The following is a 57,671-nucleotide window of genomic DNA, read 5'->3' as shown; positions in this document are numbered from 1 at the left end:
TAGTTATGATATTATCAATCAATGCTTTCTTACATACAACGAATTTTATTGGTTTGCGATAAGAAAGATTAATTGGGAACCAAATCAAGAAATTCACATATCTGGTGCTTTTCATACGTATCTCGCTGGAATATTAGTTATGAGCGCCCTCAAATGGGAGGCATTATTCCCTGGTGAAAAAAATGAGGTGATTTTTTAAGTAAAAAGACATCCCTGCTGTCAAAACAACCTTGGTTGCAAGCCCCGGCATAGCATTTGCTGCAAGAGGGATGGTATTGGCTGCTCTCGCTTTTGCATTAGTTGCTACTGTGGAATCAGCGGAGAATTGAGCGATAATATTGCAAATATTTTTAGCCAACCAGTTCAAGATACAACACCTACAAGTAAATTTACAAATTACCATTTTAGCCGGTAGCATACATGCTCAATAATGTGATTTATTCTCATACATTAAGGGTCTAGGTGGAATCAAAAAAGAACGAGAATTTAAATTGAGCTCGAAATTTCGCTCTTGTTAAATTATTAGAGGCCATTCCATACGAAAGATTGCACCCAATTGAGCGCCTCCGTATCAACAAAAAATACGAATTAAATTATATCGAGTATTTATTTTAATCTTTTTGGTTTAACCAAATCCACTTAACAGGTACTGAATTTGATTGTTAAAGTATTTTTTCACTGGTTAGAAAGCAAATCCCAATTGTTCTAGGTCAGCTTGGGGTAAGAGAGATATAGGTATTGCATCCAGGTGTTCGCGTTGATTGATCCTGTTAATGGTTTTGGCAGAAGGTATTTTGTGCTTATCTTCTATCAAACCCACGAAAGGGAGTAGATGCAGCAGCAGATGATTGTCACAGGTTATGGTTTTAAGCTGATATCCTCGAAGGTTTCGTATTTTAACCAGGGTGCAAAAGTGATCAAATCCTTCGCTAAAACTGGCAAAGGCTAAGGTGCGACTTTGCCCAAGCCTGGATTTAATCCGGCCATTAATTAAAGTAATCACCCAGTCCTCTAGTAAATCTTTGCTTAAACGAATTACATAATAGCGTGACCCTTTTTCAAAACGGGCTGCGTGATAGCATTCTCTAGGTGAACAATCAATTAGGCGTAGAAAGGGCTGATTAATGAACCAAGGGCTCATTAAAACAAGGCCAGGTTAGCAATGCGTTTTAAGCGCTCAGGGTTATCTTCCACATAAATGGCGGTAGTTACAATGTTGGCATGCCCCGCCAGACGGGAGACGGCTTTGATGTCCGCACCTTGTTCAATAAGTCGGGTAATAAAAGTACGCCGCCCCGAATGAGAGCTCGCCCCATGAATTCCTGCTTTATCATAAAGGGATTTGAACCATTTTTGTAAGGTGTTGGCGGTGAAACGGCTTTTGCGTTGGGTTTGAAACAAGGCTTTATTATGTGGCATGCCCTTCAAGTCATTTAAATGAGCTTGCAAGACTTCACGTATTTTTTTATGGGCCAGATAAGCATGACGCTGTTTTTCACCCTTGGTCATGGAACGCTTTAAAATGAGCTCATCCAATAATTGATAATTGGAGTTGGCTACATCGGCGATGGTAAGGGAGGCAATTTCTTTGGCGCGCAATCCCAAACCATACGAACAATAAACGAGGGCTAGATTACGTGTACCCATTTTGCCCACTTTCGCGACCAAAAGCAGTAATTTAAATTCCGCCTCACTCAAAACCTTTGCTTTTCCTTCACGCGCCATTAAAACCCCATTAACACCCTGATTTACCTTTACTTTATACAAATAAGGATGTATTTGCAAAAGTTAAAAATGCTAAACAATGGAAACCTGTAAGTTTTATCTTTATTTGGCAGGATTTTTTAAACTTTAAATGGCAGGTTTAGCACCATAATAATGCATGATAAAAAAATATCCGTATCAAAATGCAGCTAGTTTTGCGATGTTTTGCAAACATTCGGGTTTGTTTTCTGCATAAATAGCCGTTGTAATCGTGCTAGAATGGCCAGCCAAAGATGATACTGCTTTGATACTGATACCCTGCTCAAGCAATCGGGTAATAAAAGTGCGACGACCAGAATGAGAGCTTGCACCAATTATACCAGCTTTATCATAAAGAGATCTGAACCATTTTTGCAATGTACACGGAGTAAATTCTTTTTTTCGCTGCGTTTGAAATAATGGTTTATTAAGATCAGAACCTACCATGGTTTTCAAGTGATCGGTAAGTGCGGCATAAACCTTTTTATTGGTAAGATAAGCATAACGATGCTTTTTGCCATAATGTATTGAGCGTTTCAAACAAATTTCATCAAGAAGTCTGCATTGCTTATCGGCAACATCTTTAATAGAAAGCGATGCGATTTCTTTTACACGCAGCCCTAACCCGAATGAGCAATATACAAGCGCAATATTGCGAATGGGGGATGAGCCAATTTTTGCTGCATTGAGTAGTTGTTCGAATTCAAACGCATTCAAAATCTTTGCCTTACCTTTTTTTGCCATGTCAACACCACCATTAAAATAGATTAAGTATTACCAATTAACAAACATTCTCTTGCCGCCAATACCACTTCATTAGTGATATATTGCAATTGATTCAACCTTAGCAATCGATCAATTTGCATAAATAGCCGATTTAATAATCGAAAATTACCATTAGTGATGCGCATAATGGACGCCATCGCCTCATGATCAGAAAATTCCTTTTGCTTTAATTTAAGCCCTAATTTTTGCCAGTTGTGTTCCAAGGTAAACAACATTTCTTCCTTGGACAGTGGTTTATATTCATGAGAAAATCCTATCCGTGAATACAGTTGTGAATACCTTGATAGTCTTTTTTCCAAGCCGGGCATGCCAATAAATACGATGGAAATACCCCGATCGTCATACAATGATCTCAGTAACTCTAACGTGGCGAAACCAAGTCTTTCCGTTTCATCAATGATGATTAGCTTGCAGTAATTCTTGGATGATAATTTTATCGTTTTGATAAAATTCTCTTTTTCATCTTGATTTAATTGGGTTTGCTCATCGACCATCTTATTTACTTGTGCGGCATGAACCACTCGATCAAAATAACAAATGTTTTGATTCAAGGTATTTAGCATTTGAAGAGAAGACAGTGGGGCGATGGGAGTATAAAAAACGGTACTGCAGCTATAAAGTTCGGTTGGTACATGACGATTATCTTCAATTGCATATCCATTTGGGTTTGCTGACAAAATTAGTTTCCGCTTGCTGTAATGTTCTGCAGATTGTGTTTTCCCAACTCCTGGAGATCCATAGCATATGCCAATGTATTTATATTCAACACACGCATCACAAAACTCTTCAAATCGCTGATACCCCTTGGTTTCTAAAAACACTTCATCCGTGTCAGGTAGCTCATTCATGCTTATACCTCTTTATTTTGACATGGCGAACTTTATCTTGTTCAAGTGGTGAGGTAGGAGTTGGCTTGTTGGTTATTTTTGATGGATTTTTTAATAAGGCGTCTACAATTGAACATCGCTCACTGATATTGTCTCGTAGTTCCTTCCTTCTGGCATTTCTCGCCTGGACAATTTCTTTTAAACTGACTGACCCTGTGTCTAATTCTTGTGAAATCGCACGGCACAAAAAATCACCCTTGTGAAACACACGAATTTCGGCAAGATCCCTTGGATCATAACGAATGATGACATCCTCACCAACAAAGCCCGCGAGGGTTGTAGAGAAATAACGGAACCCCTGAAATTTTATGCCATCTCTGTGAACTCTTCTTGGTTTTGCTACCATCAATAATAATAAATCCAGAGAATCTTGTGATTCAGGGAGCTGAGGCAAAAAACAATTGCTTTGCCATTTAACGATCGGCGCAATTTTGGTTGAACTATGTGATTGATTATTGTATTCATCCAACATAAAAAATTTTATTTTTGATTCAAGTACTTCAAGCGTCAAGCATTCATTCTTTTTTACAGAAGTATCTGGTTGCACGTACCCGGGCAAGTCTTGAAGAACGCGTTGATTTATTGTTGCAAAAAATCGCTCAATCTTTCCACGACCACGGGGTTTACCGATGGTCGAAAAAATTAACTGTATTTTTAATGACACACAAACTTCTTCAATATGGTGTGATGTAAAATCGCAACCATGATCGGTATACATGATTTCAGGAATACCGCAGATAGGCCACTGTTTCTCATTTTTTATCCATATCGCCTGACGAAATGCTAACGATGTTTGTAGTGATGAGGGAGCATGAAAACTTAAATAATATCCAGCTATACCTCTACTATAATCATCCATAATAACAGTGAGCCAGGGTCGTTTAATTCCACCTTTATTATCAAGCACGTAGATATCAAGTAATGTATGATCCGCTTGCCATATTTCATTTGCCCTCGATGCTTCTCTGATAAAAAGAAGATCATATTTTTGTTGGTATGGTTTTATACCATCATGCGCAAGGCTGATGAGATCAGGAGAGAGATTATTTATAATCTTTGAAACAACTGCGTAACTGGGTATTGGCAGATTATTATCTTTGGTATGACGCACTATTTGTCGATGAATTGCAGCAACAGTACGTTTTGGCTTTTTCAGAGCCAATCCTTCAATTACCTGCGCCAAATTTTCTGTTAGCTCTCGGTAACTCCCCTTATCATTACGGCTTTTTGATTTTAATCCGTCTAACCCATTGACCTTGTATTGCTCAACCCACCGATGCAAACTCCTGATCGAAACTCCTGAATTCTTTGCGATGGAAGTTAGGGGCGCTTTATCTTCTAAATACGACTGAATGACTTTAAATTTATCAAAAGCGCTTTTTCTACTCATATTTCTTAATTTAATATCAAATTAGGCTGATTTTTGCATTTCATGTACAACATAATGGTGAAGTGATTATAATATATCTCTATGGCCATTTATTATACTTTGGCTCTATTATTTTGTATACTATAAAACGACCGTTTTTATGAATATGTTTTATTGGTGCCTTACACTTTATAAAACTATATTAGTATGTATAATTAAATCTATTATTTAAGGTTAAATATTAACGGACTATTTTTTGAGTAAATTATGGCCAAAACAATCGCATATATTCGTGCTTCAACTGATAAACAAGATTTGAATAATCAAAAGCTTGAAATTTTTGAATTTGCTAAAAAAAATAAACTTGAAGTTGATGATTTTATTCAGATGACTATCTCAAGTAGAAAAACAAGTAAAGAACGCCGCATTGATGAAATGCTCTCAGTATTGGATGATGCTGATACGCTTATCGTTACTGAGTTAAGCCGATTGGGTAGAAGTACCGCTGAAGTCATTGGGTTGGTTAATGAATTAATCAAAAAACAAGTTCGAGTAATTGCTATCAAGCAAAACTTGGATATGAAGCAACACGATATGAATTCTAAAATCATGATTACCTTGTTTTCACTCTTCGCTGAGCTTGAACGTGATCTTATTAGTCTCAGAACTAAAGAAGCGCTTGCCAGCAAAAAAAGGCAAGGGATTCAATTGGGTAAACCTAAAGGCACAATTCAGAAAAGTAAATTTGATAAAGATGCTGAAAAAATTATAGAGCTGCTAGCATTAGGTTTATCAGTGAGGAAAATCGCAAATTTTTTAGGTTATAGCAATCATATTGGTCTTAATACTTATGTAAGAAAAAGAGAGTTACGCAATGCGTCCATTGGGATGAGTGGCTAAGTGTAGTTCTCTCTGTCTGAATAAAAGAGATTATCTAGATGCTAGAGAATACAGATATTACAAAATCCTGTTTATGAAAGGAGCTAGTTTTATGAGTTGTGAATGTCAACAAGCCGCTACAGTAACAGATAAAAAAGTTTTGAAAATTGCATTGGCGTTAAATTTTACGATGTTCCTTGTAGGCTTAACCGCCGGGGTTATTGCCCAATCTACTGGACTCATTGCAGATTCATTAGATATGCTTGCTGATGCATCGGCTTATATGTTAGGTCTTTTGGCAGTTGGTCGGGGTATGCGCTTCAAAACCACAACCGCCGCGTTAAGTGGAAGTTTACTATTAATTTTAGGTGCTGGGGTGCTGATTGATGTAGGAAGACGAGTTTTGTTGGGTAGCTCTCCTATGAGCACTGTGATAATAAGTATTGCGTTTATTTCTTTGGTAGTAAACAGCGTAGTTTTGTATTTACTTCGACGATTTCGCGATGGAGAAATTCATTTACGTGCAACTTGGATTTTTACTCGTGCAGATGTTATTGCCAATCTAGGTGTTATTTTATCGGGTGGATTAATAGTACTCACGAAATCCAGATACCCTGATCTAGTTGTCGGGTTTATTATTGCCTTATATGTAATAAAAGAGGCTTTTCAAATCCTAGGTGAAGCACGCGAAACTGTAAGGAATCAATCTGATAGTGCCAATTAAAGATTTAATTTCCCTGCCAAATAAATGTAAAACTTACAGAAACCCTTTCTGGCATTGAAGACATCCTCTTTTGTATATAAGAGGATGTGTTTTTTTCTTGGAATAATTTTGTGCATGGTAAAATTAGATCTAAAAAAGGAGTGCAATCGTAAATTAAATTTAAACAGTCTCTTAAATGGATTTATGGAATATTTGGCTGATGCGATTTAAGAGCACGATTTAATGGACACCTAATTCCAGAGAATTTGCCCGTTCACTAATTCATAAATTAGTAGACATCTTTATTCAGGAAACAAAGTTACTTCTGTAGACTTCAAAGAACCATCAGGATTACTCCAACTTAAAATTATGTCATAGCTGGATGGACTAGCTAAATCTCTGTGAGTGCTTATACTAACTGACTGAGCAGGAGATAAAGTGCTAATGGGGAACAGATTTTTATATTTTTCCCATTTTATGAAATCCGGCCTCTGATTATGACCTTTAAAGGTGATATTTACATCATGAGCATTAGTTTGGCTTATATTTGTGATATTGAACTTGTACTTAGTACCTTGTAACTTCATAAGCTCTATTCTACAGAGAGCTTCAGACTGCTCTTTTTTCAGCAATTCTTTTTGCATCGCGGCAAGTTCAGATTGGTTAATTTGTAGATTATTGGCCTCAGCTAGAAGTTTATTGCTTTTCCTATTTGCTCTATAGCTGATTAGCACTGCAAACAAACTAACAGAAATACTTATCCCTTCAAATATTGTCATAAACCTGCCTTTTTATTCTTTTTATCCTAAATAGATAATATCAAAGTATCAACAAGAGTTTATATAATCGAGTCTTTCAGAGTGTGTGGTGGTCAAATCATTCAGTAGCAATTGAAAAAAACACTATTTTTTCAATTATTTTTTCTACATGAACTTCTGCAGACCAACTACACTAATTGTTAATTTGTTCTATAATTGACCCAGGTGAATTATTTTAGAGATATCAATGTTTTACTATGTTGATGAAAGTGGGAACACAGGTAAAGATCTGTTCAATGATTCTCAACCTAATTTATTCTACGGTCTATTAACTAGTAATATAAATTTTGATCTACTAGCGGAAAAACATGTAAATATAATTAAACAAAAATATGGCATTACTCATCTGCACGGGAAGAATCTTCCTTTAAATAAAATTGAATCTGTTATTTCGGATTTAATTGGCCTTCAAAAAAAATACAAATTACGCTTTGATTTATCTAAAGTTAGCAAAAGCGATCTTGCAATCATCTCTTTTTTCGATCAGGTATTTGATCAAGGTATGAACCCTGCTTATACCTGGACGGGATATTGGACGCCATTAAGGTATGCAATGTTAGTTAAAGTTGCGAGCATATTTGACTTTGATACATTAAAAAAATCATGGGATGCTAGAGTCTGTATAGACAATTATAGGTCAAAAGAAATTTTTACCTCAGTATGTGATGTGCTTTTAAGCCGGTTAGGAGAAATACCTGACAAACGATCTCAACAGTTAATCTATGATACTTTATCTTGGGCAAAATCTAACTTCTATGCCCTCGGTTATAATTGTACGGATGAATCCCAAGTAAAGGCCAACTCTCCCAATATAATTGGCTTTCAGTTTGTACTGCATCAAATAGGTGAATATATAAAAAACACTCCTAAGTCACCAGTAAAAATTACGATTGATCATCAATCAGAGTTTAATAAATATCAGCAAAAATTGGCTGATTTATGTGCTATTTTGAAAGAACAAAAAGTCATAGAAAAGACGCCATTGGGAACAACTGATTTTAGAAACTACCCGTCAGATAAATTGGTATTTTTATCCCATAAAAATAGTATCGGGGTTGAAGTAACGGACTTAGTTCTGTGGTTATATCAAAGGTTTCTTCAAAACAAAGAAATACCTTCAGGTGCACTATTGTTATTACAGAGATTTTTCTTTAAAACAAAATACCATGAAATTTCAATGAAAGGGATAATTGAACGTTTTAACTCGTGGTTCAGTACACTACATAGTTTGAGTATTGAGGATATTTCCAAGGCAAAAAAATTAATTGATATAGATGAAAAAAGACGACTCCAAGCTATACAGAGTAGCATCAAAAATATTTAACTAATTTGTGCAAAATATCTTATTAGCCTCTTTCTTAATTTTAGAAAAATTAACCATATTTATTAACTGATTTATTGTTGCATTTTGGTTGGATGATAGGGTAGGGCAGGGTAATAAATAAATCCCCCGTTTTATTTCTTACTTGGCATCATCATACTACTTATATGTCACATTGACATATATATCATATTGACATATACTTGTATTAAATACTTTTGAGCGAAAATAAATTTTGCGTATCATTTCTAAGAAAAAACTTCGCGATTATTATATAAGTAATGTTCAATCTGAAATCCCACTGACAGAGTGGTACTATAAAATGTTAGAGACAAATGCGTCTAATATTTTTGAGTTGAGGCAAGTTTTTAATAGTGTAGATCCTGTTTATGGCTACACTATATTTAATGTTGGTGGTAATAATTATCGTTTAATAACGGCGATTCATTACAACACCCAAACTTGTTATGTCAGAACAATTTGGACACATGCTGAATATGACAAACCAATTAATAAAGAAAAATTAAAGCGAGGTGATTTATGAAGGCTCTTGCTATTGACTACATTGACAATAAAACCAAACATAAATTTCATTTACCACTAACTGTGTTTAAGAAACCAACTAATGATAATGAATATAAATATCTCGAAGATATTCTAGATAAATTAATTGACGAGGTTCGTGATGATGAAAATCATCCTCTAGCTTTGGCAATGCAAATCATCGGTGAGAACTTAGAGCAATATGATAATGAGCATTTTCCTTTGATTGGTGAAAATGTAACAGATGTTGAGTTGGTAAAGTATCTAATGAATATCAATCAACTTCATCAAAAAGATCTTGCTCCTATATTTGGTGGCCAAGCAAATGTTTCCAAATTTCTAAATGGAGAACGAAGCTTAGGAAAAAATCATATATCTGAGCTAAAAAGAAAATTTAAAATTAGTGCTGATTTTTTCCTAAAATAGGAATGGAGAGAATCCTTTTTCTCTTTTAAATGCACATGAAATATAAGTATTTGAAACCAGGGATAAAGATGAACAATACAAAAGAAAAATTTCAAATAGTTGATGAGCATTGGCAGATGTTTGAGGATATATCTCAAACTGAAAGTTATAAAAATTTAAAAGCTCATGCCAATGAATTGGGTAAAACTATGAAAGATGCTTTTGCTAATGTATTAGAAATTCAAAAAACTATTAATGATGATAAGTAGAGATAACTTTTTTTACAAAAAGGCGGGACTTTCATTCAATCTTTAATATTTTCAATTAAGTCTGATTACTGATTCCCAGACTTAAGAATGCTTTACTTAAATGCTTTTGCTTTTTCAAAATGCATTTTAAAATCAATAAGTTCAGCATTGTGGCTCTGGTTCTCGTTAAATGGATCTGAAAATCGATAAGGAACACAATTGAAAGGCACAATATTGCGATAAGGGTCAAAATTCTTATCAATTAAAAATTTGCGGCACTGCTTGCGGATATTGATTTTCGCAATAATTGGCAAGTGCTCATAATCCATCATTTCGTTAGTTTCCAAGTTGATTATTTCAAGAAAAATAATCTCAGGATAGGGCTGCTCATGCCATTCAATGTTTTCATGATTGAGTTGGAATGTTATTTTTAAAGACAACTCAGATTTGATGTTTTTTTGAGTTTTAATGCAAATGGTTGGGTTTAGTGCTTGTTCAATAGTTGTAGTAAAGACATGTATTGTCATAGCTATACCTCGTGCTCCGTCTGGAGATTTTTTTCTCAGATGTTTGTTAGCTTAAAAACGTAGATATTATCAACGAGGTACTTGTTTTTTTGTAACCACATAGGCTATGTAAGGAATAATTGAACTCATACAAAAAATTAAAAAAATCCCTTCCAATAAATGCAAATCAAGAATCATTGACCATATACAAAAAAAGCCAGATGCGCCTGCGATTAAAATAATTCGATTTAATATACGTGTTACAGTAGATTTCAAATCTTCATTTTCTTTAACTGATGGGAAATATAGTGCCATAAACAATTTGCCAAATCTCCCAAGTTGTATATTGCTCATTGCTTCCCTATAAAGTTCTTCAACTGTTGGAAAAAAAAATCTTCTTAATCTGTTTATAGTTGATGATAATTTTGCTTTAAAAGACATTTTTTAAATTCCTTTTTCCTGTTTTATCGCATTTTTTGTATAGAATTTAATCGTATTGACCCTCGGCCGGGATCCTGGTAAAAAAGGGTCATGTTCAGTTTTTAATCCAATTAGGCCTGTAATTGCAATTTTAAGTGCATGTTGAGTGCATCAGCAACTTTCACCAGGGTCTCTAATGAGGGAATAAATGAACTATTGCCACTTTCAAGGCGAGAAATAACCGATTGTTTGGTTCCAATTTTATTAGCCAATTCAGATTGTGTCATATGTCGCTTTTTACGGGCATTTACAATCATTACTGCTATATTATTAATAATTTGCTCACGCTCATAGTGCTTGGCAAATTCTTCATCTTGCTTGATTTTATCGTCAATAAATTCATTTAAGGTAAGTGTTTTCATTCTCGTATACCTCCATCATTCGTTTTTCAGCCAGTTCAATTTCTTGCTTTGGCGCTTTTTGTGATTGTTTTTTATAGGCATGTAAAAGAACGATGATTTCTTTTTGAATGCACACATAAAAAAACCGATAACCACTGCGCGATGTTTTAATCTTAATTTCCCAAAGCGAGCCTTTTATTTGCCTGAATTGTACCCGTGGGCTATCAAACCCCAGTTCTTCAACACTCTTTAAACAACCAGCAAGTCGCGCGATTTCATCGGACGGCAAATCATTTAGAAATTCCGCCACGGGGTTTTTGCCAGATTGCTTTTGGTAAAATTTGATTCTCATAGTATTTTATAGCATAAATGTGATAATTTGAAAAGTATTTAACTAAAATCAGTCATGGAATTTAGTTTGCTGTTTAATGCTTCTGAATTATTTAATGACCCTAGGGTATGAAGCAGCTCTTTGATTGGCCTATTATTTTTTAGTAAAGGATTAGCCCACAAAAACAAGATATCGTCATCAGCTAATATTTTTTGCACTACATCTGGTTTTTCTTCCAGTAAAATCTCTACAGCGCAAGCCACTAACCATTTCGAGGTTGATAGTTCACCTTTTGCGATTTCCTCAATAGTTTTTGGAGCAATGCTTTTATCTTTATTAAACAGCGTTCTGGCTTTCTGGTGCAGTTTTTCTGATTTGTTATGAATGGATAATAATTCAGAGAATACCGCCTGTATTTTTAAGGAAACATCTGTTTTTACATTTTCGGAAAGCCCCAGTTGATTAAGCAGTGTCAGCGCTTGCTGTTTTTTTTCATCAGGAAGGCTTGCTGTCTTTATTTTAAGTTGCCCAATAGCGGCACTTATCATGGCATCATAAACATTCAAGTCGATGTGCTCTTCAAAACATAACTTGCTTAGTTCATCAATCGCATCAATAAAACTACCGGGTAATCGGATCCTAAAATCTTTTTGTTCGGACAGAGCCTTTGTGGAAAAGTAATGCTCAATAGCCACTAGATTATTCATGTAGTGCTTTAATTCAATGGCTTCTTCCTGGCTTAATTTATCCCAGCTATCGAATTCATCGCAGTTATTTGCCTGAAATGAGCCATAGGTTGTTTTTTTATCGGCTGATTGCACGTGCACTCTAGGTGGTTTATTCATGTTTGCTTTAACGGCAAACGATAATTTTTTCATGAATCTACTCCTGTTAATAGCCTACTCCCCGCGGTAGGGAGTAGGGCAGTGGTCAGTATTTATAATCGGGTATTTTTTCTATTCTGTTATCAATGAATTCAACCAGTTGATCGCAATAGACTCCTTTCATCGGTTTATAGGGTATCACTGGCCACACCAGCATGTCTGAAAAGTCTTTGTTAAGGTAAAAGGAAATATTGTATAGGTCTTGTGCCTCATCCAACTCGATGCAGACAAAACCATCTAAATAACGCGCATGAACTCTTATTGCAAGTGCATTAGATGATAGTTCATACCATTTAGATACGCCCCACGACCAAACGATAGCTTTATTCGTGTGCAGCAATTGTTGCTGGATAATTTCTGGAATAGTCATTGTGTTCTCCTATGTTTTTACTATGTGTCATTAAGACAAAAACAGTATAACAAGGGCAGCAATTAATATCAATACATTTTATAAATATATTTTATCAATTGTTTTTATAAAAACAATTGACGGTGATGCGATTTTTTGAGATACTGTATTTGTTCCTTGAGAACAATAGTAAAAACATAGGAGAAAACATCATGTTACCCATTTTATCAAAAGAAAAACTATTTAAATTAGCCCCTTCCATATTCACACAAGATAGTTCGTACAAAACAAGTGCTCAGTATTCAGCGATCTCAACAGAGCAAATCATTGAAAAATTAATGTCAGAGGGGTTTTTTCCAACATGGGCAACTCAGACTAAAAGCCAGAATCAAGAATCGAAAGCATTTGCAAAACACATGCTCCGTTTTCAACGTCATGATGTCATGCAAAATAATCAGGGGCTCTATCCAGAACTTGTTCTTATTAATTCTCATGATGGTTTGTCTTCTTATCGTCTAATGGCGGGTCTTTTTCGGGTTGTGTGTGGTAATGGGATGATTGCGGGACAATCCTATGACGAAATTAGAATTAAACATCAGGGGGATGTTGTTGGAAACGTTATTGAAGGTACTTATAAAGTGATTGAAACCGCGAACAAGATGCTCGATGTATCAGATGATATGGCTTCAATTCATTTAAACGATACTGAAAAGATGATTTTTGCCGAAGCTGCCCATTCTCTAAAATTTTCTGATGATGAGGGCGCAATGATCGTTGCTCCTGAGCGTTTATTGCAACCAAGGCGTTATGTAGATCAAAAAGATAATGATTTGTTTACGGTGTTTAATGTCCTGCAAGAAAATTTAATTAAAGGAGGTATCCGTGGCCATCGTTTAAATAAATACGGATACACCACTCGAACAAAAACGAGAGAAGTAAAAGCTATTGATCAAAATGTAAAATTAAATCGTGCGTTGTGGACGTTAACCGAAAAAATGATGGAAATAAAAAGGTAACGGAATTTTTTTAGAGGCAAAGAACAATCCCTTTGCCTCATCCTGAAAATAGCGTGATAACAACAGCAAGATGGAAGGAACATTTGATGAAATTAAGACTATACCACGGACGCAATACCCCAGAACAAGAAATGGATGATTGGGGCTTTGAAGGAGCAACACTTTTTGGTGTTGATGGCATTATCTGGACATACGGAGTTCCCAGAGTGTTTTTTATTAATGATGAGTATTTTAATATAGCGAGGGAAGTAACAGGGTGGGATGAGATTGCTGATGGTTTAGAGATGCGTGTTTATGAGGATTTAATTAAAACCAAACAAGGGTACTTTGGGGATTGGGAGTTAATTAAATTAGGGTAGAATTTCCATAAAAAAAGCCCAAATTCCATGGGCTTTTTTTCTTATCGATTCAGCTATCCTATCAGCTCTTTTTGTCTGCTTTTATTGGAAGGAATATTATACGCAATTAAAAAAAGGGAAGGTAAATAAAATGTTGCTGATATTTTTTCAAAAGTAAGTCCCTATCTAATAAGCATTAGACGGTTTCGTTATTTAGTTTTTTGTCTTTTCGATGTTGCTTCCATTCTTTGTCTTTAGAGAAAATCATAATTGATGACTCTTCAAAAAAATGGCTAATATCATCAATACCAACCCATGAGCAATATTCTTTAATTTCTGAATAGATTTCTTTGTTTATTTCGATTTTAATTTTTTCTTTTTCAGGTGTTTTTCTTGCGTTGATTAAAGCCATGGGATTCTCCAAAATTACCATAAATCTTATAAAAAATTTAGTTTACTATATCAGTAAAAATAGGGCATAAAAATAAAAATCGAAACAATTAATAGCGATTGGCAAACGGATCATAACTATTGCAATAATTTGTAGATGAATAACTACGATAATTGTTGTCATGATTTCTATAATAATCATCAAATGAACTGTTAGATCCAAATGTATTGCCATTTACATCCAGACAACCAATCATTGGCAGGCCGCTTGCAGGATTAATTTTTGTATCATTTGATTTAGAGTAAGAATGAAAAGAATGCCGTTTAGCATACACCGCCTTCTCTTCTTCAGTCCATTCACTATAGGGTCGAAAATGAATGATTTTAGCAATTTTTTTCAGAAATCCTTTTAATATATTCATGATATAATTATCCCTACTGAGTAAATGGTTAAGAGAATACTGTGAATCACAAGCGCGCAATTATTATGCGCTTTTCAAAATGTTAATTTAAATAAATAATACTAAAATACCCAGTTAAATACACATATAAAAAGAATGATTAAATAAAAAAGAACACACCCCTCGCAATGTTTATTGCTTAAAACATTTTATTATTATTCAATAACTTACGTGAAGATGAGCATTTTTAAATCTGCCAACACCTCTGTTTTATATGGGTGTGCATCCACTCTTTAATATTAATCAATAATTTATAAAATATCAACACCTAATCCACACCTAGTAAATGAATAAAAAACCTCTATTAAACAAAGATACACACCTATTCGACCCCTATAATTAAATGATATAATTATTCTCAACTAGCCAAAATCAGTGCACTGAACCTGTATTATAAATTTAAAAGAGGATTTTATGCCCAAGGCCTATTGTTATTTAAATCAAAAAATTATTGATCAGCTCGAATCCATTAAAAAAGATGAAGGGCATGATTCATCGTCTCAAACAATGAAAGAAATGATTGAATTAGGAATAAAGGTTTATCTCCATAATAAAGATAATCCAGTGATAAGCGAGGATGAAAAAAGACGCTTAGAAAAAGAAGAAGAGTTAAATCGTCAACACACGACCCATCTTTTAAGATTGCTGGGAATAAGTGCTGATATTTTTCGTTGTGTTTATGATAAAAACAAACTTCAAAGTGATTCGAATAATGCCGAAGAACATATCGCAGAACTGAAGAAAAAGGTAGATAATTTCATTGAAGGATTTATCAATAATTAAGTTATAAAAAATAGTACTTGCCGTTAAATTGAAAGTAATAAAGATAATTTTTACTCTAAAAATTTTACCTAGAATCGAACATTAATTGTTTTAATTGGAAATAGGTAGTTAATCCAATTAAAGTAAATGCCCCTAATGAAATAGCTAAACTACCATAATAAAATAGTTCATTTCCCTTGGGAAAATGAACTATTTGGTCAATATATTCGATAAATAAAAAATACAATAACCAAATCAAAACCAACGAAAACGCTAATCCATTTTTTACATCATAATAAAAACAATGAATACGACTTAATATTGCTAAAATTATAAAAAACGGGAGCGATATAAAATAAAAAAACATTTGCATTCCAGATGGCTCATAAGCAACCTGTAATAGGTTGTTCATTTTGGTGGAACAAGCTACTAATACATAGACATAAATAAGGTAGAATGATGATCCATTTATCAATATTAGAGAGATTATTCCACACATTTTTTTCATATAAAAATTCCCATGCTCAATCAATTAAAGATATTTTAATATATTTCCATTTCTTCTCGCTGAAGGGTTTTCAATTTATCAATTGAATTGTTTTTAATTTCAGGAGTTTCAAGGTTCATTTGTCGTGAAATGGTATCAAGACACTTCTTAATTTGATCTTGATTCAAATCTGTTTTATTGGGGCTTCCAATCAGTTTATCGACACTAACTGCTTTATTTAATGTATCAACTACTTCTTGTATCCCTCCGATTTTAATCACATCATTAAAGTCTTTTTGACGCAGCGGAATGGCAATTTCTATGGTTTTTCCATGCTGTTTCAATCGTTCAATGGTTTGAATAATTACCCTGTCCTCTTTAATGGGTTTTCCATCATTATCCATGCAAATGACTATTTTATCGGTGAGCAAAGCCATATCGATATTTACAAAATTTTCTTTCCCTAGTGTCGCTATAACGCGTTCATTTTGAACTGCATCCCTGATGCTTAGTCCTGTTTCTACACCTTCTGCGATATAGGTGACACTTTCATGTCCTTTCCCCTCATTTAATATGACTCCAGCGCCTGCTTTTATTCCATAAGATTTCTTAGGCTTTATCTTCATAATTGCTTGATTCGCTGTGTCATTATCCAGATATACTGCTTCAACGCAGGCCACTTTATTGTCTTTGTCCCGCGCAATATTCAATAGTGCTGGCCTGTAGCGAACTTCTTCGGTATCTTTAGTATAAACATGGGGATGAAAGCGAATATTTTCTCCAGACACATTATGAATCTTTCTGATTTCTTTTAAATACCGCTCTGCTATTGTACCTGATATGGGTTTAGATTCTCTCGCTAATTGCAGCCCATAATCTGATGTTTTTCTTTTCTTATCAGAATCGATTGCTTGAATCTTATTAGGGTTTTTGCTTGCTAATTTAATACGTTCTTTTAAGTCATCACCTGTGAATTTGGCAGCATATTCAAGACTTTCTTTAAAATTTAGATTTAATGTTTTTTGAATCAAATGAAGCATGTTTCCTTTTTCCTTTGTTTCAAAGTTATGCCAAACTCCTCTTTTTTCTCCACTTAAACAGATGCTTAAGCTGCCTTTAGTACCATATCGATATTCTGTTTTTGACGAAAGCGCTCTATTGGGCTCTCCAAGTAGTGATTCAATCACGAGCTCAGCCTGGTCGGATAAGTTTTGTGACAGCATATTCGCATCATAGCGAGGTTCCTGGTTCTTTATTTTGGGCATACCATGCATTGGCTTGAGTGATTTTGGTTGCTCATTGGGCGTTTTGGACTTCATTGGGGTATGCAGGAGGCCAAGCGATTCCAATGCAGAAGTTTTTTCAGGAGTAACACGAAGTTGTTTTCGTAGTTTTTTATGATCGTCCGTATAAATCATGGCATGCAAGGAACCTCGCGTTACCATGATATAAAATGAACGCAGATGGTTTACTTGAGCATTTTTAGTTTCAGCAACTCCAATAACAAATGGGGATGAAGCCCCTTGAATTGAATAACTGGTAGCAGTATAACTATAATCCCAATGGGAATCCTTCATCTGTTTTTTTTCCAGAACGTGCGCCACGCCACTACTGTCTTTTACGGTAAATGACTCATCGTTTACCTCCGTCACCTGCACCCTTTCATTAGCGAAACGTCCCAAAGTCTTATCAGATTTTTTAAAATGAATTTTTTCACCCACCGAAACTCTTCCTGGCATGGATTGAAACAATTCAATCTTCCAGTCTTTATTTTCTTTTTCAGGAACAAAGAGGCATTTATTTCCTTTCGTATCATTTAATACCACTACTTTCGCTGCCTCATCTACCGAAACTACTTTGAAATAGTGCTCTCCTTTCTTTAAAAAATACTCTTCTTTCTTTTTTAAGCAATCCCGATACGTTTCACAATAATAAAGCTCTGCAGTGGTGTAATTCGTGCTTAGTAGCCGCGGGAACTCTTTGTTTTCAAGGCCTATGGTAGACTCTTTCATCAGTGCATTTCTAATCAGACCATTTGCAACTTCCCTTTTTTTATTTTCATGAATGATAACAATGGTGCTATCACGGCATGCTGGTGTCCGTGATAAATAATCTCCTACAGCCATTTCTATCGGGCTTTTTTCTTTTAATTCTTCCTGGAAGGGTTCTCTCGATTCTTGTTGAGTGTGTTCTTGTTGCTGGTACGCTTGGGTCGAGTGGCCTGTTTCAATAATTGAAGAGGTTATGTTGTGGTAAGGACTATCGGTTTTAGTTCGGGTGATTGAGTCTAAGGGTTGATTCGCTAACTGAGTTAACGCCTTATCAATATCCCCCGTGATTAATGTTTCGATTGCCTTTTTGTATTCGATGACTTGTTGTCGTACCAAATCATCCATACAGGCCACCTTGATGCTTCCTTCCTGAATCAATATCTTGCTTGGCTTACCGCTTTCAATGCTTTGATGCTGGCTAATATCGCCAAGCATTGCGCAACGAGCGCCCGAATCATGGATTTTTTGGATGAGGCTTGCGCAATCTCGATTAGAGACCATAGAAGATTCATCAAGCAGCACCAGTGTTTCTTTGCTTAATGTCGCTTGCTGTTCTTGTTCAATAAGAAAACTCTTTAATGTTTGCGCTTCAATTCCCAGCGCCCTCATTTCTTTTACAGCCTGGTGCGTGGGCGCGACCGCAATCAGTTTAACCTCTTCATGAGTCATAGATTGGACATGCCTGATGGTGTCAATCGCACTTCGAGTCATGGTTGTTTTTCCTGTTCCTGCATAACCCTGAATCATAATAAACTGATCAGTTGTAGTCGTGATTAACTCACATGCTTCTTTTTGGCCTTTGGTAAGGTGTGTGGGCTCTAATTGTTTTCGTGCTTCATCACCACTCATTAGCGGCTTTATGGTGTTAATACCTGCTTTAACATTCTTGATAATCGACTCTTCAAATGCCACCGCTTCTTTGGTGGTCAAAATCTCGTTCCCCCCTGATATTAAATCCCCATTAGTCATGACCTTATCCAGGACGTTATTTAATTCGTTAAGTCCTGCTTTTCCTATAGCCTGAGTGAGCGCAACCTTAAGCAAATCTGACCGAGTAAAGGCTGCTTCTCGTTCTGAAAGATGGGCTATTGCAAAGTTCAGCGCTTTTTCTGCATCACTTTTTTGAGGTTTTTCCGAGGTTAAAATAGTTAAGGCCTGTTCCAGTGACGTGAGTAGATCAGTCGTGGTTCTATGGTCAATAATCTGTGCACCATGATTGGTTTTGGCAGCATCCAAAGTCAGCGATATCGCCGAGGATTTTGTTGCAGTCTTCATTGCAAACCGATTAGCCTTCTCCACATCATCCGTAATAATCATTAATTCTTCTTTGCTCGATTCGCATAATACCGACATGGTATTTTGTTTGAGCGCATAGGCCGGTAGTGTCATAATGGTTTGTTTCACGAGTTTAAAATCATCAGAATAAATGGTTTTGGCATAGGCATGGCTCAATGGGAAATGCTTTTCGTTACTCGTGATAAGATGAATAGTTCTTTTTCCATCTTTTATTTTTATTCCATGGCGGGTAAATGCAGTGACCTCATATTGGTTACCGATTTTTAATCCTTCAAAGGATAAACTGCCCATAGCAATTAATTGATCTCCTATACTTACTGATAATGGTGTTTGTTCATAAACCTGCGTGGAATCTGTAATATTTTTAGCAGCAAGTTGTGATCTTACCCCGTTATGATTCCGAACAATCAATTGATTGTCTTTTTCATTGACACCGATTACCGTGAATTTTTTTGATTCTGTACGGGTGTTCTGGATTAATACCCAATCGGGCTGATAACTTTTGGCCAATTTTTTTTCACTTAAGGTCAAGGACATAGGGGTTAACGTATTGATGCTCTTTTCATCTACTGAAATCTCCCCGTGCTCTTTTAACTGCTTACGGATTGCTTCATTGACCTCTTTCGCTTCGAGCTTTGAGACAGTTAATACTTTTGTATTCTGCCTCTGGTTCAACGGTAAGTTACTGTACATTTGTGCTGTTTTTAGAATACGCCCTTCAATCGTTTTTTCTTCTATGAGATTGATGTTGGTAGCAGGCGCTTTCCTGTCATCAACCTCAAATGTTTTTATGCCGGCTTTATTCAGCAAGTCGGGAATATCGGATTTAAAACCAGAAAGGGATTGTGATTTTTCCAGCAAAATGACTTTGGCACTACGCTTATCGGCAATAGATAATAAAGTATTCATCTCGTCGGGAGTAAGACGCTGTGATTCATCCACAATCAGCACCTCGCGCTCCTTTTTACTGTTAAAAAAAGGTAATTTATGCTCTGAACGATGGCGATAATTAAAGCCCGCAACTGTTTCACACAAATCCTGTTTTCCAATAGATAAAATCCATTGCCACAGGGTAGGCGCTGATTGGGTCATGTCCTTATTCATCGTCCGCGCAGAATAAGCAGAAGGACAAAGAATACGAATTTTTTTTGAATCCTGTGAATAATCAATTAAAGTACTTAAGAGCTCACGCGAGGTAGCACTTTGCTGTTTGATGCGCACAACCCCTTCTTTATTAAATAAGGCTTGAGTTACTGCTTTTTGAATGGACTCATTATCAGTGAGTTTGCAAACCTTATCCGTATTGCGTTCTAAGCCTTTTTTTTGGGGTGTGAAGTTCACGATTTTTTTAATGAGTTCTTGTTCCTTGTTAATGAGCGTACTCGTTGTAAAAGAGGAGTTTTCTGTATTAAGAGCAATCAGATTTTGTGCATCAATTTCTTTATCAATCCGTGCCATCAGTGCTTCAAAGCCCTGTTCACCTAAGGAAAAATAAAGGCTCGTCTGTAATACTTCCTGATAGGTAAAGGTTAGTTTTTTTTCTTCTAAATGCGCAATTGCGTCAAGAACACTTCTATCGAGTTCTTGATTATTGGACATGGTTTCTTTTGGTGTATGCGATTCTTTAGTTTTTTCTTTTAAGGTGGCAAGATAGGTGGCTGGATTAACGCCCAACGCTTCACTTTCAGCGCTCCATCGTGTGCGTAATTCCTCTGGAGAAACCATTTCCTTTGATTTCCTTGAATCCAGAGTCGCCCTGTCATACGCTTTTAATGAATTAGAGTGCATCCCTTTAATATGTTCTTCAACCTGGGCACGGCGCTTAGAGATTTGCTCCAACAATGCCTTATCAAAATGCTTGATTTCAAATAGACCATGAGCATCACCCGTATGCTCTATTTCGAGCCCCATTTCTTTTAAACCAAGAGCCATTTCAGAGCGGTACACAAGTCCCAAAAAGATTTGATTATCCATAATCCACTCCATGGTGCCATTATTGCGACTGATATCAGAAGCCAACGCACGCCATTTGCCATCCAGCCGCTCGGTGAAATTCATCAACAATGCATGCACATGAAGCTGAGGATCAAGCTCTCTGGAGGTATCATGGAGAATGGCAGCAAAACAAAGATTCCCCGTTTTTTCATATTCCATGCCTTCTTTTCCTGATTTGCGCGCTTGTGCCGCCTCCTTTTCAATCAGTTTTAAGACTGTCTTTACCGCATTGAGGTGCAAATCAATAAATTCTTTGTGTTCACAAACCAGCCCAAGATAGGACACGGATTTTGGGGCAGAAAAAGTTAAATCATAACCGCCTCGCCTGTTCATTTCACCAGTGGCTGATTTCAAGCCTTTAATCACATCACCGCTTGGTAATTCGCCACTGACAATAGACTCAAGGGTTTTTACGTTAACTTCTCCAGAAAGATTTTGACGCGCAGCACTTAATCCAACCCATTGGGTAACCAATTGGTTCGTAAAATAATAATTTTCCTGATCAAAATAATAACCAGGCTTTTTAATTGGTTTGACTCGCAGACTTAACATGATTTATTCCCCTATCAAAAAATGAATTCCTTATCGGACTCGCATTCGATACGTTTGATGTTGGTTGGCGCTTGCACCTCAAAACGACCGCTGGTGGGCTCATTAACGGCAGAACCCTTTTTGAGATTTGCATCACACGGAGGAAGGGACGGTATGGCACGAGGTAAAAAACCTGCGGCCTTTATACTTCTTTTTTGATAATGAAGTTCCAGCTTTGTAATAGGGTATTGACCAGGCAATCGCAGATAACAGGTAAGCGGATCAAGTCCCATAATTTCAGGATAGGTTACTAAGGGGCGTGTTATACGGTTTTTTCCTAATGAAATGCCGTCACGAATGGAGTTGGCTCCATAAGAGTAATTTTCTCGGGTGTCATCAATTTCTTCATCCCCAAGCTCTTTACTGACAAGTTGCGCCATTTCATGGCTTGGGCTTGCAAAAAAGGCTCGGGTATTAAGCAAATCAAAAATTTCAGCTGCCCCACTACGCCCATATACCTTCTCCAATTGACTAAAGCTCTGCATTCCCAGAAGAAAACAGCCGCCAAATTTCCTGACTTCAGCAATGGTTTCACCTAATAAGGGTAATTTGTGCAGGCTTGGTAATTCATCACAAATAAACCAAATTCGCCTGTTCGCGTCTTCTGGCAAACTTAAGAGTGTCAGTGATGCCATGGCAATCCACATCGAAATCAACGGCTTTAAAGATTTATGTTGTTCCCCATTGCTTGATATAAAAAGCCAGCCCTCCAAATCTTTATTTAACAGATAATCACGAATGGAAAAGGAAGGCTTCCCAGACTCATCAAGACCACTTAACGACTGCATTGATTTAAGGTAGGTTGTAATGACAGAGCGAATGGAGATGGCTGTTTTTTCTATTTTATTACTGACCAAAGTTGCTGCCGCTGTACCGTTGAGATAAGGTTCCAACTCGCTAAACTCACCAGTTACAAGTAACCCTAACAGCTTGGATAAGGAACGTTCTTTATCCTCACGCATTTGACTTGCAAGACAGGCAAACACGGTACGTGCTGCATTAACCCAAAACGGATCGTTTTCTCCATGCATAGGGATGAGACTTTCTGCCATATTTTCCAGTAATTCATCTTTTGGGGCTTCCAGCCATAAATCCCAATTAGCGCAGCGTGCATCAAAAGGATTGAGCAAGACATCATGACCTTCCTGAAAATACGCCTGAGTAAACGTGCACCCCTTGTCATAAACAATCACTCGGTCGCCACGCGCACGTAAACAATCCATCAATTTCATGATGAACTGACTTTTCCCCATACCGACCGTACCATGTACCAATAAATGCTGTACCTCTGATCCTTGCAAAAGAGGAAATCCATCAAGTTGTAAATCAGATGCTTTTCTTTGTTTTATTATCTGTTTTTTAAGTGTTTCTGATGGGACTAAACTCGCCCCTCGTATAAATTGATTTTGCGTTTGAACCTTTCCTCGATAAATGAAATATCGGCTCACCAAAAGTGCCACAATCAACGATAAGGGAAAACTCCATAGAGTTGACTGTAACAAGAAGGTCAGTAAACGATCTGAGGTAGCAGAAAAATAGTGATTGTGGAGAAGCTGCTCGACAGTTTGTGATGCATTCCCCCCTTTAACAGGGATAGAAAATACATGTGGCACCCCTGCCAGGTGATAAAAGTGAGCCGCGTGATAGGACACCGTCTGTCTTATCATTCCATGTGGCGCAAAAATACCGGTCAATACAATGCTTAACCCTGCCCAAATGAATAAGTAAACATGAAAGAGCGCTTTGTTAATCTGAAACCACATCCGCAGATTATGGAATGAGATCTGGCCTCCACGGGTATAATGTTTGTAATTGGATTCATGACTCATTTTATCTTCCTTCTGCTTGTTTTGGGCAAAGCAGCGGCTTCCACTGCTTGCATTTGTGGTTAAAATTTATTCTTTTTGATGTGTTTTGTTTATTTTAAGGGTATTGCCGCACTGGCATTTTTGTCCTTATCAAAATAATTCTTTATGAGAGTAAACAGAGCGCTGATGCCTATCCTATTGAGCTCCATTTCAACAAGGATGCTCGTTAAAATCCCGCTGATGAAAAAAGCGCCAAAGGATATGAAGAAGGCAGCACTGGGAAACAAGAACAGTGAAGGAATCAAAACAAGCCCTGCAAATATTCGATAAGCTATAGTTCCAGCCCGCCTTATTTGTTTTACAATCAATGAGCCTGTTCTTAGTTTGTGTTTCAATTGATAGTCAATCAAAATGTATTGATTTAATGAGCTGTAAATGAATAGAAAAACAAAAAGGCATAGTCCTAGAGCCATTAATGGCAGCCAGAAAAAAATGTAGATGAGCTCGTGTGTTGAAGTCTCCACCATCAACACCTTCCAATAAAAAGGGAGTGGAAGTAAAAATCCAAGAAGTATTGTTCCATATAGTTTAAAAAAAACATGCAAAAACAAACGCCTGTTCGCCTGGTAATACTCCTTGGCCGGCATAATATCCACGTCCAATGTTTTTAATGTTTCTATATCCAAGGCGATGGCCTCTTTTAATTCTTGTGAATTCATTTCTTCATTATTCATGGATAAGCTCCTTCTTTGGGGCTGATTTATCATGATGATCAACCCATTTAGTAAAATAGGCGGGTATGGCCACGTTGGTTTGCCCCAGTTTTTTACCTTCGCCTACATCGTTGTTTGTTGTTTCAACCGCTTGCTGGTATTGACTCTTTAAACGCCCTCCTCCACTGCTTGTTTTATTAACCGCCGCATCTACATGATTATTAATTTTTTGCTGCATACTTTGGGCTCTTGAAGCATCCATACCAATCCCCATAGTCTTTCCAGAATCCTCCAATGCATTACTGTTTTTGTGGTAGTCTGCTCTCATTTGTGACTCTTTTGAACTTAATGGATTTGCTGCATCCTGATAAAAGGAGTCAATCCGAGCATTTTTAGAAGCATTGCCGTATCGTGCGATTAAACCTTCTCGTTGCTCATGGATAAACTCATTAGCCAGCGTTTGTAATTGTTTTAATGAAGCCAGATCTGAAGGATTGGAATACAACGCATCACGAGTTACTTCATCAGTTCGACTTGCAACATATTTCGAGAAGGCCTGATTTAGATCGGTAGTAACTTGATCAGCGTTTGATTCCACATAACTCCTGGCCGTGCTAATGCGAGCGGCTTTAGACATCGAGGCATCATAGTTTTGGCTTGCCGTTTGCGCCTCCCTTAAATCGGTACCCATTTGATTCGAAAGGCTTGCCCCTTCCGAATGGCTGTTATCAAAATGATGGTTTTGTGCAAACTGGCTCACGTAATTAAGCGCCTGATTAAAGTCTTCTGCTTCCTTCGCTGACATGCTGCTGTCCGTCCCTTCATGGTAACGATCACTACTTGTTGATGACCTGTCGAACTTGGCATGACTATCAGCACCTCCTGTTGCTCCAAAAGCAAACCGCCCAATGCTTCCCAGCATGCTTTTTTCACTTGCAACTCCGGCGTGGACATTTAATCCAGCAGCGGTCATATGAGCCAGCGCATCTTCTTGGCTTATCCCTTCGCGTTTAGCTACATCCGAGGCAATATGCGTCATGGTCGATAATGCCTGGCTGTATTGACCGGATTCACTTTCAGACACTCCATCGCCCAAACGCATATCATGACCCTGCATTTTAGATAACTGCACGGCACTGTGCGCAAAACTGGACAAGGACGTTTGATAATGCTGACTTTCATTGGCTGCAGCCTGTCTGGATTCTTCAAAAGCCTGATTTAAAGAGCCGCTTATGGCCTTTGTATCTGATATGTGTACGGGGCCTCGTGACATCCCAGGATTTACGTCAAAAACAGCATCCCCATGGCTTGTGGTAGTCTTAAGCACACCACTTCCCAATTGTTCCGTGTGCATCCCATGCATGTTCGTCCAATTGGTATCGTGCTTGTTAGCCGAAACGTTATTGGCGCTGGTATTTTCATAGTTCATATTCCAACCACTGTAACTTGCCATTGAGATGTTACCTGCAGCTGCAGATTGCGCTTCACTGACTGACAAAGATTGTGCCATACCACCAAAATGCTGGGAGGATGTACTCAAAATCTGTCCCAATCCTTTCGTGATGTACAGGGCAATAACAGGAACACTTGCCGCCAATGCGCCTGCCGTATAGGCAAAATTACTGTGCATGCTGGCTAATGAATCGATATTAGAGAAGGTCACACCTCCTGTTTTTTGACCAAACAAAGTAATGGTGGTACTTGAGGCCATGGAAACAAACCAATGAAAAATAATAAACATCGGAGGCCATGACCAAAGGTAGATTTGAGATTGCACCCACAGGAAATAAGCGTTACTCAGGGTCGGAAAAAATGAAATCAAAACGACTAATGGAAAGATACACAGGGTCAACATCCACATCACGGTCATATAGTAAGGCAGGCGAAATCCTGCAAGCCAAAAGCTATTGGCTTCAGCGATGTGCATTTTTTGGGTGCTGTCCGTATTGGTGTAATTCATGAGTGCGGCATCAGCTCCTGAGAAAGCAAAAGCATCGGCTGCGGCATCTCGGGTCGCATTAATTAAGATATTTTGGGTGAGTGTTTCGGCAGCATCTTCGGTAATATTCATGTAATATTTATGAGCGGCCTCCAACCTGTCACCAAAAGTCTTTTCGCCAGGCAACGAACTGCTGTCTGTGTTGCGTGATGTTAAAGCGCCTGTGGTTACCAGATGATTAAGACGCTCCAACTCCAATTTCGCTGCAATGGGTAGTCGAGTCTTCAAATTGGCTGCTGCATCACCACAACTTAAATTGACTCCATTGTGCAGAATTACCCGATAAATGGGTGATGGCTCCTCAAAATAGGTTTTAGAAAGATGAGCACTTTGGGTCAGCTCTTGAGGGCTTAATTGATGGCTTGCCAAAAGTTTTGCCGTAAACACGCATTGGCGGATATAGGACGATAGGTCTTGTGCCAAATCAGGCGACATGGAGAGCCTTGTCTGAGTTGCTGCAAGCCAAGTCCTTGCACCAAAAATCATTCCTGTTTTGTTGTACTCCAGGCTATCTGGCATGCGAAATACATCACTAAAGGCAGTCGTAATTCCATACCCCATGCCACTAATCAATGAGGCAGGTAAAGCAACGCCTAGCGGTACATGATCAACCGTTAAGGCTTCCCCTGCTCCTTCGGCTGTCTGCATGTCAATAATAGCCACAGGCACTTTAATGCCCAGCACGCAATACATGACTAAAAAGGTGGTCAGCATAAAGCGAGTTAATGATTCGAGCTTTTTCCCCATCACGAACTGATAACCGACCATACTAACGGATAGAATCATGATAATGTCACACGCCGTACTAAAGGTAGATTCAGTAAGCAAAGTGGCCATACCATCAAGCAACTCTTTTAAATAAATCCCATTTTGTGGGGTATAGATTAATAATGGGCTCATTGTGCGCCTCCGGTATAGGATTGTCTTAAGATGGGATTAAGGGCATTCAGTGCCTGCTTCACGTTGTTTTGAACCAATTGATTGGTGGTCAGTGCCGCATTAAAACGTGCTCTTGATTCGCTATTAAAATTATCTACAAATTGTTGTGCCACCTGCAGATTTTTAAATAGTTTTTCTTCATGGGCATTTCCTATATCACGCCCTGCAAGGGATGCTCGAATCACTTCAAGTGAGTTTGCAAGATATTGGGCAAGCAAATCCGTTGCTACACTCTGGGCAAGCTCATAACTGCTTTGTATGCCAATATTCTGCTGTGCGCTGGCTGAAATAAGCTGAAATACGGACGGCTGGGTGAGTTCAATTAACCCTTTTTGTTGGGGCGTTAAGGCTGTCCCTGATTTGATATTCTCATAAACTCCCTGCAGGATGGCCTGTACTTGAGATACCAGAGCGTCTTTACTGCTAATCTCCTGGCTTCCTTTCACATTGATGGCAACACATTTCATCGGCTTGTTCGAATCAGTGCACTTATAGCTGGGTAATTTTCCTCCATAAAGCAAGGCTTTTACAAAATCCTGATTAGTCGCTAAAGAGGGATACGTTTGCATCCCTCCTTTGGCATCAAATACCAGCGTTCCTGAAATTGACATATAGACTTCTGAAATTTCTGTATCTGATTTGATGAATTCATTCAGTTGTAATGCATCCCAAACTACGTTGGTATTCAAAAGAGCCCTGTCTTTATATTCTGAATCGTTTTTTGCCTGTTCTAATCGCTTTTCAATCTCCCCTCCTGTCGAACATTTATGTCGGGCTTCTGCCCAATCGGTGTATACATTACGGTTACGCCCGATGTCCTCACACAAACGCTGATGTGCCGCTCTATTTTTGGGATAAAGCGCTGCAGTCAGATTTTCTCCCATCTCACACGAATTAAAATTAGTTCCATTAATGTCATTTGCCAGCTTTTGCATGTACTGCATGGCATGAGCAATTTCAGGCAGCTCGGTCTCGAGTGCCAGGTTCATTGCATAGCCTGCCCCGTTACTTAAAATGTTCTGCATAAATGAAACTATCTGCTCTGATTTAATAAAGGAAAAACCACCTGCAAAAATATCAATTCCGCCACATCCTGAGCGAAAACCAGGTACATCAACGTGAGCTATCTGAATGGAGCGCACTTGATTTCTGGCATAGACTGAGCCTAATGATGCAAATCCTGCTGCCTGTGATTCATAGGAATGGCTACCTGTGACATTCGCAGAATAACCAAGATTATTAAAAAAATGATTTAAATCGGCACTGGCTGATGCATGAACACCATTTCCTGCCACGCAAGTAAAAGACGCAACAACGGCTAGCACAAGAGCTCTAATCATTAAATTTCTCCTCAATGTGTTGCTTTAATTCATGAACTCTTTGTGCCAGCTGATAAGGAGTTGCTTCTCCAAACAAGACAGCGTAGGCTTCCAGGGTATGTCGATTGACTAAAAACAAGGCGGGAACCGTAGGCTTATACCCTCCTGATACATAGAACGTTTGAAAAAGTTCAGGTGTTAATGGTGTGGTATCGAGTCCATCCAGGGATTCTCCATCCAGGCTAAAAGCACGAACCTTAATATGGAATGTTTCTGAAAAATCCTTTAATACAGGGGAGAATTTTTTACAATGTGGGCAGGTGCTTCGATAAATAAATGCAAAATAATAATTTTTGGATAAATCTTTAGCTTCAGCTGATTCCTTTTGTGCAAAAGCTTTAGGGGCTTGCTTTTTCAATAACAGTGCATTGAGTTCTTCAACTGCCACATTGGCGTGCAAAGGACTAATTACAGAAAAAAGCAGTAAAAAAATGATGCGAACAATCATGCTTCAAACCCCTCATAGCTGTATCGTTTGTAATGAGTCGCCACATCCAGCAGACGTTCCTTTAATTCGGTTGTGGAGACAAATCCGTAGGACAAGGGCGACATGTGTTGTGTTTTTAAATCAACAAGAAACAGTGCAGGCATGTAGCGTGACTGCAAATTCATTGTTTTTTGTATTTCATGAAGAGGTATGTTTTTAGGATTAGGCAGACCTTCAATAGGTTGCCCATCTGTCGTGACTGAAATCATGGAAAAATGGGTCAAATTGACGAATGGAACAAGATGAGTGATGAATTTTTGCGAAATGGAACTGTTCCCTTTGTAAAAAAGGATTAATCCATAACGTTTAGCCCCTTCTTGGACTACCCTCTCCATTAAAAGATTCATTGAATCATTGCGAATGGCCACAGCCGTATTGTCGGTTGGAAAATTTAAGGAATGATCCAGCTCAGGATGAGACAACAGAACCTGTTGCCAGTACTGGACAAATTTCTGATTGTTTTTGGCATACACCTGCTGGGCTTTCATGTACTCATAGGTTGCATCAAATGATGGGGCAATTAATGCCGTTGCGAGCTTATTCATTGTGGCTTTGCGGACTTCCATGAGCTGCTCATAAGGAGTCAGCGAAGGCTTTGATACCTTTGGATTTTGAACAGGTTTCACCTGATGCTCTTTGTTTTCTGTACTGTACCAATGAAACCCATGAGCGGGTGGACTTACTAAATCAGCCATGACCGGCATGGAAAGTAACATTAAAATAATAGTGAATAATCTCATTTTTGTTCCGCCTTTTTCTGGACTCGCCGTTTGATTTCATCCATGGTTTTTGAAGCGTCGGGGCTATTTAAAACGACATCGCCTACAATTCCTGCTTCTTTTGTTGGCTGTCCCTGGGGAAATGGATACACAGGGTTTAAAAAATCGATGCGTCCCATATCAAGGCTTTGTAATTCATTCACACTGAGCCCCGCACAGCGTGTATGCTCTGCATCTCCTAAAGCGTTGGGATTTAATTGTCTTAAACGTCCTTCGGCCTGGATAATGCGCGCCATTTTGCTGTCAAAGACACAATAGGTGCGTTTGTGCTCCAGACAGGTGCCAAAAATGGGATCTTTCTGGCTGCAAAACTCGCCTACATAATGAGCCAGGTAATTCAATTTGGCTTTGCCTAAAGCCTTATCTTCTTCACGACACAAATCGATATGGAGTTTGTCAGCCCAGCCTTCATTCGAACAACAATCAATAATGTCCCAAACCCAGATTTTGCACTGCACAGGATGGCCTGAAAATAAGGTAGCCTGCGTTTTACCAAACTCAGCGCCAGCAGCCCCTGCAACGGCCATGGGTGCCATGGCCTCTCCAAAACCATCATTCTGAGTTGCTGCATGTTCCGTGCAGTCTCCATCGGCACAAAAGAGATCTCGCACACAGGCCACAGGCTGTGGGCAGACTGTCTCATCGCAACGATATACCTGCTCATAGAGCGAGCAGGTATTATTGTTCATTAATGTGCAGCGCGAGCTTGCCTGTAAGCATCCTTTTTCCCGTTGCGTTTTACATTCATCGGCTGCAGCGGATGCACACTGGTATCGTGCATTAAGCTCCCAGCAATCACGGGTGACGGGCAGACCATTAATGACACGGGTTGGATTGGAATCAGTACACTGCTCTTGTGTTTTTTGACATAGGTTGTTTGTCTCAAGAGTGGCGCATTCATTATCCCAGTGCTCTTCTTCCACATAGGATTTGGAATGGGCATTAATCGTCAATGCCACCTGAATTGGGTAATAGCGACTGAACTTATCTGAAATATACAAGGTGATTACGCCTCCATTCTGGCAGGTTGGAAGTCCCACAACATGCACCCAATGAGCAGAACCACCATTATTTAAAATGGAGTGAACCGTGGCTTTCATTTCTTCACAGGGATGATTTAACTTCACAGGATTGGTTAAGTGCCCGCCTGCGCTATTGGTCATGGCACCCGTTATAAGATTAACCGCAATAAGCCCCGTCCATTTTTTATGAACCCATACCTCAAAATCAGCTCTTTGACTTAAGCGCTCGGTGTTCACGGTTACTTTACGTTTTTTAAAACACTGCTGCTCGGGTAATTGCCTTGATGTATGGCAGATTTCCTCATGTGATTTAATCTCACAAGCCTGTGGCTTTTCATCACATTTGACTCGCTCATTGGATTGTCCATGAGTAATGGCATAACTTTCTTCTTCAATTAATTTAGCGTTTTTAATCGCTTCATTTTTGGTATTGATTTCAAATTGGCGCTGACCAAAATGCTCAGTCACAGTACGTCCACCGGCATCATTGTGTAAGGCATTGGCAGCAAAGGTACTTAAATCGGTTTTTTCAGTTTCAACCCCCTGATAATGAAGCGATTGCGAGGGAGTTTCCGTATAGTCTTTGAAGGTATTCTGGGGCTTAAATTCATTCATGGCGCTCAGTGGTTGATTCCCCAAAGATTTTGCGTATTCTTTTAATTTCTGAAAGTCTTGGGCTGTTGTATTGGCAGCCGAGAAAGTGCAAAAACCAAAAATACAGGCGATGGTCAACAAACTTCTAAACATGGCCTTTCTCCAAAATGGTGGCCGCTAATGTCGCTCCTGCGTCTCCTTTCTGGGCGATGAGCTCGAGTCCTTTTTTAATGCTTGCATTGCCATACACTACATCAAACGGTTGATTGGTGCAGGGCTGCCCTGAACCGCAAGACCTGGAGGGCTCTGTTACTACAAGCGCTGGAACCGTTGTAATGTGGAATTGATTAAACCAGACTGGATCAATAGAAATTCCCTTAAAGTTCAAATGCTGCTTTTTGGCTTCGCTATTAAGACGTTTAAATGTTTCTATGGTCTGTTTAAAATCACCATCCACTAACCCATTAATGACCACGGGAATATGAAACCGTGCTGCTTCATCGCTCAATGCAAATAAAAGTGAGTCGGGCATGGAAAAGGATACAAATAAAATGGCACCTTCAGCTCCCTGCGGTTTTTGATTGCTTTGTAAACCGTCTGTGCTGCGTTGCATGAGTGTATCAATTAATAATTGGTGCTCTGATTGATTCCGTGAGGACGTGCGCTTTAACGTTTCAATTGTCTTATTCGAAATGGTTGATACCTGGTGAGCCCCCTCCTCTTGATAATGCCTTAACTCATCATTAGTGTTTGCAAAGCATCCGCCAATCCCAGTTAGAAACAGAATAATGATTTTAATGTAGTGCGCCATGAAAGGCCTCCTTATAAAAAGCAACAATTTCTCTTGCGCCAAATCATGAAACCAAAATTATCCCCATCCCCAGGATAGGTATGTCCGGCTTCCCAGGTAATGACTGAACGGCCAAAGGGCTGGCAGCGTTTTGCATCAGGCAATGTATTGACTAATTGGTAGCGATACCGGCTTTTAGGTAAAATGGAAGAGCGATAGGTGCTACAAAGAGCAGGCCAATCTTTACCAACGGAATCTTTAATTGCTCCAAGGCGATGAAGCTTAAAGTCGGTGCGTTCTGTCAGAAGTGTTGCGGCACTAATGGGACTTGCCTGATTGGCAACAAAACCATTGAGAGGATAGGTGGAACCTTGAGCGCCCATGCACCAGAATAAAGAATCCATGGCCGTCCCTGCGAATGCTTTGGTTGCATCTGCAGCACAAGACGCACGCACTGGCGGTGTGGTAAATAAAGTGGCCTCAGGATTAAGAACAAAAGCAAACTCAGAGTCATTCCATGTTGGATCAAGTTCACTCAAATACATCACATCGAAATCTTCTGTCTCCATACAGCCGATGGAAGTGAGTACCTGCAGCCAATACATCAGTGGGTATTTGTACCAATGCACGTAATAAAATGCGCCCCGCCCATCGGTATCAGGCATTTGTGAACCACCCAGCCCCTGATCTTTAATGTGCAATTGCACCCCAAGATTCACCATGCAATAAGGCTTTCGTGTCACATCCACTAACGCAAAGGGTTCCCAATAACCTATAGTAACTCCTAAAAGTTGTAATTTGTTTGGGCAGGAGCAGATAGGGTTGCCAGGGTTTTTCGTATCAGGATATTGGCTCTTTACCACTTCGGAGGAGCCAATGGTTAATGGGAACAAACAATCCCAGCAAATGTCGGTTATAGGATTGACAAAATGCCCCTTACATTGTGATGCCTGCAGTGAACCTATGAAGAATAAGCCCACAATAATCGAATAGAAGAATCGTTTATTCATCGTTCACTCCAATTTCTTTAACCTGCCAATCAAGACCTTCCTGGCTGACTATGCTTGGAACGTGTTGAAGGTGAAGCTTGGATGAAATGATGCCGTTCACATCAAAATAAATTCGACCAAAAAGCTCTGCAGCAACTCGAACATCCCCACCGGTCAAAATAAATTTAACGTGCTTAAAGTCGGTGTAATGTTTTTTAACCCAGGCAACCTGTCCTGCATCATCTGCATTAAAAAAAATCAGGGTTTTAAGGAAGTGAACACGCTCAAATGGATTGATCCGAGTTCCTGCTTTTGCAATTAAATGTCCATCAGGTGTCCAGACATCATGAGATACAGTCACTGCCGGTGAAATGCGAAACGTCTTAGGCTTGCGAGTCGTGCTCAATGCTAAAGGGTTTGGCCTCATCGCTTGACGTGCGGCTTTCTGCTCTAAATCGCGTTGAACATGCTCTAAATCACCGCTTTGCTGCAATGCATAGAGTTTGTTCATAATGACTTTCCTTATATCCTCTTCATTGACAGGGAATGTCTGACCATAATGACCTATATTTTTTGCATGACCCACAGGTTCTAATAGACAGAAAAAACATAGAATAAGGAGAAAAAATCGTTTACTAGCGCGCTTCATGTTTTATCCTTGTTATGGTCAAGGCAATAAGCTCATCCGTCACATCCACATGGGACGGTTTAAAACTCGACAATACGGACGCACTCACAAGGGTTACCTGATGTGACGCCCCATAATCCTTGATGACTTCTGGGAGGGTGCGTGAAAAGCGCTCCATTATTTTTAATTGTTCTTCATGAGTCAGTTTGGAGCGAGCAAGCATTACCGAAGGCGCTTCAATGGCACGATTCATGTCAACCACCAAAAGAGGTAAAGACTTAGGCCACATCACCCAAATACCCGCCAGGATTCCAATTAATCCGCCAATTCCTGCAAAGACCCAGTGCATGGTTTTGAATCGGTTAAGCTGCATAAGCCCTCCCATAATGCTCCTTTGCCACTTGCGATACGGCATCAAGAAATAACAGTCCCTGTGCCACATAATTAATGACTGCCTGATAATCATCACCATCGGAAGATAAAAGCACGCGAGTAAACGGATCAACAAACAAGCGATGAAAGGAGGAAATACCATTAGCACGCAGCAAGACTTGAGAAAAACCCGCTTCTTTCGCTATCGGGAATGATTTGAGAATAGTCATCTCGTAGTCTGAAAAAGTCTCATGCTTTTTTTGATGTTCTAAAAGCGGTGATTCCTCTTGTAAAAAAACAAGCTTTAATGCGGAATTTTCCCAGGCAGCTCGCGCTTCTGAAAATTCGAAATAATCCTCAATCCCCTGAGTAATCGTGACAAATGATGCTTTATGTCGCCGACCAGTACGAAAGCCTTTGGTAATAAAGTTCACCGCAATTGAATCTCCTGTAAAAAATGACCAGGCTTCATCAATGATGCACATCTTTTGTTTATTTCTGTCTGAGTTGAACATACGTCTTTGAAACTGGGAAATAACGGACAGAAGAACCGGGGCGCGAATACTTTGATTGTCCTCAATTTCCTTCAAGTCCACTACAATCATACGGGCATCAGGTGATAGCTGAGAGGGTTCATTAAACGCTTTGCCATGCTCTGAGGCAGAACAGTAACGCTGGAGGTTCTTAGACAAAATGCGCGCTGTAGGATAGGTTTCGCGGTCGTGCTCGTACAATGACAATAAGACTCCTGCAACCTCATCAATGCGCGTTTGATTCTGAGTTGTCCCAAAAGCGGTTAAAATGGCTTCTCTTAAAGTGCCTCGGTCGTCATCTGTAGCACCGCTGGTTGGGCAGGTTAATAATTCAAACAAGGCAATAATGTCATCAATCTCCCGTAAAATGTCCGTTACATGGGTAAAGGGATTCATCGCCAAATTGCTGTACTCAAGATAAGTCCCACCGAGCGCCTCACACAGTTTTCTATAGCTCCCACCTACATCAATAATGAAAATATCTCCGCCATTAAACAGGATATTGAGCATCAGCATCTGAATAAAAAAGCTTTTTCCACCGCCCGAGGTTCCGGTGACAGCCATGTTGTAATTGCTGCCAAATACACCAGAGAAAGGATCGATGCAGGCAAATTGATCGCGCATGGTAGGCAACAAGATACCCTTACCTACTCCGCGCCAGTCAGAAAGAATGGGCATGTATTGAGTTGCATTCCATGAAGAAATTGGCCACATCATTGTGGGAAGAGAAAAATCCTTAACCAGATTTCCTGTGAAAAAAAACGGCATCGAGACTAAAAAATAGGGACATTGCATGCGTTTACACAATGCCAGTTTAATGTCATTAAACGCAAATACTGTGCGAGCAGCTTCTACATCACGCTCTTTCTCATGAGGTCTTGAAAAAAGAACCACGTTATAAAGCATCTTTACAGAGCGAGTCTTTTGTGAGGATAAATCATCACGAAAGGTACGCCATACCCGTGCTTGCTCCTCCGTTCCCGCCACATTTAATGCGTAATCACTTTTAGATTTTTTATCCAAATCACGGGTTTTACGATTCGCCCTACCCTGAGCGCGTCCTTGCTCTTCGACCAGATAGATGACCGAGATGATGTGATTGCAGGATATTCTTTTATCAGGATGAAAAATATTGCTGGTATTATTAATGTTCTCCCATAAACAATACTGGCGAGGCAGGCGATCAATGGTCAGAACAGATACTGCTGTTTCATAAGCACGCCCAGATTCATTAACCCCTTTAATCACTACTTCATTATTTTTAAATTCAATATCAAAGTCATGAGACAGTGCCTGCTCTTTGAGTAATTTGGTTTTATCATAAATCACAGGGCGTGGAGTAATGACATCAGGGCAATTATCCAGATAAAAGTGAAGCAAATGCAAAAAATCAGTTGCATCCGCTTGCTTGAATCCAATTTTTGCAGCACTTAAGGATGCTTCAAACGAAACGCGAAACTGGCCAAAACAGGCTTTTAAATCACTCTCGGATTCTTTTTTGATTTTATCAATAACGATATAGCAATCTGTATGCGTTAATCGCGGTGAAAGCATCGTGTTGGTTTTAAAACCATGGATGGCGGCTTTTTGATAAAAGGCCTTAAGGTTATCTCCTAACAGGCTTAAATTTTCAAATTCGCTTTTTGCAAACTGGGAAGTAAACGCTTCAATATCATTCCCAACTTGATTGTGTTTGACGCAAATCAACTGCAAGGTGAACTCATGCGACACTTTAGATTGAAGCAGCGTATCCAGTTGTTCCGCTATGTGTTCATTCGCACCTGTTAAAGGAATAATGCGATAAATTAATCCTGCGTTGTATTCGTTAAAAAATAGCTTCGATTCCTCATCAAAATATTGATAAGGCAGTATTTTTTCAGTAAACGAAGGATATTGATGTGTCTTGAGGTCAAAATCGAGATCATTGCCCGTTAGCCCTTTGTCATTCCAGGTCTCCTTTAGCAACTCATAAGTATCTTGGACCCATTCTATAGCGTTTGTAAACATGGCTTCTCTCCTGTGAACTGGTCAGCGCCTACTTATAACCTGAATAAAGAACCTGGCTTTTTGCTTGCTGCACGAATTGACCATCGGGTGTGTAGCGTTTTTCCTGTACCATGCGATTCACCATCTCCATGCTTTGACAACCACCCCTGTCAGCAAAGGGGCATCTGGCATCCTCGTTGTCCAGGATGGATTTGGAGCAGGCAGATAACTGCGACACTAAGAAAAGGGTACTCAATAAAAATAGAGGTTTAATCATGAAGTGGCTCCTCATTTTGTACGGTTGAAAATAATGGGGTAGTGGGTTGTCCTGGTTGATTTAATAGTGGATTCTCAACAGGATTAACGGTTTGAACCATGGGCTCTTGATTATTGAACTGCATCAATGAAGCGCCATTCACTGGGTGTGTATTTAATTCATAGGCACGGCTTACAGTGGTTGTAACCCCAGACTCGTTTTGGGCACGTCCTTCATTGATGGCTCGTCCTGACTCATACACCTGATGTTCTTTGTCTATCCAAAAGCCTTTAGTAAATAAAACTGAAACACGACGACCCGCACGTGCCACAACCAGTGGATGGTAAATATCGGCAATGCGCATTACATAATCTGAAATACGATTGGCAGGATTACTAAGCGCACCACCAGCAGCCGATTGAGCAAGGGTTGATGCCTGCCCATAGGTCGTAATGGTGCCAGCCCCTGGATTGATTGTTTGAGCGGTATTTAAATTCTTTAAACCATCACCAAATCCTGCCAGCATGCCTGCCGCTGCCGAATAGGTTAACAGAGGTTTTGTTTTTAAAATGGAAGTTCCGCGTAAATCCTGCATGGCATCCAAATCAAATACAGAGCCGTAGGCCTTTTGTTCAAAATTGATGTTGTTTCCTGCGCAAGACAGTGTTTCTAAATGCATCACCACGGAACTTCCTGATAAATCACCATAAGTGGATACCAGTGCGACACAGTCTTCCAAATGAGAATGCTGGTTGTTGGGCATGATTCCTCCGCTGGTAAGGCGGATTAAAGCAGTTCCCATATTTTTTGAGCCGTTTATTCCTGCATCACCTAAAACCCCAGTCAGCAACACCCCTTCAACAAAGGTTCCCGCCCAAACGTAATTTTTAGCGGTTCGTACTTCCTTGTTTCTTTTCTTCCGGTTGTTAAATTGCACTGTTTCCAGTCCTGATTTTGCCAGCAGTTCGCGCTCTGCCTGATGCTTTTTCTTTTGCTGTGCTTCCATCTCTTCACGAGTTGGCGGCCTAACGGTGACCAGGCTTGCCTGGCGGCTAGAAACCAGTGCAACCTGTAATTGTTCGTTCATTTTTTTATTTTCTTCTTCAAGGTGTGCAAGCTGCTCTTTCATAGCCTGCATCAAGGCTTTTGTTTCCGAATTTTCTGTGTTCACAGGTGCTGCTTCCTGCTGTTTTTTATGATGTTCTGCCACTAACTCTTTTAAAGAATCAATTTGTTGCTGCTGTTGCAGAAGGAGTGCTTCGTCACTGCCCTGGTTAAAAGTACTTTCAAAAATACTCTCGAACGAAGCTTCTTCCTGGTGGATTGGCTTTTTTTTCTCAGCTGAGGAGTAACAATAAAATCCATAGGATGCGCCACCCACCAGTAATAGAATGGCTGCATGCTTCAATTGTTCCTTTTTAGCGAGCTTATTGGCGTTTTGAGGCTTTAGCGTCAACCATTGTTTTATTTTTTTAAACATTACCTACTCTCCTTCCAACTCATTTTAAGCAGCTCCTGGTTTATCCCTGATTGCTGTATAACCCGTATAAATAAGCGATTTTTTTAGGTGGGAGTGCCTCATCACTTAATGACAGGGACTCTGCATCCTTATGGGCAAATAAGGCTGTTGTAAGCGCTAGTTCATGATTTGATGTATTTTCTAACCGATAGACATAGCCCGTGAAACGCTTACCCTGATATTGCTTTTCAAGAGTTACCCTAATGTTTTTTTTAATGTAAAAAGGACTTGGAATAACCCGTTTCTCATTAAATTCTTTGGGAGTCTCCCCTGCTTTCATGGCAGCGATTGCCTCATCTACTTCGCTGGCATCAGGGGTATCCAGTTTCACAAATTGCAATTTTGTTTGAGCGCGAGGCACAAGTCTTAAGGTTTTTCCAACCGATTCATCAGGTGTCAAGGTAAGTGATACGTGATGTCCTTTATCTGTAGTTAGGAACAGGGTAATGGGAACTTGAAAATTGGGCTTTATATACACCGAAGAATCCGTGCTTTCTGGATTATCCATCTCACTTTTATCTACTGTAATAGCATGCTCTGGGTAACTTAATTTAGTGATCGATTCCCCTTCAACAAACACACGATTAAAGTTAATACTCGATAAGGTCAGATTAAACTGCTCTCCTTCTTCAAAAGCGATGATCGAAGGAGCTGTGCTTGCACCAACAATTCCTGAGCACAAACAACTTATAAGAAAAATGGTTTTTTTAGCTTTATCATAAATTGAGTTAGTCATGGTGTATCTCCTGAATGGACACAAGATTTAAAAGGCCTGATTGATGTGAAAACTGAACTCGATACATTTTGTGTTGTGGCTTTAATTGAAGTCCATGGCTTGTGCGATACAACTGCCCTTCGATTTGGCCTTGGTTTTTAGTGACATCCACCGATACTTTTTCAGCGTAAAATACGGAGCTTACGTTTTTGTCATGTACTGTTTTTCGCTCGGCATCCAATAGTTTAGAAAACGATTCCTGGTATTTCGCTGGAATCAGATGAGACAGCATGGTGTAGCGTGCATCAATGGTCTCAGGGTTGTAGGTCAGGCGTAAGTCAGCTGCTTTCTGCGTCATTTCTTTCAGGTATTCGGGTGAATAGCCTTTATCGCCAATGCTAAACTCAGAACCAGTACACACTGGAAGCCAGTGAACCTGCTTATGCAGTAAGGTATAAAAATTTAAGGCACAAAGAACAATAACTGCAAACGTACTCGATAGCGCCCAAATCAGCGTCAGCTTGAATAACAGTCTGTTTTTTGCAATCGCATTATCACGAAAAGAAGTATCCATTAAATCACCTGATATAAATTCGGTTGGCAGAATCGGGCAAAGCTCGAAATAAAAGGGACGTTAACCGGTGAGGCAGCGACCAGTACACGATGGCAAACAGACTCCGCAGAGGCAGTCCGCCATACTTGACATGCATCGCAACGCTTAGGGCTGCGCCTATCATAAAAAGCTGATAGGCAAGTCCTGTTAAAAGCCCAATTCCCGTGAGTAAAAAAATGGGCAGGCCTGTGGTAACAGGAATACCCGCAATTTTGGGCTCATCAGAGAGCATAAAGGTTTGGTAATTGCGAGCCATTATTTCAATGCCCAGTGAGTAAACACCATCAATACCGGAACACCCGCAAGGACTGCGATATTTTTGGTTTTGATGTAGGCATAAGCCCCTGCAAGCCCTTCTGCTAACAAAAGAAAATAAGGGAGATCTGAATCCGCTCCGAAGGTTGCCTTTACTTCCTCTTTTAATCCAGAAAGCCGATTCTCAGCAGCAAAACAAGTATCAGGCATCAAACACAACAGTGCCAAACCAATCATTAAAAAAGGGAGCAGTTGCCTGGCATACAGATATCCTTTAATGCTCAAATCGTTCATTGCTGTTCTATAGTTCATCACATTCTCCTTTTTTGGTTAAAAAAATCCCCTGAGCCCCAATTTGTGCTCATTTTTTGTTCTTTTTATTTAATGAATCGTGTTTTTGTGGTTTTATAAAGAGAGTTTATCCATTCATGGTTACTCCTTTATCGAGCATGCTTTGACTTAGTAGGTGGTTGTTCTTTTTAAGTTCAACTAAAATTTGCGTCAGTAGGTGATTTGCTAAATCCAGTTTTTTGAACAAAGCCACATACTCAACTGATTTGGCTACGTCAGGAACCTCGGTATTCAGGGCTAAAACAAGTGCATAAAGTCCTCCACCAGTCAGAACGTGTTTAAAATATTCGACATCATGTTCCTTATTCATTGCTGCATCAACTGCAAGTATCTGATTGAGCTTAACGTTATTTTCAGGCAGTGTTGTGGGCTCTGCATAAATAATTCCACTTACGACCATGAAGGTCATCGATAGCATGAGTGTTTTAATTGCGTTCATAAAGTACCCCTCTTCTATTGGCTTATTTTTATCAGTTAATGCACTGTTTCATTCTCAATCGGATACATTAAAAACAACTGCTGTCTTCTTAATAATGAATAAGCATATATTGCTGCTTGTGCATTCTTATCAAAATCAAAGCCACCTATGTTTAGGGCCGCCTGTTGCAAGCAGGAAATACAACTCTCTAAAATATCAAATACTTCTTGTTCTACATTCATAATGGATTATTTTGATGAGCGATAAGGTTATTGAACCATCATTTAAGTGAAGGTGCATTCACCTAGGTGCAAGGATAAGAAAAAAGTAACAATTTTTTCTTAGAATGAATAGACTAATTAAAATAACTATTGAAATCGTAGGTAATTATCAAATATTTCATCAACTTTACATAATCGGTAAAGAGTTGTTCCAGGTTAGACTCATGCAATCCCATGTCCTTGAACCAGTTAAAAAAATCCTCTCCTTTTAACAAATTATGCTCCTCTCTAAATTGTTCGACTTGATATATAAGCTCGTATTCTGTAATTGTGTACGTTTGTTGATCAAGAAGAGACAGCAAGTATTGATAATGGAGCCTATTCTTTTTTGTTTCAGGAATTGATAGTAATTTAAGAATATTTTCCACCCTCTTTAGAGACACTGAACATTCTGTCTGCTCATGCACCGGGGCACGCAACCAAACAGGAGACAAAGTACACTCAATTAATTTTTTTTCAAAAAGAGTAAACTCTCTTTTTTTTCTATTTAAATCAGAAACCGTAGAAAGAATGTGTTTTTGGTTTAAAGAAAGCAATAAGGACTTTGCATCCTCTTTTTTTGCGTCTATATAATTTGCTTTAATCAAATGATAATGGTCTTCTGACACGTGTTGAGAAATTTTCTCCCACGTTCTTTCAGCATAAAAAATGGAGCGTATTGAATTTAAAACAGTTCCGTTATTAATACTATTTAGTCGTTCAAGAGTTAGTCGGATATTGATTAAAGGAATAGTTTGCACGTTATTGAATTTAGAATAAGCAATTGCCACTTCATCGTCACCATCTACTTCTTCATTCTTATACATCTCATATATACGCCCATGTCCCCGCATGCCAAAAGAATCCAGCTCGGCTGCTCTCAAAGCCCCCATTGAAGCTGCACCCCAAACCTCAATACCGTAGTCTAATGCTGTTAATATTTCTTTATGCCACACAGAAGGAACCCAGGAAAAATTTCCATCGATGATAACTATCCGTTTATACCCTGATTTTATTGCTTTAAGTACATCTCCCTTTTTGATTGAAGGTAAATACGCCGCATGGGGAAGTAGATGCATCGCTTCTTGGTGGGTTAACGAAGTTTCTAAGAAAACTACTGTTTCATACATGACTTATCAAATCCATAGAAATTAGTTTTACTTTTAAAATGCATATTTCTTTGTCATAGTATTTATAAACTAAAATATCTTGATTGTTTCCTTTAATCTTTTCAAACAGAGCCGAAAGTGCATCCTCTATTGTCTTTACCGAATAATTAGGCAACTCAGAAAAATCCTTTTTATCTTTGACGACAGGAAACTCACTAGTTTTAAAATCATACTTTGTATGAATCAAGTCATCACGGGAACCTGCTATTGTAGTTACTCGCGATTGAATAGCCTCTGTCAGAGCACGATTTAAAGCTATTTGTTTATCGAGATGACATCCACCACCCTTAAATAGAATTTGATTTTCAAAAGGATTTTTTGATTTAATCCATACCTCAAACGAAGGAATTTCATAAATATTTTCATGAAAGTAAATATGGAAATCAAATTTTTTTGTAATATTTTTGACCATTTCGCCATTAACAAAAGCAGTCTCAGATATCTTTAGAGCATTTTGTCGTTCTATTACCTCTAGAGTTCCGTGTAAAAGGGCCTCTTTATAGTTATTTCCCCCAGCAAGTCCAGTTGTATCAGGAGAGTAAATCAATACTTCTGACAAATAAGAATTCAGTGAGAACTCAGCAAAAGGCACGAGAATGGATTTTTCTGCAAATATTAATTCAGCTTGTACCCAATTCATTGGCTGTGAAGAATCACTAAAGTGTACAGACTTTGAAAGATCGTTTAGTGGTATAAAAATAGCTTTGTCTTGAGCTAGCTCAAGCTCTGACTTATTAGTCACTTGTGGTATTAATTCTTCGGCAAAATATACTTCAATGGACTCCATCAATGCCGAGCACTGAGCCGCCTCTTTTGTTAATCCTTTTCCCTGACTCGTGGTTAACGATTTTGCTCTAGGTCTTATTGCAGTATAGACAGGTAGAGCGGTGTAATCTAAATGGGTTAAATCGGCTAAGCGTGTAATTCCTGCCAGTTTCTTTAAAGAAGTCAATACACCTAGTGTTTCGCAGTAATTACGAGCTCTTAAAGACGTTTCTTGATGCTCAAAAATCATTTAGAAAGCCTTTCATTAAGATAATAGGCATCAACACCTAAGTTTCTCAGTTCTGATACAAACAATTTACTTCGATATCCTGATGCACAATAAAATACCAACTTCTTATCTTTATAGGATAAGAAAAATGAATAATCAGTATTCTCTTTAACAGGAAAAAATAGATCATCTTCTAACTTAGTAATCTCTCGTTCTTCTTTTTGCCTTATATCAACTAGAAAATGCTTGGTTCTATCAAGTTGCCCCAGGGAAATCCCATAATCAGCACTTTGATTCTGCAAATAACTTAAGCTGATTTTTCTTTGTTTACATGCAAAACAGTTATTATTTTGTTTTATAGGCATGGAAGAAATATTGAAGTTTTTTGCATCTATTATTCGTATCTGTGGTACTTTCTCATTCTCTATCTTGAGTAAATAATTTAATGCCAGATTAGCAGCCATGGTTCCTGCCATTCCTGTCACAGTGCCTAAAACACCCGCCTCCGAACAATTAGGTATTACACCTATAGGTGGTGGATTGGGGTATAGACAACGATAACAAAGATTCTTTGTATCAAATAAAGCAAGCTGAATGATATTGACCAAAATACTACAGCTGATAAATACTTTATTCTTTAAAACACAAATATCGTTAATAAGGTATCTTGTTTCAAAATTATCTGTTCCGTCAATAATCAAGTCGATATCAGATACTAAGGAATATCCTAAATCCACATCAAACCTTTTAGTGTGAGCCTCTATAACAATATTTTTATTAATTTTACTTAAAACATTCCTCGCCTTTTCTGCCTTATAGAACCCTATATCGCATTCATTAAATAAGATCTGCCTATGCAAATTAGAAAGGTCTACTTTATCATCGTCGACAAGAATTAACTTTCCAACACCAGCTGCGGCAAGATATTGAGCTACTGGACTGCCTATCCCGCCGAGTCCAACGATCATAATTGTTGCGTTATTTATTATTTTTTGACCTTGCTCTCCAATAACAGAAATTTGACGTTTGTATCTATCCACTCTCTTACCCTCCTGAAATAGAAGTCACAATACACACTTCATCATTTGGGTTAAGAATAATGTCTTTAATGGATGATATCTGTTCTGAGTTAACAAATACGGAAATGTATCCCTTTGAACAACCACAGTCGTCAAACATCTTTTCAAAGTTTTCTTTATAAAACTCTGCTAATACTTGTTGCAAATTTGAATTACTGGAAACCAATTGGGTTTGTTTTCTATCTGAATTAAACTCTATTAATTGATATTCATGCATTCTTATAACCTGTAGATTTTTGTATAAACGACATATATAATTTACTTATATTTTTAACAATTGTGACGAAAATATGAACGAACAACTGTTTAAAGACCTTACTAAAAACTCATCAGCAGCCAAAATGAGGCTATAATCGATTTTTAGAATTAATATATTTCTACAATATCTTGCTCTGCAAGAAAGCTACCTGTTTGGTTGATTTCCATAATAGAGTCATCCCAACAAATCACCATCGCTGACTTAGACATATGCGCCATTTGCTCACTGGTATCATCAGGCCTAACAAAAAGTGTCCACTCGTTTTGTACATGGAGTTCTGGCTTGTGAATTTTTTTTATAACACCGTTCTTTCTAGGAAAATAACCACAAATGTAATGGCTTTTATTCTTTACCAAGCGAGGGGGCTCAACCTCACAAACAATACAACATAAAATTGTTTCAAGACTCAAGGAGTATTTCTTTTGGTATAACTTATTTAGACCAATACCTGGAGGTCTAGCATTAGTTTCAATAAACTGAATACAACCATCCTCACTCATGAAAAACTCGGTGTGAAGCACCCCGTTATTGAATTCTAATAACTGGCAAACCTTAACTGAAGCATCCAAAATTAATTGTCGCTGATGCTCATCTAAAATATTCAGACTAAATATAGGCAAATTTTTACTGACCATTAAATGATTTGGATGCGTATATTTTCTGGCTTCTACAAATAATATATTCCCATCAAATACTGCCAATTCTGAATGGTATAAATCATCTGCAACATAAGCTTGCACGATATACTTTTCCTCACTCTCTTTTTTATTGGCCAAAAAATCACAAAAATCCTTCTCGGTTTTAATATGATATGTCTCATACGAGCCAGATGAATTAATAGGTTTAATAAATATCTCTTGATCACCTATCCTTTCTTTGATTGATTTTAGGTTTGAAGATTCAATCAATGTTGTTGTTTTAGGATATAAAAATAAACCATCCAATTTTTGATACATAAGATCTTTATGACTTAATAGCATCGATGTATTCAAACCCATGCCTGCGATATTTAGTTTTTCCCTGACCCTTGCTACATCAACAAACATATCTTCCGAAAAACAGACTATATAATCAGGGCGAATCGAATCACAAATAGCGAGCAGATCTTCAAATGAAAATGAGCTTACTAATATATTTTCTCTGTCCTTAACAAACTTAGATTTATCTTTAATCAAAAAAATGGGGGAAATTCCTAACTGAACAAGTAGATCACAATCAATTAGCTCATAATCCTGGAGAGGATCAATGCATAACAGCGTCTTTATTTTCATTGTATTTAATACCAAAGCATCCTACTAAAAATGTTGTTTTAGAAGGGAACTGATCTACTGAATAACCAAGTTTATCTGTTACTTCTAAAAACCGAGAATCATAAGAAAAAATTGTTTCTCTAGGCAATTTAAATAGATTATTAGTCACTTGATTATTTTTTTCATGAAAAAGTGTTAAATCCAGATTAGTAGCACTTTCATAAAAAGGGGTACTCTTGAAATGACCTAACTTCTTTATATGATCCGCATATTGCAAATAAGTATCGTATATTAATTCACATCGTTGTGGTTTATTTGAAAATGATGTTGGTTTAAAAGCCATCTCTTCTTTGAGTATTGAATAAAAAACAGGATTGTTTTTATTTTTATCAAAATGCACTGGCTCCATAACAAAGGGAGTGTATTTGGATTTATATATATCGCGATATACCTCAACAATAAAATCTAAAGGTAATAAATCATCACCAACAGCTAATCCGTAGCCAGGAACTTGTCCTGTCCCTATAGTAATTAATTGGCTAATCGCATTATTAGTGAATTCATTTTGAGATATTTCAGGACTATTTGCTCGAATATAGGCCATTAGATAATTATAAAAGGGCAGATTTGCGTAATATCCTGTCTGATTAGAATCAAACTCCATCACCAAACTCAAAAGAGTAGGTAATTTATTCTCTTTTATTAAAGTTACAATTTCAGAGGGAAATACCAATAACTTTGAACGCCAACTACAATTGGCTGCATCGCACAAGCTTTTGAAGGTTAAATAATGATTTCCAAGATCATCTGGAACAGGAATATCTGCCTTAAAATATTTTTCTAAACTAGCATGAGGCCTTGCATCTGCCACCGGACAGAGTAAGAATGTATTCCTTGCACCCGACGATATTTGCAATATATCTGTTGGATGATGAGTATTTGAAGTATTATAAAGTGAACTAACGCTTAAAAAATCTCCCTCTCTATAAACCTGATGTGTACTCGACTTCCCTTTAAATTCAATAAACATTTCAAGATTTTTTTCTAACACCATTGAAAACGGAACTGAAGAAAGTTTGCCACCAGTATTTGGTAAATAAAAGTGATTTTCATCTGCTATGATCTGCCCATACTGATATTCAAGTACAGTAAAAAGCATATTTTGAATGCCATCTATCGTTTCCAATACTTCATAGAGACGTTTGTTAACCAGAGCTATGTCCGTTTTTACCTTATCCCAAGATAGTTCACTCATATGATATCAATATAAAAGTCCTATTAATTAACAGCATCATACAAGAGAACATAACTACATTCAATGAAACTGCATTTCATGTAATAAAATTTATTGGTGAAAATTGATATTTTTATTGCATAAATGCATTTCAAGCTATAAATTATGTCACATGGAATGCGTTTTAAATAAAAACGGAGTTTTAAATGACAATCGACCAGGTAGATAATCAAATCATAAAAATGATAGTCAACGGCTGCCATGTGAATGACATAGCGGAAGACACAAAGAAGTCAAAAAGGTACATTCTTTATCGACTAAGTGATCTAAAAACAAGTTTTAACTGTAAAACCACGCCTCAGTTAATTTATATGCTGACCACATCGGGGTTAATTAAGTAATTTTTTTCACATGGATGTATTATGAATAATTCGATTTATTATTTGGGCTTTAACAAGATTCTTTCACTAACTAAATGTCCAAAAGAAGCGCTCCTTTTAGATAAAATAATCTTCCACCATCAAGGCACTCTTTTAAAACGCGAAAATAGATTATGGTTTACCAAAAAAATTCCTGATCTTGCTGCAGAACTTGGCTTTAGTGAAAGCAGAATATATATCTATCTAAAGAACTTAGAAGAAAATGGCTTTATTATCCGAAAGCGATTTAAATTTTATGGTGTACCTCGTTCCTTTATTGCCATTACAGAAATGCTTCAAAATAAATTACAATTGATCAACCAAGAGCCAGAAAATACTCTGGAGATAAAAGAAAAAATCCCAACTCCTGAATTAGATATAAACAAGAGAATGGATTATCTTGTTTCAACAGATACCATTAATAAAGAAAAAAATAGAGTAATTAATAATATTACTCTTTCTCATTCAAGTACTAAATTACCACTTAACGAGCTCAATATTGCTAAAGGGATGTTGCTGAATGTTCAAAAACAACATGGAGTAAAGCTATCCTCACCACAAAAAATCCTGGATGAGGTTGTATTTTCACTAAGTAACCAAGAGCAATTCCAAAATATTGGGACTTTTCGGCACAAAATTAATATCATTTCTCAACTTCTGCGCACTAATCGCTGGAGAACACCGAAAGGATTTAATCAATATTCTCCGGAAGGGAAACGCTACAAAGAAGAGTGCGAGCAGGAAAATGCTGTTCGACTGCAATTGAAGAAGGAGGAATGTACTTATTCTGGATTAGATGAGCTTGCTACAAATAAACGTTTATCCAATGTTTATGAATTGGCTCATCCCCCATGTACTAACATGGAATTACAAAAGTCACTTCAAATTCAACAAAGTCTTATAAATGGCATTAAAAAAGATATCAAAACAATAAAAAACCCTAATGTATTGGACAATTTTCTAAAAATATTAGCTCAAGAAGAAACAAAGTTATCCAAATTACAGGCAGAATTATCGTTACAATAGATCATGCTACCCCTTCGATCGCTTCGACCGAGGTTTTTTGTATACTATTCTCAATCGTTTTAGAACATAACCAGAGAATGAGTGCACCAAAGATGGCATATAGACCTAGCTGGGTAAATGCGCTCATATAATGTTCATTGCTAATAAGCGGATTTAATGATTCAGATTGAGTCATTAAATTAGAAAAATAGTTGGATAATGTGGCTGCTATTCCTGAAGCCATCATCCATATCCCCATCATAAGTCCTTGCAGTTTTTCTGGTGCAAGACTTCCTATCATCGCATAACCAACAGGAGCAATAAGCAACTCCCCTATCGCTTGAAGAAGATAATGCGCAATAATCCAAATCATGCTAGTTAATCCCTCGGTACCACAATTCATTATGCCAACAGTCAATGCCAAAAACGACAATGCAATAAACACTAAGGAACACATAAATTGTTTTGATATCGAAATGGTGATTTGTTTCTTTCTTAGTTTATCAAATAGAGTGATTGCTATAGGTGAGCCTATAATTACAAAAATTGAGTTTAAATTCATTAACCATTGTGGAGGAATATAATAAGAACCTATGTAAATACTCACGTTATACTTCAAGAATTGAGTCACACCCATAGGTCCTACAAAATAAAGCATCCAAAATACAATTGAACTTACCGTTAAAAATACAAAAGAATAAATTTTTTTTCGTGCATTTTGTGTACTTAAACTACGTCCAAGTAAGGTTATATAGAATAGAGCCGCAGAACCAATAAAGAGTATGAGGCCATTTGCTAACCAAGAATAATAAAACCCTGCTAGAAGAATAGGTATAATAAATATGATTAATATCAGTCCTAGTCGACCCCTCTTTATCTCCTCCCTGGTATTTATTTTATTTTTTGCGAAATATTTCCACGATTTAATAATGAAAAACACCGTAATTAGATTAATCAAATTACTTACTTCAAATAAACGATCGTATCTATCGTGAATATCAATAAATCCGCTCATAACATAACCAGAGAGGAATCCTATATTCATAGCACTGTAATTATGAAAAAATGCTTTTTCTCTTAATTCATTTTCGATACTTGTAAATTGTTGGGTAATAAGGCAGTTAATACATGTAGATCCTAATCCACACCCTATAAGAAACAAGCTTAACCCTAGATACACAAAAGCATCAGAAAAATTAAGTACTATTAACCCTACAGTTTGTATGAGCGTTGAAATGGCAAATAGCAATCGATAACTTAAAAACCTATCCCCAATGTACCCCGCTACAAAATGTAAAATAAAATTTGATGCCAGAAAAAATCCTACGATTCCATTGGATTGCATTTGAGTTAAGCCAATGTTCTTTGTTAAATAAAGGGATAATGATGAAAATAAAATAGCAAAACTGAATGTAGTTATTGCATTTAGCCAATGTAGATAAACTACCCCTTTTCGCTCACTCTTTACAGCATGCATTCCATTTCCTTATTAAAAACTTCTACTGTTACATCACACAAACAATTCTTCAGATTTTGCTAGGACTAAATCACTCAACAATTTTTTAGGCTCAACTTGCACGGAGGGAATAGCTGTTTGCTCAGCTGTTATAAATCCATTTTTATTACAATGCTCGATAAAACTAAATAGTTTTATAAAGTAATCATCAACGTTTAGAAACCCTATCTTTTTGTCTAGCTCTCCAATTTTTATTGCATTCCATGTTTCAACCGCTTCCTCTAGTGTTCCTAAACCACCAGGCATAACGATAAATGCGTCAGCCAGATATTGAAGCATTTTTTTTCTTTCTTGCATGGAGGAGACTATATGAAGTTCATCTAGAATGTCTAACGGTTTTTCTTTGTCTAAAAGATGTGTAGTTGTAACCCCGATCGCTTTACCGCCCAATTCTTTTACAGTTCTTGCTAATAAACCCATCATGCCAAGACGTGACCCACCATAAACTAGTGTAAGTCCATAAGCAACTATTTCATGAGCAAGCTTAATAACAGCTTCTTTGAATGCCAGATTATTTCCAGAACTAGCACCAAGATATACACAAATTGTTTTCATTACTAATTATCTCATTACCCGTAAACGTCCCATCCATCAATAAAACAATACATCCCCGCAAATGTCCCATCCTTAAGTTTATAGCTATTATTAATTGCTATTGAACTAACTCAATATAATCTTCCATTGATATGATAGTACCTATTTCACTATGTCTATTTTCTTTAATGAAACTATGAAACGAGGCTTTGGTTGCAGGGTGATCTAGGCCATGCTTTTTATACCAATTTTTTAGAATACTACTTTGTTCCTTCATGAATTTATCAAAATCATTATTTAAAGCGCTTTTTTGATGCTCTGTTAATTTCTCTAGGTATGTGTTTATCTTTTTGTTTACATACTGTTTGTAGCGCTCTGATTGTTCTTCCAATTTTTCTTTTTTTTCTTTTTCTTTAGCTTCTGAGATCTTGCGACGCTCATTAATTACAGCTTTGCTTGATCTGCTTAGCTTATAATCTTTTTTTAATGCTTCAATCAAATACCCAGCTAAGCCTCTAATTTTTCCTGTAACAAAATTCTCTGATTGTGTAATGATTTCTACTTTCTCTCGAATATATTCCCTACCATATTTTGTATATGTCTCATCAATCATTTGTGCTGAAAATCCAAATGTACTAATCAATATTTGTTTTAATTCCTCATCAATTGATAAGTTATTTATCTGAATTGGAGATTCATCAATATTTTTTTCTAGCTTGAATCGAATTTTAGTGACCTTCTGATTAACTCGTTCTAATTCAGGAACAATACGAATGGGTGATACTGTATTTACTTCATTCACCCCAACATCAAGTACTCTTTTCTTAAAATCTTTAAATACTTGATACTTTCCATCAAACACGCCCATCAACTTTCTAAAAATCTCTATGGGAAACCATGGTGTCTGCATAAGGCCTTTGTATCGGATACAATTCTCGTATAACGCCAAACCATAACCCGATTTAAACTTTGAAACGAGATCAATATTGATTTGACCATAAATTTCAGGTTGATACATAAGATCTTTCATTACCTGGCTGTATTCATAAATACAAACTCCGTTTGAAAGTTCGGCAGATGCCAATATGGAACTAGCCTTCCATTTTTTTTCTTGTCCTGTTGAGCAATCAATAACATTCCACTCAATAGCTATCGTTATTAGTCCGATTAAAGCTTCCTTCAGCTTAGCAGTGTCTTTGCTGTTGTAACCAATTAGTTGATATAAATCTTTTCCTTTGATTTCAAATTGTTGTTTGTAGGGAAGATCTGGATAAGCATTAAAGAGCAACGCATTAAACAGCTTACGCTGAACTAATGATAGATTATTAGAACAATGTATCGCGTTAACATGTTTCTTTAGCTCGAGACTTTTATTATTCATTGCTGCGTTTTTCACACAGTTCTCCCTAACGATAGAATCCGGATATCCGGATTAAATATCAATCCGGATATCCGGATTCCATTTCTTTTTCTAGATATTCAAACATATGAGAACACATAGATTCTAAATCTATTAATTCGGAGATTTCTTTATTAAGAACAATCGAAGGTAATCCTCGTGAATCACGTTTAAAAGTAAATAACTTCTTACCTTTTTGAGATACATAAAATTTAGCATCAGTGGAATTTCTTGTGTGTAATGACGATTGCGATTTCGTGCTATTTGATTCAAATATACGCTCAAGCTTGGCATTAGAATTTATTGTTTTCCCTATCTGATGGGCAATAGATAACATTGTTTTATAGTTATTTTTTGATTTATTTAATATTTGAACAATAGAAACGGCCAACTGTTTTGATAAAATATGAATATTAGGAATTTTACCTATTATTTCATCAGGAATCTTTGAGTAAGCCATTAAATCATTAAAAGTTGATGTAGAGATATTTAATTTGTCTGCGAGCTCTTTTTCAGTTTTAAATACACCATCTACTAATAAGCGTTTATATAACAAGGCATTAGAATAGTTGCTAACATCATTTCGTAATTTATTCTCTGCATCTTGGGATGCTACAGCATCTTGAATATTAGGAATGTCTTTTTTTATGACTAAAAAAGGAATTCCAAGCTGTAAGCAAGCAATGTGTCGTCTTCTACCGAAAATTACCTCGTATTTAATTTTTCCATGTGGGGTAGGGTGAAGCCTAACTAAAGCCGGTTGCAATTGTTTATTTGCTTTAATTGAATCAACAAGCCCTTGAATATCCCCCATTTCATTTTCATGACGGTTAGCATAGCACCATGGTTCACATTCAGCAGGATCAATATAAATCAGCTCTTGCTCTGAAAACTCAATTCCAGATTGTGTTTTAAAATAGGAGGATGTTTTGGATGATGTTTGATTAGAAGAAACCTCGTTAGAAGTTTCCAGTTTATTAATTTGCCCGTTTCGCAGTAACATGCCTAATGGACCAGAGTTGTGGACATTTTTTTTACTGTTATCCATTGTTATCACCACCTATAATCGAAGAAGTTGCTTGTTTGTCCCAAATATCTTTAAAGTTATTAATAATTTCTAAATTAACATCATCCAGATGTTGCAAAGCGCGTCTGTAAGCTTCTCGACTTCCTCGAGGTTTAGAAATGTCATAAATAGTCCCAATTTCGTTAGCTGCCTTAGGAACTTCTACAGTTTCACACATATGATTTGTCAAGATATATCGTCCAAATTGTTCGCGCATCATGTTTTCCATTTGTAAGGCCTCATTACTGCCAGTATGTTTTGAAATCAAAATTCGAAGATATTCTAATTTTTTAGAAGGTAGCTCTTTAAACATGTTTCTTAATGTAGCGGTATACATGATGAAACTGGAATAATCATTCATAGATGGAGGAATAGGAATAATAATTCCATCACAAGCAATAATTGCGTTTAAAGTAAGTAGTCCAAGATTTGGGCCGCAGTCAATTAAGATAACATCATATTGATTTTTAATAATTTTCAAAGATTCAGCTAATCTAATAACTGGAGATCCTAGTCGGTCTTGATTATTTGCTGTTTCATTGGGTAAAATTAGATCACAATCTTGTATCGCCAAGTTCGCAGGGATAATATCTAAACCATCGAAATGTGTTTTTAAAATAACCTCCTTAATGTTGCTTGGGTTAGAAATAAGCACATTTGTGATGGTGTCTTCATATTTTAACTCTAAATCAGGTATCAATCCGGAGCTAATTAAGGTTGCAGTTCCTTGTGCATCAAAATCTAGTAGTAAAACTTTTAATCCTTCAATAGCAATTTTTTTACCTAAATCGACAGTCGTTTCTGTTTTTCCAACACCGCCCTTTAAATTAGAAACGGCAATTGTTAAACATTTGGAACCTTTTGGTCGTATATAGCGAGTCCCGGCTTTATCTCTTAGACAATTTATAGCGGCTAAAGTGTACTTTTTTACGTTTCTCCCATTTTCCTGTTTTTCCATTACTATTCCTGGAATATCATCATGTGACTCCAATAGCTTTCGAAAGGTGGGATCTGAAACTTTAACCATTTTTGCTGCTTCAATAGCGCCCCATGTTCTTGGTTTTTTTCTTTTTTCAGGATTAATGACGTAGTTCCTGAGTGCCAATAACATATCATTCCCGGCTTGATAAAATTTATCCATCAGTTGTTCTGGATTATCTGTGCCATAAGTAATAATTTGAGGATTTAGCATAATTTCCTTTTGTTTAATAAACAAAATTTCACTGTTTTACTAATTTATCCATATTTTTATGAAAAAACAAGGTTTTTATGAATTTTTCTATTTACTATAGAAACACAACGTGTTTTAATTTTTTTTAAGATCTTTTTATTTGTTGTTTAGAAGTTTAATGCATCAATGTTCTTAAGGGTTGTAGGATAGTCTGCGGGACATTTACGGGAATTACCCGGGACGTTTACAGGAATGGATGCGGCGTTTACGGGATAGGGTGGGACGTTTTCAGGAAGTAAAAATAAGAAAAATAACTAATGGTGCGACGTTTACAGGTATGGTGGGACGTTTGCAGGGATAAACTGAGGAGAGACACTCGTGTCAAATTTAGAATTGAAGGGATTGAAGTTGCTTCGAGCCTTAGACAATTCATTCCAGGATGGAGAATCCAAACCCTTTGAATCGATAACTCATTTAGCTGTTGAGTTATTAAATTCTGGAAAATATCAGCCTAGAAGACAATTTGATGAATCTGTTTTAGATGAGCTCGCAAGCTCCATCAAAGTTCAAGGGATTATCCAGCCACTTATTGTTAGAAAGATTGCAGAAGAACGTTATGAGATTATTGCTGGCGAAAGACGCTGGCGAGCGGCAAAAAAAGCAGGTTTAACTTATGTGCCTGTTATTATTAGAAATGTTGATGATAATATTGCTCTCGCATTTTCACTGATTGAAAATATTCAACGCGAAAATCTCAACCCAATTGAAGAAGCGCTAGCATTAAACCGTTTTCGCGAAGAGTTCCATATGACTCATGAAGACATAGCACAAATGATAGGTCGTTCCAGAGTTTCAGTTACTAATACGCTTCGCTTACTATCTTTGGACTCTAGAGTAATAGAGATGCTAAACGAGGGTAAGATTGATATGGGACATGCCCGATCAATTTTGAAACTTTCGCCAGAACATCAATTTCAAGTTGCATGCGCCGTCATTGAGAAACAGCTCAATGTGCGTGATACGGAGGCATTAGCAAACCGATTGAAGTCATCAGGAGATAAGGAACATGACAAGACTTTTTCTTCAGCTACACGTCATGACAAGTGTGAGGAGTGGAGTACCTATCTATCTCAACAATTTACAACAAATGTTTCTGTAAAAGTAAATGCTGAAGGTAAGGGAAAAGTGATTATCGAGGTGAATTCTGCTAGTGAGGTTGATTGGTTGATCAAACTAATGAGCGAAAGAGGATAGTTATCCACAAAATCTGTTGATAACGTTGTGTGATAATCGTGGGTTATAACGTAATTAAGCCTGTTAATGAGAAAGAAGAGCGTGTTTAATTTTTGGATTTTGGATTTATGATGAGACCATTGCGTATTTTTATCAGTAGCGTACAACAAGAATTTAAAGAAGATCGTCTAGAGATATGCCATTGGTTGAAAAATGATCCCTTAATGCGTCGTTTTTTTGATCCATTTTTATTCGAAGAATTGCCAGCTCATGATAGGAGGGCAGATCAAGTTTATCTAGAACAAGTAAGTGCTTGTGATATCTATATTGGTCTTTTTGGCTATGATTATGGCTTTGAGAATGCAAAAGGTGTTTCCCCTACTGAGGAAGAATACAATCTAGCTTCCGAGGAACGTAAGACCCGATTAATTTTTATAAAGGGAAATGAAGAAAGTAAACGTCACCCTAAAATGAAAAATCTTATTACTCGTGTTGGAACTGAATTAATCAGAAGGCGTTATCAATCTATTTCCGAGCTTATTTCCAATGTTTATGCGGCTTTAATACATGATTTAGAAGAACGAAAATTAATCAGAAATAGCCCTTTTGATGCCGCTCCTTGTCGAGGGGCAACATTATTAGATTTAGATGAAGAGGGGATGACGGCTTTTTTACGTCGAGCAAAACGAGGACGTGGATTTCCACTGCCTATCGATGCGACCTCTTTTGAATTACTGTCCCATTTGAATTTGCTAGATGAGGATAAGCCTACACATGCCGCAATGTTACTCTTTGGAAAGCAACCACAACGGTTTGTTATGTCATCCGAGGTAAAATGTGCTCATTTTCACGGGACAGAAGTAGCCAAACCCATTCCTTCATATCAAGTATATAAAGGCACGTTATTTTCACTGGTCGATCAGGCGATTGATTTCGTAATGTCCAAAATTAATCTTTGGGTGGGAACCAGAGAGAGCGGGGCGGAAGTGCCTGTTGCCTATGAAATTCCCCAGGAAGTTGTCGCAGAAGCGATTGTGAATGCGGTTGCTCATCGAGACTATGATAGTAATGGAAGTGTACAGGTAATGCTGTTTGCAGATCGATTGGAAATTTGGAATCCAGGAGGACTCCCTCCATCATTGACCTTAGAGAAATTACGTCATCCACATGGTTCTGTTCCAAGAAATCCCTTGCTTGCTGAGCCATTGTATTTAACGAAATATATCGAGCGTATGGGAACTGGTACAGGCGATATGATTCGTCGTTGCCGTGAGGTTGGACTGCCAGAGCCTGAATTTTCTATCTCCGATGGATTCAAGACAACCATTTGGCGTAAATCATCATCGATGACCGGACAAGTTACCGGACAAGTTACCGGACAAGTTACCGGACAAGTTACCGGACAAGTCGATCCATGGGTTGAGCGGGTACTAAGAGCATGTGAGCTAAAAGGTGAGCTGAAAAGTATAGAGCTACAAGAGGTAGCAGGTATTAGGCATCGAGAAACTTTTCAACGTAATTATCTTGATCAATTGCTCTGGGATGAGTTAATCGAGCGTACTATCCCAGAAAAGCCTAAAAGTAGATTGCAAAAATATCGTTTATCCAAAAAGGGAAAAATTTTATTAGAAGATTTATCTAAAAATAAAAAATAGGATGAAGCCGATGTTAGAAAAGAGAAAGAAATAAAAAGCAATTATTAAGTGACTTTGATTGAATGATTTCTGTTTAAGGGAGCGCTGTTTAGCAAAATATCACCGAAGGGCAATTTTTATGCGTTTAAGTAAAAAAATCAACTTCCATATTTTAGTTTTAAGCGTCGTTTTCACTACAACCAATGGTTTTGGTTACATAAATAAAGTCGCTTTATTAAGCGCTATTAAAACACGTTTATGATAACTCTGTATATTAAATAGTCAGTTAAGGCAAAACGGTAAGCCTTGGTGTCATTTAGAAAA

The 57,671-nt window shown here is 37.7% G+C and carries 60 protein-coding genes; 12 read left to right on the top strand and 48 right to left on the bottom strand.

Going from position 1 to position 57,671, the window contains the following annotated elements:
- Nucleotides 1-163 precede the first annotated feature (163 nt).
- The 6 genes from Lstg_RS15205 to Lstg_RS15180 all read right to left on the bottom strand — a co-directional run bounded on the left by Lstg_RS15205 (nucleotide 164) and on the right by Lstg_RS15180 (nucleotide 4,806).
- Complete coding sequence (locus tag Lstg_RS15205; RefSeq protein WP_133129197.1) at nucleotides 164-358, bottom strand: hypothetical protein; 195 nt, start codon at nucleotides 356-358, stop codon at nucleotides 164-166.
- Between the two features lie 324 nt (nucleotides 359-682).
- A complete protein-coding gene (locus Lstg_RS15200; RefSeq protein WP_058478488.1) occupies nucleotides 683-1,141 on the bottom strand; it encodes a hypothetical protein in 459 nt (152 codons plus the stop codon).
- The gene (locus Lstg_RS15195) at nucleotides 1,141-1,725 is read right to left on the bottom strand and encodes a tyrosine-type recombinase/integrase (RefSeq protein ID WP_058478487.1); all 585 of its coding nucleotides are present in this window, start codon (nucleotides 1,723-1,725) and stop codon (nucleotides 1,141-1,143) included. The genes Lstg_RS15200 and Lstg_RS15195 overlap by 1 nt, the downstream gene beginning before the upstream one ends.
- Before the next feature lie 177 nt (nucleotides 1,726-1,902).
- On the bottom strand, nucleotides 1,903-2,487 hold the full coding sequence (locus tag Lstg_RS15190; RefSeq protein ID WP_058478486.1) for a tyrosine-type recombinase/integrase: 585 nt from the start codon (nucleotides 2,485-2,487) through the stop codon (nucleotides 1,903-1,905).
- 23 nt (nucleotides 2,488-2,510) lie between these two features.
- Entirely contained in the window at nucleotides 2,511-3,377 is an 867-nt protein-coding gene (locus tag Lstg_RS15185; protein WP_058478485.1) for an AAA family ATPase, read from the bottom strand.
- Nucleotides 3,370-4,806, bottom strand: a complete 1,437-nt coding sequence (locus Lstg_RS15180; RefSeq protein WP_058478484.1) for a Mu transposase C-terminal domain-containing protein — start codon at nucleotides 4,804-4,806, stop codon at nucleotides 3,370-3,372. Before Lstg_RS15180 ends, Lstg_RS15185 begins: the two co-directional genes overlap by 8 nt.
- A 246-nt stretch (nucleotides 4,807-5,052) precedes the next feature.
- Here Lstg_RS15180 and Lstg_RS15175 point away from each other — a divergent pair, with 246 nt between their 5' ends.
- Nucleotides 5,053-5,685, top strand: a complete 633-nt coding sequence (locus Lstg_RS15175) for a recombinase family protein (RefSeq protein WP_058393383.1) — start codon at nucleotides 5,053-5,055, stop codon at nucleotides 5,683-5,685.
- A gap of 91 nt (nucleotides 5,686-5,776) precedes the next feature.
- Nucleotides 5,777-6,388 (top strand): cation efflux transmembrane domain-containing protein, encoded by a 612-nt coding sequence (locus Lstg_RS15170; RefSeq protein ID WP_058393382.1) that lies wholly within the window; start codon nucleotides 5,777-5,779, stop codon nucleotides 6,386-6,388.
- A 281-nt stretch (nucleotides 6,389-6,669) separates the two neighbouring features.
- On the opposite strand, the gene Lstg_RS15165 is transcribed toward Lstg_RS15170, so the two are convergent.
- Nucleotides 6,670-7,146, bottom strand: a complete 477-nt coding sequence (locus Lstg_RS15165) for a COG1361 family protein (RefSeq protein ID WP_058393381.1) — start codon at nucleotides 7,144-7,146, stop codon at nucleotides 6,670-6,672.
- A gap of 226 nt (nucleotides 7,147-7,372) precedes the next feature.
- Between Lstg_RS15165 and Lstg_RS15160 the strand changes: the two genes are divergently transcribed.
- The 4 genes from Lstg_RS15160 to Lstg_RS15145 all read left to right on the top strand — a co-directional run bounded on the left by Lstg_RS15160 (nucleotide 7,373) and on the right by Lstg_RS15145 (nucleotide 9,723).
- Nucleotides 7,373-8,509 carry a DUF3800 domain-containing protein gene (locus Lstg_RS15160; RefSeq protein WP_058393380.1) on the top strand — a complete coding sequence of 379 codons (1,137 nt, stop codon included), beginning with the start codon at nucleotides 7,373-7,375 and terminating at the stop codon, nucleotides 8,507-8,509.
- A gap of 232 nt (nucleotides 8,510-8,741) precedes the next feature.
- Nucleotides 8,742-9,050 (top strand): type II toxin-antitoxin system HigB family toxin, encoded by a 309-nt coding sequence (locus Lstg_RS15155; protein ID WP_064276601.1) that lies wholly within the window; start codon nucleotides 8,742-8,744, stop codon nucleotides 9,048-9,050.
- The gene (locus Lstg_RS15150; RefSeq protein ID WP_058393378.1) at nucleotides 9,047-9,475 is read left to right on the top strand and encodes a helix-turn-helix domain-containing protein; all 429 of its coding nucleotides are present in this window, start codon (nucleotides 9,047-9,049) and stop codon (nucleotides 9,473-9,475) included. Before Lstg_RS15155 ends, Lstg_RS15150 begins: the two co-directional genes overlap by 4 nt.
- Nucleotides 9,476-9,543: 68 nt before the next feature.
- Complete coding sequence (locus Lstg_RS15145; protein WP_058393377.1) at nucleotides 9,544-9,723, top strand: hypothetical protein; 180 nt, start codon at nucleotides 9,544-9,546, stop codon at nucleotides 9,721-9,723.
- Nucleotides 9,724-9,815: 92 nt separating this feature from the next.
- Here Lstg_RS15145 and Lstg_RS15140 read toward each other — a convergent pair whose 3' ends face one another.
- The 6 genes from Lstg_RS15140 to Lstg_RS15115 all read right to left on the bottom strand — a co-directional run bounded on the left by Lstg_RS15140 (nucleotide 9,816) and on the right by Lstg_RS15115 (nucleotide 12,614).
- On the bottom strand, nucleotides 9,816-10,229 hold the full coding sequence (locus Lstg_RS15140) for a hypothetical protein (protein ID WP_058393376.1): 414 nt from the start codon (nucleotides 10,227-10,229) through the stop codon (nucleotides 9,816-9,818).
- A gap of 69 nt (nucleotides 10,230-10,298) precedes the next feature.
- Complete coding sequence (locus Lstg_RS15135) at nucleotides 10,299-10,649, bottom strand: hypothetical protein (protein WP_058393375.1); 351 nt, start codon at nucleotides 10,647-10,649, stop codon at nucleotides 10,299-10,301.
- A 110-nt stretch (nucleotides 10,650-10,759) separates the two neighbouring features.
- On the bottom strand, nucleotides 10,760-11,050 hold the full coding sequence (locus Lstg_RS15130) for a helix-turn-helix domain-containing protein (protein ID WP_058393374.1): 291 nt from the start codon (nucleotides 11,048-11,050) through the stop codon (nucleotides 10,760-10,762).
- On the bottom strand, nucleotides 11,028-11,381 hold the full coding sequence (locus Lstg_RS15125; RefSeq protein WP_058393373.1) for a type II toxin-antitoxin system RelE/ParE family toxin: 354 nt from the start codon (nucleotides 11,379-11,381) through the stop codon (nucleotides 11,028-11,030). The genes Lstg_RS15130 and Lstg_RS15125 overlap by 23 nt, the downstream gene beginning before the upstream one ends.
- A 38-nt stretch (nucleotides 11,382-11,419) precedes the next feature.
- Complete coding sequence (locus Lstg_RS18030; RefSeq protein ID WP_058393372.1) at nucleotides 11,420-12,238, bottom strand: hypothetical protein; 819 nt, start codon at nucleotides 12,236-12,238, stop codon at nucleotides 11,420-11,422.
- 52 nt (nucleotides 12,239-12,290) lie between these two features.
- A complete protein-coding gene (locus Lstg_RS15115) occupies nucleotides 12,291-12,614 on the bottom strand; it encodes a hypothetical protein (RefSeq protein WP_058393371.1) in 324 nt (107 codons plus the stop codon).
- Nucleotides 12,615-12,805: 191 nt separating this feature from the next.
- On the opposite strand from Lstg_RS15115, the gene Lstg_RS15110 reads away from it, so the two are divergent.
- The gene (locus Lstg_RS15110; RefSeq protein WP_058393370.1) at nucleotides 12,806-13,609 is read left to right on the top strand and encodes a DUF932 domain-containing protein; all 804 of its coding nucleotides are present in this window, start codon (nucleotides 12,806-12,808) and stop codon (nucleotides 13,607-13,609) included.
- A gap of 86 nt (nucleotides 13,610-13,695) precedes the next feature.
- Nucleotides 13,696-13,968: a hypothetical protein gene (locus Lstg_RS15105; protein ID WP_058393369.1), complete on the top strand. Its 273-nt coding sequence runs from the start codon at nucleotides 13,696-13,698 to the stop codon at nucleotides 13,966-13,968.
- A 175-nt stretch (nucleotides 13,969-14,143) separates the two neighbouring features.
- On the opposite strand, the gene Lstg_RS15100 is transcribed toward Lstg_RS15105, so the two are convergent.
- Both Lstg_RS15100 and Lstg_RS15095 read right to left on the bottom strand, forming a co-directional pair.
- On the bottom strand, nucleotides 14,144-14,359 hold the full coding sequence (locus tag Lstg_RS15100) for a hypothetical protein (protein ID WP_058393368.1): 216 nt from the start codon (nucleotides 14,357-14,359) through the stop codon (nucleotides 14,144-14,146).
- An 88-nt stretch (nucleotides 14,360-14,447) separates the two neighbouring features.
- Nucleotides 14,448-14,819, bottom strand: coding sequence for a hypothetical protein (locus Lstg_RS15095; RefSeq protein WP_462928446.1), 372 nt, complete (start codon nucleotides 14,817-14,819; stop codon nucleotides 14,448-14,450).
- Nucleotides 14,820-15,212: 393 nt separating this feature from the next.
- Here Lstg_RS15095 and Lstg_RS15090 point away from each other — a divergent pair, with 393 nt between their 5' ends.
- Nucleotides 15,213-15,581: a hypothetical protein gene (locus tag Lstg_RS15090; RefSeq protein WP_042238349.1), complete on the top strand. Its 369-nt coding sequence runs from the start codon at nucleotides 15,213-15,215 to the stop codon at nucleotides 15,579-15,581.
- A gap of 64 nt (nucleotides 15,582-15,645) precedes the next feature.
- On the opposite strand, the gene Lstg_RS15085 is transcribed toward Lstg_RS15090, so the two are convergent.
- The 28 genes from Lstg_RS15085 to Lstg_RS14950 all read right to left on the bottom strand — a co-directional run bounded on the left by Lstg_RS15085 (nucleotide 15,646) and on the right by Lstg_RS14950 (nucleotide 47,391).
- Nucleotides 15,646-15,972: a hypothetical protein gene (locus tag Lstg_RS15085; protein ID WP_238585455.1), complete on the bottom strand. Its 327-nt coding sequence runs from the start codon at nucleotides 15,970-15,972 to the stop codon at nucleotides 15,646-15,648.
- 131 nt (nucleotides 15,973-16,103) lie between these two features.
- Nucleotides 16,104-21,941, bottom strand: coding sequence for a conjugative transfer relaxase/helicase TraI (gene traI, locus Lstg_RS15080; RefSeq protein WP_058393364.1), 5,838 nt, complete (start codon nucleotides 21,939-21,941; stop codon nucleotides 16,104-16,106).
- Between the two features lie 14 nt (nucleotides 21,942-21,955).
- Nucleotides 21,956-23,809 carry a type IV conjugative transfer system coupling protein TraD gene (gene traD / locus Lstg_RS15075; RefSeq protein WP_058478482.1) on the bottom strand — a complete coding sequence of 618 codons (1,854 nt, stop codon included), beginning with the start codon at nucleotides 23,807-23,809 and terminating at the stop codon, nucleotides 21,956-21,958.
- 89 nt (nucleotides 23,810-23,898) lie between these two features.
- Complete coding sequence (locus Lstg_RS15070) at nucleotides 23,899-24,522, bottom strand: hypothetical protein (protein WP_058478481.1); 624 nt, start codon at nucleotides 24,520-24,522, stop codon at nucleotides 23,899-23,901.
- A complete protein-coding gene (locus Lstg_RS15065; protein ID WP_058478480.1) occupies nucleotides 24,515-27,400 on the bottom strand; it encodes a conjugal transfer protein TraG N-terminal domain-containing protein in 2,886 nt (961 codons plus the stop codon). The genes Lstg_RS15070 and Lstg_RS15065 overlap by 8 nt, the downstream gene beginning before the upstream one ends.
- Entirely contained in the window at nucleotides 27,397-28,779 is a 1,383-nt protein-coding gene (locus Lstg_RS15060) for a conjugal transfer protein TraH (RefSeq protein WP_021582612.1), read from the bottom strand. Before Lstg_RS15060 ends, Lstg_RS15065 begins: the two co-directional genes overlap by 4 nt.
- Complete coding sequence (gene trbB, locus Lstg_RS15055; protein ID WP_021582611.1) at nucleotides 28,772-29,266, bottom strand: type-F conjugative transfer system pilin assembly thiol-disulfide isomerase TrbB; 495 nt, start codon at nucleotides 29,264-29,266, stop codon at nucleotides 28,772-28,774. The genes Lstg_RS15060 and trbB overlap by 8 nt, the downstream gene beginning before the upstream one ends.
- Nucleotides 29,263-30,045, bottom strand: coding sequence for a type-F conjugative transfer system pilin assembly protein TraF (traF, locus tag Lstg_RS15050; RefSeq protein WP_058478479.1), 783 nt, complete (start codon nucleotides 30,043-30,045; stop codon nucleotides 29,263-29,265). The genes trbB and traF overlap by 4 nt, the downstream gene beginning before the upstream one ends.
- A complete protein-coding gene (gene traN, locus Lstg_RS15045; protein WP_058478478.1) occupies nucleotides 30,042-31,853 on the bottom strand; it encodes a type-F conjugative transfer system mating-pair stabilization protein TraN in 1,812 nt (603 codons plus the stop codon). The genes traF and traN overlap by 4 nt, the downstream gene beginning before the upstream one ends.
- The gene (trbC, locus tag Lstg_RS15040) at nucleotides 31,846-32,511 is read right to left on the bottom strand and encodes a type-F conjugative transfer system pilin assembly protein TrbC (protein ID WP_061391361.1); all 666 of its coding nucleotides are present in this window, start codon (nucleotides 32,509-32,511) and stop codon (nucleotides 31,846-31,848) included. The genes traN and trbC overlap by 8 nt, the downstream gene beginning before the upstream one ends.
- Before the next feature lie 11 nt (nucleotides 32,512-32,522).
- A complete protein-coding gene (gene traU, locus Lstg_RS15035) occupies nucleotides 32,523-33,500 on the bottom strand; it encodes a conjugal transfer pilus assembly protein TraU (RefSeq protein ID WP_058393359.1) in 978 nt (325 codons plus the stop codon).
- Nucleotides 33,493-34,128: a type-F conjugative transfer system protein TraW gene (traW, locus tag Lstg_RS15030; protein WP_058478476.1), complete on the bottom strand. Its 636-nt coding sequence runs from the start codon at nucleotides 34,126-34,128 to the stop codon at nucleotides 33,493-33,495. The genes traU and traW overlap by 8 nt, the downstream gene beginning before the upstream one ends.
- Nucleotides 34,115-34,492 carry a TrbI F-type domain-containing protein gene (locus Lstg_RS15025; protein WP_058478475.1) on the bottom strand — a complete coding sequence of 126 codons (378 nt, stop codon included), beginning with the start codon at nucleotides 34,490-34,492 and terminating at the stop codon, nucleotides 34,115-34,117. Before Lstg_RS15025 ends, traW begins: the two co-directional genes overlap by 14 nt.
- Nucleotides 34,470-37,019, bottom strand: coding sequence for a type IV secretion system protein TraC (gene traC, locus Lstg_RS15020; protein WP_058393356.1), 2,550 nt, complete (start codon nucleotides 37,017-37,019; stop codon nucleotides 34,470-34,472). The genes Lstg_RS15025 and traC overlap by 23 nt, the downstream gene beginning before the upstream one ends.
- Before the next feature lie 28 nt (nucleotides 37,020-37,047).
- Nucleotides 37,048-37,275 (bottom strand): hypothetical protein, encoded by a 228-nt coding sequence (locus Lstg_RS15015; protein WP_021460420.1) that lies wholly within the window; start codon nucleotides 37,273-37,275, stop codon nucleotides 37,048-37,050.
- On the bottom strand, nucleotides 37,268-38,734 hold the full coding sequence (locus Lstg_RS15010; protein WP_058478474.1) for a TraB/VirB10 family protein: 1,467 nt from the start codon (nucleotides 38,732-38,734) through the stop codon (nucleotides 37,268-37,270). The genes Lstg_RS15015 and Lstg_RS15010 overlap by 8 nt, the downstream gene beginning before the upstream one ends.
- 40 nt (nucleotides 38,735-38,774) lie before the next feature.
- Nucleotides 38,775-39,509, bottom strand: a complete 735-nt coding sequence (traK, locus tag Lstg_RS15005; protein ID WP_058478473.1) for a type-F conjugative transfer system secretin TraK — start codon at nucleotides 39,507-39,509, stop codon at nucleotides 38,775-38,777.
- A complete protein-coding gene (locus tag Lstg_RS15000; protein WP_021460417.1) occupies nucleotides 39,502-40,062 on the bottom strand; it encodes a TraE/TraK family type IV conjugative transfer system protein in 561 nt (186 codons plus the stop codon). Before Lstg_RS15000 ends, traK begins: the two co-directional genes overlap by 8 nt.
- Nucleotides 40,063-40,066: 4 nt before the next feature.
- Nucleotides 40,067-40,357, bottom strand: coding sequence for a type IV conjugative transfer system protein TraL (gene traL / locus Lstg_RS14995; protein ID WP_042238380.1), 291 nt, complete (start codon nucleotides 40,355-40,357; stop codon nucleotides 40,067-40,069).
- Nucleotides 40,357-40,668: a type IV conjugative transfer system pilin TraA gene (locus Lstg_RS14990; RefSeq protein ID WP_058393352.1), complete on the bottom strand. Its 312-nt coding sequence runs from the start codon at nucleotides 40,666-40,668 to the stop codon at nucleotides 40,357-40,359. Before Lstg_RS14990 ends, traL begins: the two co-directional genes overlap by 1 nt.
- Nucleotides 40,669-40,774: 106 nt before the next feature.
- A complete protein-coding gene (locus Lstg_RS14985) occupies nucleotides 40,775-41,146 on the bottom strand; it encodes a hypothetical protein (RefSeq protein WP_058478472.1) in 372 nt (123 codons plus the stop codon).
- 35 nt (nucleotides 41,147-41,181) lie between these two features.
- Nucleotides 41,182-41,367, bottom strand: coding sequence for a hypothetical protein (locus Lstg_RS14980; protein WP_058393350.1), 186 nt, complete (start codon nucleotides 41,365-41,367; stop codon nucleotides 41,182-41,184).
- A 113-nt stretch (nucleotides 41,368-41,480) separates the two neighbouring features.
- Nucleotides 41,481-42,515 carry a TfuA-like protein gene (locus tag Lstg_RS14975; RefSeq protein ID WP_058478471.1) on the bottom strand — a complete coding sequence of 345 codons (1,035 nt, stop codon included), beginning with the start codon at nucleotides 42,513-42,515 and terminating at the stop codon, nucleotides 41,481-41,483.
- Entirely contained in the window at nucleotides 42,508-43,569 is a 1,062-nt protein-coding gene (locus Lstg_RS14970; RefSeq protein WP_058393348.1) for a YcaO-like family protein, read from the bottom strand. Before Lstg_RS14970 ends, Lstg_RS14975 begins: the two co-directional genes overlap by 8 nt.
- Complete coding sequence (locus tag Lstg_RS14965; RefSeq protein ID WP_058393347.1) at nucleotides 43,566-44,588, bottom strand: HesA/MoeB/ThiF family protein; 1,023 nt, start codon at nucleotides 44,586-44,588, stop codon at nucleotides 43,566-43,568. The genes Lstg_RS14970 and Lstg_RS14965 overlap by 4 nt, the downstream gene beginning before the upstream one ends.
- Before the next feature lie 4 nt (nucleotides 44,589-44,592).
- Nucleotides 44,593-44,844 (bottom strand): MoaD/ThiS family protein, encoded by a 252-nt coding sequence (locus tag Lstg_RS14960; protein ID WP_058393346.1) that lies wholly within the window; start codon nucleotides 44,842-44,844, stop codon nucleotides 44,593-44,595.
- Between the two features lie 149 nt (nucleotides 44,845-44,993).
- On the bottom strand, nucleotides 44,994-46,061 hold the full coding sequence (locus Lstg_RS14955) for an ATP-grasp domain-containing protein (protein WP_230305101.1): 1,068 nt from the start codon (nucleotides 46,059-46,061) through the stop codon (nucleotides 44,994-44,996).
- Nucleotides 46,062-46,128: 67 nt separating this feature from the next.
- Nucleotides 46,129-47,391, bottom strand: a complete 1,263-nt coding sequence (locus tag Lstg_RS14950) for a hypothetical protein (protein WP_058478470.1) — start codon at nucleotides 47,389-47,391, stop codon at nucleotides 46,129-46,131.
- Between the two features lie 401 nt (nucleotides 47,392-47,792).
- Here Lstg_RS14950 and Lstg_RS14940 point away from each other — a divergent pair, with 401 nt between their 5' ends.
- On the top strand, nucleotides 47,793-48,815 hold the full coding sequence (locus tag Lstg_RS14940; protein ID WP_058478469.1) for a hypothetical protein: 1,023 nt from the start codon (nucleotides 47,793-47,795) through the stop codon (nucleotides 48,813-48,815).
- Between the two features lies 1 nt (nucleotide 48,816).
- Here the strand turns inward: Lstg_RS14940 and Lstg_RS14935 are convergent, their stop codons facing one another.
- The 5 genes from Lstg_RS14935 to Lstg_RS14915 all read right to left on the bottom strand — a co-directional run bounded on the left by Lstg_RS14935 (nucleotide 48,817) and on the right by Lstg_RS14915 (nucleotide 54,501).
- Nucleotides 48,817-50,271: a peptide MFS transporter gene (locus Lstg_RS14935; protein WP_058393341.1), complete on the bottom strand. Its 1,455-nt coding sequence runs from the start codon at nucleotides 50,269-50,271 to the stop codon at nucleotides 48,817-48,819.
- A 33-nt stretch (nucleotides 50,272-50,304) separates the two neighbouring features.
- Nucleotides 50,305-50,865: an LOG family protein gene (locus Lstg_RS14930; protein ID WP_058393340.1), complete on the bottom strand. Its 561-nt coding sequence runs from the start codon at nucleotides 50,863-50,865 to the stop codon at nucleotides 50,305-50,307.
- A gap of 97 nt (nucleotides 50,866-50,962) precedes the next feature.
- Nucleotides 50,963-52,240 (bottom strand): replication initiation protein, encoded by a 1,278-nt coding sequence (locus tag Lstg_RS14925; RefSeq protein ID WP_230305100.1) that lies wholly within the window; start codon nucleotides 52,238-52,240, stop codon nucleotides 50,963-50,965.
- A 43-nt stretch (nucleotides 52,241-52,283) separates the two neighbouring features.
- A complete protein-coding gene (locus Lstg_RS14920; RefSeq protein WP_058393339.1) occupies nucleotides 52,284-53,291 on the bottom strand; it encodes a ParB/RepB/Spo0J family partition protein in 1,008 nt (335 codons plus the stop codon).
- Complete coding sequence (locus Lstg_RS14915) at nucleotides 53,284-54,501, bottom strand: AAA family ATPase (RefSeq protein ID WP_058393338.1); 1,218 nt, start codon at nucleotides 54,499-54,501, stop codon at nucleotides 53,284-53,286. The genes Lstg_RS14920 and Lstg_RS14915 overlap by 8 nt, the downstream gene beginning before the upstream one ends.
- 357 nt (nucleotides 54,502-54,858) lie before the next feature.
- Between Lstg_RS14915 and Lstg_RS14910 the strand changes: the two genes are divergently transcribed.
- Complete coding sequence (locus tag Lstg_RS14910; RefSeq protein ID WP_058393337.1) at nucleotides 54,859-55,734, top strand: ParB/RepB/Spo0J family partition protein; 876 nt, start codon at nucleotides 54,859-54,861, stop codon at nucleotides 55,732-55,734.
- A gap of 107 nt (nucleotides 55,735-55,841) precedes the next feature.
- The gene (locus tag Lstg_RS14905; protein WP_236715306.1) at nucleotides 55,842-57,368 is read left to right on the top strand and encodes an ATP-binding protein; all 1,527 of its coding nucleotides are present in this window, start codon (nucleotides 55,842-55,844) and stop codon (nucleotides 57,366-57,368) included.
- Nucleotides 57,369-57,671: the final 303 nt, after the last annotated feature.

This window comes from Legionella steigerwaltii, from assembly GCF_001468065.1.
Taxonomy (GTDB): domain Bacteria; phylum Pseudomonadota; class Gammaproteobacteria; order Legionellales; family Legionellaceae; genus Legionella; species Legionella steigerwaltii.
The sequence above is the reverse complement of the archived record's forward strand: the minus strand, read 5'-3'. Positions and strand labels throughout refer to the sequence as shown.

Bases quoted from the DNA above. Each gene is read 5' to 3' on its own strand.
- Lstg_RS15065 (WP_058478480.1), bottom strand. From the start codon at position 27,400: ATGAGCCCATTATTAATCTATACCCCACAAAATGGGATTTATTTAAAA.
- trbC (WP_061391361.1), bottom strand. From the start codon at position 32,511: ATGGCGCACTACATTAAAATCATTATTCTGTTTCTAACTGGGATTGGC.
- Lstg_RS15090 (WP_042238349.1), top strand. From the start codon at position 15,213: ATGCCCAAGGCCTATTGTTATTTAAATCAAAAAATTATTGATCAGCTC.
- Lstg_RS15160 (WP_058393380.1), top strand. From the start codon at position 7,373: ATGTTTTACTATGTTGATGAAAGTGGGAACACAGGTAAAGATCTGTTC.
- Lstg_RS14935 (WP_058393341.1), bottom strand. From the start codon at position 50,271: ATGCATGCTGTAAAGAGTGAGCGAAAAGGGGTAGTTTATCTACATTGG.
- Lstg_RS15150 (WP_058393378.1), top strand. From the start codon at position 9,047: ATGAAGGCTCTTGCTATTGACTACATTGACAATAAAACCAAACATAAA.
- Lstg_RS15130 (WP_058393374.1), bottom strand. From the start codon at position 11,050: ATGAAAACACTTACCTTAAATGAATTTATTGACGATAAAATCAAGCAA.
- Lstg_RS15195 (WP_058478487.1), bottom strand. From the start codon at position 1,725: ATGGCGCGTGAAGGAAAAGCAAAGGTTTTGAGTGAGGCGGAATTTAAA.
- trbB (WP_021582611.1), bottom strand. From the start codon at position 29,266: ATGATTGTTCGCATCATTTTTTTACTGCTTTTTTCTGTAATTAGTCCT.
- Lstg_RS14980 (WP_058393350.1), bottom strand. From the start codon at position 41,367: ATGAATGTAGAACAAGAAGTATTTGATATTTTAGAGAGTTGTATTTCC.
- Lstg_RS14970 (WP_058393348.1), bottom strand. From the start codon at position 43,569: ATGATTTTTGAGCATCAAGAAACGTCTTTAAGAGCTCGTAATTACTGC.
- Lstg_RS14975 (WP_058478471.1), bottom strand. From the start codon at position 42,515: ATGTATGAAACAGTAGTTTTCTTAGAAACTTCGTTAACCCACCAAGAA.
- Lstg_RS15190 (WP_058478486.1), bottom strand. From the start codon at position 2,487: ATGGCAAAAAAAGGTAAGGCAAAGATTTTGAATGCGTTTGAATTCGAA.
- Lstg_RS14920 (WP_058393339.1), bottom strand. From the start codon at position 53,291: ATGGATAACAGTAAAAAAAATGTCCACAACTCTGGTCCATTAGGCATG.
- Lstg_RS15180 (WP_058478484.1), bottom strand. From the start codon at position 4,806: ATGAGTAGAAAAAGCGCTTTTGATAAATTTAAAGTCATTCAGTCGTAT.
- Lstg_RS15165 (WP_058393381.1), bottom strand. From the start codon at position 7,146: ATGACAATATTTGAAGGGATAAGTATTTCTGTTAGTTTGTTTGCAGTG.
- Lstg_RS15170 (WP_058393382.1), top strand. From the start codon at position 5,777: ATGAGTTGTGAATGTCAACAAGCCGCTACAGTAACAGATAAAAAAGTT.
- Lstg_RS15200 (WP_058478488.1), bottom strand. From the start codon at position 1,141: ATGAGCCCTTGGTTCATTAATCAGCCCTTTCTACGCCTAATTGATTGT.
- Lstg_RS15105 (WP_058393369.1), top strand. From the start codon at position 13,696: ATGAAATTAAGACTATACCACGGACGCAATACCCCAGAACAAGAAATG.
- Lstg_RS15000 (WP_021460417.1), bottom strand. From the start codon at position 40,062: ATGGATACTTCTTTTCGTGATAATGCGATTGCAAAAAACAGACTGTTA.
- traN (WP_058478478.1), bottom strand. From the start codon at position 31,853: ATGTTTAGAAGTTTGTTGACCATCGCCTGTATTTTTGGTTTTTGCACT.
- Lstg_RS15110 (WP_058393370.1), top strand. From the start codon at position 12,806: ATGTTACCCATTTTATCAAAAGAAAAACTATTTAAATTAGCCCCTTCC.
- Lstg_RS15025 (WP_058478475.1), bottom strand. From the start codon at position 34,492: ATGGGAGGGCTTATGCAGCTTAACCGATTCAAAACCATGCACTGGGTC.
- Lstg_RS14905 (WP_236715306.1), top strand. From the start codon at position 55,842: ATGATGAGACCATTGCGTATTTTTATCAGTAGCGTACAACAAGAATTT.
- Lstg_RS15085 (WP_238585455.1), bottom strand. From the start codon at position 15,972: ATGAACAACCTATTACAGGTTGCTTATGAGCCATCTGGAATGCAAATG.
- Lstg_RS15070 (WP_058478481.1), bottom strand. From the start codon at position 24,522: ATGAATAATGAAGAAATGAATTCACAAGAATTAAAAGAGGCCATCGCC.
- Lstg_RS15100 (WP_058393368.1), bottom strand. From the start codon at position 14,359: ATGGCTTTAATCAACGCAAGAAAAACACCTGAAAAAGAAAAAATTAAA.
- Lstg_RS15140 (WP_058393376.1), bottom strand. From the start codon at position 10,229: ATGACAATACATGTCTTTACTACAACTATTGAACAAGCACTAAACCCA.
- Lstg_RS15015 (WP_021460420.1), bottom strand. From the start codon at position 37,275: ATGATTAAACCTCTATTTTTATTGAGTACCCTTTTCTTAGTGTCGCAG.
- traI (WP_058393364.1), bottom strand. From the start codon at position 21,941: ATGTTAAGTCTGCGAGTCAAACCAATTAAAAAGCCTGGTTATTATTTT.
- Lstg_RS14940 (WP_058478469.1), top strand. From the start codon at position 47,793: ATGAATAATTCGATTTATTATTTGGGCTTTAACAAGATTCTTTCACTA.
- traL (WP_042238380.1), bottom strand. From the start codon at position 40,357: ATGGCTCGCAATTACCAAACCTTTATGCTCTCTGATGAGCCCAAAATT.
- traF (WP_058478479.1), bottom strand. From the start codon at position 30,045: ATGAGATTATTCACTATTATTTTAATGTTACTTTCCATGCCGGTCATG.
- Lstg_RS14950 (WP_058478470.1), bottom strand. From the start codon at position 47,391: ATGAGTGAACTATCTTGGGATAAGGTAAAAACGGACATAGCTCTGGTT.
- traW (WP_058478476.1), bottom strand. From the start codon at position 34,128: ATGAAGCGCGCTAGTAAACGATTTTTTCTCCTTATTCTATGTTTTTTC.
- Lstg_RS15145 (WP_058393377.1), top strand. From the start codon at position 9,544: ATGAACAATACAAAAGAAAAATTTCAAATAGTTGATGAGCATTGGCAG.
- traC (WP_058393356.1), bottom strand. From the start codon at position 37,019: ATGTTTACAAACGCTATAGAATGGGTCCAAGATACTTATGAGTTGCTA.
- Lstg_RS15125 (WP_058393373.1), bottom strand. From the start codon at position 11,381: ATGAGAATCAAATTTTACCAAAAGCAATCTGGCAAAAACCCCGTGGCG.
- traD (WP_058478482.1), bottom strand. From the start codon at position 23,809: ATGAGTCATGAATCCAATTACAAACATTATACCCGTGGAGGCCAGATC.
- Lstg_RS14930 (WP_058393340.1), bottom strand. From the start codon at position 50,865: ATGAAAACAATTTGTGTATATCTTGGTGCTAGTTCTGGAAATAATCTG.
- Lstg_RS14960 (WP_058393346.1), bottom strand. From the start codon at position 44,844: ATGCATGAATATCAATTAATAGAGTTTAATTCAGATAGAAAACAAACC.
- Lstg_RS15115 (WP_058393371.1), bottom strand. From the start codon at position 12,614: ATGACTATTCCAGAAATTATCCAGCAACAATTGCTGCACACGAATAAA.
- Lstg_RS14985 (WP_058478472.1), bottom strand. From the start codon at position 41,146: ATGAACGCAATTAAAACACTCATGCTATCGATGACCTTCATGGTCGTA.
- Lstg_RS15010 (WP_058478474.1), bottom strand. From the start codon at position 38,734: ATGTTTAAAAAAATAAAACAATGGTTGACGCTAAAGCCTCAAAACGCC.
- Lstg_RS14990 (WP_058393352.1), bottom strand. From the start codon at position 40,668: ATGAACTATAGAACAGCAATGAACGATTTGAGCATTAAAGGATATCTG.
- Lstg_RS14915 (WP_058393338.1), bottom strand. From the start codon at position 54,501: ATGCTAAATCCTCAAATTATTACTTATGGCACAGATAATCCAGAACAA.
- traK (WP_058478473.1), bottom strand. From the start codon at position 39,509: ATGACTAACTCAATTTATGATAAAGCTAAAAAAACCATTTTTCTTATA.
- Lstg_RS15185 (WP_058478485.1), bottom strand. From the start codon at position 3,377: ATGAATGAGCTACCTGACACGGATGAAGTGTTTTTAGAAACCAAGGGG.
- Lstg_RS18030 (WP_058393372.1), bottom strand. From the start codon at position 12,238: ATGAAAAAATTATCGTTTGCCGTTAAAGCAAACATGAATAAACCACCT.
- Lstg_RS15175 (WP_058393383.1), top strand. From the start codon at position 5,053: ATGGCCAAAACAATCGCATATATTCGTGCTTCAACTGATAAACAAGAT.
- traU (WP_058393359.1), bottom strand. From the start codon at position 33,500: ATGAATAAACGATTCTTCTATTCGATTATTGTGGGCTTATTCTTCATA.
- Lstg_RS15135 (WP_058393375.1), bottom strand. From the start codon at position 10,649: ATGTCTTTTAAAGCAAAATTATCATCAACTATAAACAGATTAAGAAGA.
- Lstg_RS15060 (WP_021582612.1), bottom strand. From the start codon at position 28,779: ATGATTAGAGCTCTTGTGCTAGCCGTTGTTGCGTCTTTTACTTGCGTG.